Here is a 57671-nt window from a genome sequence, read left to right as displayed (position 1 = left end):
TTCACAAAAAGCAGCGCTTGAGGCTTGGGTACACGAATATCGCGGTGATTTGGGTATTGCGCTGACCGATGTCGTTGGCATGGATGCGTTCTTACGTGATTTTGATTTGTATTTTGCCAAGCTTTTTGATGGTCTGCGCCATGATAGTGGCGACCCGTATCTTTGGGGTGATAAGGCGATTGCCCATTATAAAAAGCTAAAAATAGACCCAAGAACTAAGGTGTTAACCTTTAGTGATGGCTTGGATCTGAATAAGGCGTGGGATTTACATCAATATTTTAAAGGTCAAATTAAAACCAGCTTTGGTATTGGCACCAATCTCACCAATGATATGGGCATCACACCGTTAAATATCGTTCTAAAATTGGTTGAATGTAATGGACAGCCAGTCGCTAAGCTGTCTGATAGCCCAGGCAAGACAATGATCAATAATGATACCTATCTTGCCTATCTGCGCCAAGTGTTTGACGTCGATGAGCCAGAATAGAAAAACAGCTTAGCTGTGAGTTTTTTCGGTTTTATCTTCTTCAGCAAAGGCGGCATCTAATGCTTGTTGTACTGCGTTGATACGAGTCTCGCAAATGCGATAAGCGGCAATAGACTCTTCAACGGTGGTCATTAGATTATCAATATCAGGTTCATCTTGTTGCTGCAATTCAGCCGCGTTATTTTTTAGAATGTCGTAAGCCGCCTTAAAGGTTTTTGGGGCGGCTTTTTTGCGTTTACGAGTAGGGGTGGTCATAAGGTTTCCTAATGTTCAAAGTAAAAGTAAGAAATAATCGCGAAGTATTATTATGGCGTTATAGTCGGTGAAAAGTAATATCGATACAACACGTACTACTGGTGCAAATTTTTCTTGCTTGCTGTGCCTACGCAGACAGAGGCTGCAAAAAATTTACACCAGTAGTACTGTAGTGACTTTAAAGTATTTCAACTATAGGTTGAAACTTCTGTGGATTCTGTGGGTTTTTTATTCATCTTAATGTCAATAATCTGCGCTTTTGCTTTACCGTCTTTTAAGGCGATATGAATGGTTTGCTCAGGGTAAAGCTGGTTGCTACTGGTCAGTATTCGTTTGTCTTTTTCATCAGTGAGTATGCTATAGCCTTGCTTCAGTACGCGAGACGGTCGATGTAAAAGTACGATATCACGCAGATGCTCACTATTTCGCTGTGCTTGTATTAGTTGCTGCTGAGCACTTTGCATCATGGTTTTCTGATGGCTTTTACTATAAGTAGAGGCGAGTGAAAGTTGTTGATATACAGAGGATTGAGTCTGTGTATGCAGCTCGCTTGCTTGTCTTGCTGCCTGCTTTACTTGGCGATTTGCACTTTGTTGAATGCTACGCCACGCATAAGCACTGTCTTTTTGTAGTGCTGTTAATTGACCAATCGTTTGTGATTGTATCTGGCTCAATTGCCTTGAGGTCTGCTGCATCGCTGTATTTAATTGACGCTGAGCCGCTTGTTTAATTTGCATTTGATATTGCAAAGTTTGAGCGACCAGCTGTGCTAAGTGAGCGCTGATAGCAGCAATAACTTTGGATGGTGTATCAAAGCTAGTATGTGCAACTTCATCTAAGATGACTTTGTCACGCTCATGACCAATCCCAACCCAAACAGGGATAGGCTGTTCAGCAACTAAAGCGGCAAGCTCATAATCGTTCAGATAGGCCAAGTCACCGACAGCGCCACCTCCTCGAATAATTACTAATAAGTCTGGTAGACGCTGATAGATATCTTGAAATTGCTGCTGGGCGCTGATGATTGCTTGGCGTATTTCCGCTGGGGCATGATTGCCTTGAAACGTGGCGTTATGATAATGAAAATGACAAGCGCCTGTACTAGCGAGTCTATTGGCGTCCGCTTGAAAATCGCCTAGCCCTGCTGCTTTTTCAGGAGCGATGACCAATACATGCTCGATATCAAACGGGGTGGGCAGCTGCTGATTAAGGTGTAATAGTCCTTCACCTGCCAAGCGGTCGACCATCTCAGCATATTGACGCGCCAAATCGCCTAACGTATAGCTGGGGTCAATATCTTCAATGGTGAGCGAAAAGCCATACTGCGCATGGAAGCCTGCCGATACTTTTAATAAAACCGTTAAATCGCGATCCAGTGGCATACCCGTTGCCCGCTCAAATTTGGCTAAGACACGCACGGCTTTAAAGCGCCACAGGTTACCACGGCAGCTGGCAATGACTTTGCCGTCGTCATCTTTTTCTGCTAATTCAAAGTAATAATGCCCACCTTTACTGGATAAATTTCGAATCTCAGCTTTGACCCAGACACGGTGATTAAAGGTCTGCTTGATCACCATGTCGACCGCTGACAAGTAATCACTAAGGCACAGGACGGTATCTTCTAAGTTACCTTCTAGACTGTTTTCTTTTTCTGCTAGTTCTGCCTCCAAGGTCGCTAAATCTTTGGCAGGCGCTAATACTTTAGTGTGCTTGGTACTTGAAAGATTGGGTTTGCGCATAATAATAGACCAAAGGTAATGAGGGCTTAGAGACCGGCTAGGCAAAGTAAAAGACGAGATAGGGTAGTTTAACCCAAAAGCTTCTGCACAAAAAGCAAAGCCAACAAGCAGCGATTGATATTATATCTTTATCGCAAGCTTATTGGCTCTAGATTGCCTTTAATATACTGCCTATCTATGCCTATGTATAATTGCAGCTTTACGACATGGCTTATTGACAGCGGAAACTGATCATATATTCATAGTCATCATCACGTGATAAATTTGGCGAACCCGTACCAAGGATGGTACCGAGAACGGCACTCGCTTGACCAATCATACGCCCTGTACTCTCATTTAAAATGCCATTATATTTCACCTGGTCCTCAACGATAATGACCTGTTTGCCTCGGCAAGTAGTATTAGCGCTATCCAGTGCGTTTTGCTGAGCCTTTATTTTGGTATTGGCGATACCGGTCGTCTCATAAAGAGAGTTGGCGCGTTGAATAACCGGAGATGATGGAGTGGTTTGACAGGCGCTCAAAGCGAGTGCAGCGACTAAAGTTGCCGCTAAAGTAGCCGTTTTATTAAAAGTCTTCATAAGTGATTCCTAATTTCAGTAAATTAAAAATAAAAGCGTAAACCTAAAAGTGACACATAAATACGTTAAAGCTTTTATCAAACAGTGAAGCAATGTGACAATGTGACAATGAATAATGAATAATGAATAAAGGCTTTAACAGACAGGATGAATTTACTCTATTCATGTATTGAGTGTCTAGGCGGTTATTGTGTTCGGTATTGCGCTTATATTGCCTACCGCAATAGACGGTCATAAAGATATGTTGAGTTTATCCAGAAGTCGCAAGCTATGCCTGTCTGCTATATTTTTTTGATAATATTTTATGATTAATAATAAAAAAGTTGATAGATAGTGGCAATACACAGCAAATCACTTGAAATATAAACCATATCTAGGATAATTGAGTTATTCATTCTTAATTAATAAGTACTATATGCAATTGATTCCCGCTCCTGCTGGCGTGTTAGAGGTTGACGCGCTATGGCAACAAAACAATCCTAATGACCCAAATACGGATACAGTGGCACTGCTTTGTCATCCCAATCCGTTGTTCGATGGTACGATGAACAATAAAGTGGTTACGACCATGTACCGCTTTGCTCGTGACAATGGTATGCACGTGGTACGTTTTAACTTTCGCGGTGTGGGGCAGTCGACAGGTGAGCATGATTATGCCGATGGGGAGGTAGTCGATGCAATGACCGTGCTACAATGGATTGCAGAGCAAACCTCTGCACGCAAATTGTGGCTTGGCGGCTTCTCCTTTGGTGGTTATGTGACGGCGCGAGTGGCTGAGCAAGTGCTGGTGTCGCCGCACATATGGGGGCTGGATGATTTTGAGATATCAAAGATTGCTCTGATTGCTCCATCAGTTGAAAAAAATGACAGCAGTGATATAGACTTGCCCGCTGATAGAACCTTTGAGATTTATGGTAATGCAGATGAAGTCATTGACCCAAGTAGCATGCAAGATTTTGCTGAGCGCTTGGGGATTGACGTCAGTATCGTCGATGGTGCTGGGCACTTTTTTCATGGGCGCCTGTCTGAGCTGAAAAAACTATTAGAGCAGCATACTGATAACGGCGATATATAGTATGGTCAGTAAAAAGTCATATCGATACATTATGTACTACTGGTATTAATTTTTCTTGCTTGCTGTGCCTACGCAGACAGAGGCTGCAAAAAATTTATACCAGCAGTACCGTGGCGTTTTTAGGGTATTTTGACTATATTAGCGAGAAAGTGTTTGATTAGCGCAAAACCACTTAAAATGGCTTTGCGTTAATCAGTATTCATCTATGTTGATAGATTTAACAGATTATTTGTACGACCTTAAGCTGTGTTAACCTAAAGAATGGTCGTGATAAGCCATTCTGATAGACCAGTTGTTACTATCTCAGTGTAAAAATCATAAGTTAGTAACGATTGTCGGTATCAACACTTTATTCTGATATTTATTTTGTTTAATGATGAGTCGTATTATGAGTTTATCTCCCTTACAGCGTTATGAGCAAGCCATCAGCACGGATGAGTTTACTCGAGATGAGCAGCAGTATTTGGCCATGAGTTACTTGGATGGTCTTTACCATCAGCTCAATGATAGCGCGGTACAAAAAAAAGGCTTTTTTAGTTTTTTAAAAGCAAAGCCTGTTGCACCCAAAGGTTTGTATATGTGGGGCGGGGTAGGACGTGGTAAAACATGGATGATGGACATGTTTTATGATTCATTGACCATTGAGCGCAAGATGCGTCAACATTTTCATCATTTTATGCAGCGGGTACATCAAGAGTTACATAAGCTGCAAGGTGAGAGCGATCCGTTAGAAAAAGTCGCTGATATCATTTATGCCGAAGCGGTGATTATCTGTTTTGATGAGTTTTTTGTCTCCAACGTCTCTGATGCCATGATTTTAGGTGATTTGTTCACTATGCTATTCAATCGTGGCATTACGTTGGTGGCGACGTCAAATATTGAGCCATCAGGACTCTATAAAGATGGCTTGCATCGTGATCGCTTTATGCCTGCTATTGCCGAAGTTGAGAATCATACCAGCGTTATGAATATTGACTCTGGTATTGATTATCGCTTGCGTGTATTGCAACAAGCAGAGCTATACGAGTCGCCCATGACCAAAGCCAATCATCACTGGCTCGCCAACCGTTTTGCCAGCTTGTCTAATAATCAAAAATTTAGCAATGAGCCTATTACTGTAAATGGTCGTGAAATCAGAATTAATGCGCGCACCGATGACATCTTATTCTGCGATTTCCGTCATTTATGTATGGAGCCGCGTTCGGCATCTGATTTTATCGAAATTGCCAAGCAGTTTAGCACCGTACTCATCAATGCAGTGCCAGCGCTAGATGATGATTTACGTGACCCAACACGACGCTTTATTTACTTGGTCGATGAGTTTTATGATCGCCGCGTCAAATTATTGGTGCGCGCGCAGCAGCCGATTCTTGAGCTATATCAAGGAGAGAAATTGGCGTTTGAGATAGAGCGTACACGTTCGCGCCTGCTTGAGATGCAGTCAGAAGATTATCTAAAAATGGCGCATCGTACAGAAAATTTGGATGCTGCATAGATTTTATCATAATGGGTAAATATGCTTAATAGCTACACACATATAATAATGAATAAGGATAAATCATGAGTATCTCTGAAGAGTATAGGGATAATAACAGTGATGAGCCAAACAATACCGAAAGCCCGATAGTAACCAACTCACAAGTGACCGATGAACAATTGATCAATTGGATTAAATCGAGACGCAGTATCGGTAATCTGAGTATCCCTGCGCCGACAGAAAGCCAGATAAAAGCCGCTATCGATTGCGCAGTGACCGCCCCAGATCATAAGAAACTACAACCGTGGCGCTTTATCGTCACACAAGGCAATGCGCGTCATGAATTGGGTCGTGCATTTTTGGCGGCAGCTGAAGCGCAAGCGGCTCAAACAGGCGAGACACTGTCTGAAAAATCACGGCAACAAACTTATAACATGCCATTACGTGCGCCCGTTATTATTACTGTCGTCACGCAGATGCAAGCGCATAAAAAAGTGCCGCCCTTTGAGCAGGTGCTCAGTGTGGGTGCGGCGGTTCAAAACCTTATTTTAGCGTTAAAAGCGCAGGGTTTTAGTACCGTTTGGCGTACTGGTTTACTCTGTAATGAGCCTGCTGTTAAAGCGTATTTTGATGTAGATGCGGATGATTATGTCACGGCTTTTGTTTATACCGGCAGCAGTCCTTGTGATATGCCAACGCGCAAGCCAATTGATATTGAACCACTGACACGCTTTGAGCAATAAATGTCTTTATTGCAGTAACATAGTGGGCAACCAAGAGCACAGCTATAGTCGGTGAAAAGTAATATCGATACAACACGTACTACTGGTGCAAATTTTTCTTGCTTGCTGTGTCTACGCAGACAGAGGCTGCAAAAAAATGACACCAGCAATACGGTAGCGACTTTAAAGTATTTCAACTATAAGTAATGACTTAACGAAAATGGCTGTTTGGCGGAGCTGGTAGCGTAAAGAATACTACTAGTTTGTACAAATAATTGTTCATAAATTTTGCTACTCTCACTGTATACTCAGCATAAATCAATTGATCACAAAGTCAGTTAACACGGATAAAACATATGACAAGCGCTAATGACAAAAGCACAGATACCAATGTAGACAGTACTCAAGCTGAGCAAAAAATGGCTGAAAAACAAAATAAATTGTTGTCTGGTATCATTGAGCGTGCCACCAAATCTGGCATTGGACGCAAAAAGTTAAATCCAAGTGCGGTAGAATCCGCAGTGGCAAAAAATATGGCAGAGATACATAATAATCCGACCAAGCTGCGTTTGGTGGTCTTAGGCGGTGGCAGCTTTGGCACAGCCATGGCAAACTTAGCGGCACGCAATGGCTGCGATACCACGCTTTGGGTACGTAATAAGCGTACCGTCAAAGCGATGGCAAAATCGCAAATGAATAAAAAATATTTGCCAGGCTATAAGCTTGATGATCGCCTAAAATATAGTCACGAGCTACAAGCCGCAGTCAAAGATACGGATATCATCTTCATTGCCGTACCGGGATTGGCATTTCGTGAAACGCTTAAAAGTATAGCCCCTTTTATTAGTGGGCAGTCTATTGTTTCTTTGACCAAAGGGATGGAGAAAGATACCTTTGCCCTGATGAGTGACATCATCAAAGAAGAGCTACCGGAAGTAAACTTTGGTGTGATGTCAGGTCCAAATCTTGCTATAGAAATTATGAAAAACATGCCATCTGCCACGGTAATCGCTAGTGAATCTGAACCATTACGTCATGCCGTACAAGCGGCATTACATAGTGCATTCTTTAGAGTGTTTGCTAGTGACGATATCCGCGGCGTTGAGCTTGGCGGCGCGCTAAAGAATATTTATGCCATTGCTATGGGTATGGCAGCCGCTTACGAGGTTGGTGAAAATACTAAAGCGATGATTTTGACTCGTGGCTTAGCAGAAATGAGTCGCTTTGGTGTACACGCCGGTGCCAATCCGCTGACCTTTTTAGGGCTATCAGGTGTCGGGGATTTATATGCCACTTGTAGCTCGGAGCTTAGTCGTAACTATCGTATTGGTAATATGCTTGGTCGCGGTATGACGATTGATGCTGCGGTCAAAAAACTGGGACAAACTGCTGAAGGCGTCAATACCATTCAGCAAGTACACGAAAAAGCCACCAAAGAAGGCATCTATATGCCTATTACTCATGCGCTGCATGCCGTCATTTATGAAGATAAAGCGGCGCTTGGTGTTGCTTTGCACTTAATGGAAGCAGGCTTTCGTAGTGATGTTGAGTTTGTCATGGAGCATGACCATAGCAATGCTTCGCTGACGGCACAAATGCAAACCGCAAACAATCAGGCAAAGAATGAAAAAACTAAGCCGGATAATAAATAGCCGGATAATAAATAGAAAGTACTGATATCACATAGTAGCGCTATAGCAGTAGCGTGTGAACAAAAGCGACTCTCCTTTATGTTGAATGACGCCAAATTAGAGTCATTCAACATAGCAACATAGCAACATAGCCACGTAGCTTGTACTTTAAACTGACAATATAAAAACAATAAATAAGGTTGATAAGTCATGAAAATTATATTGATTCGCCATGGTCAAGCAGAAGACGAGACGCGTCCGGATAGTGCCCGTCAGCTGACAGATTTTGGTCAGCAGCAAGCAAAGCAGACGGCAGAATATATCACTACGTACTATCAGCCGGATTATTTTTTGGTCAGTCCTTATGTGAGGGCGCAGCAGACACTGGCAGAACTACAAGCGCAATTGCCTGCTGTGCTATCGAGCATACAAGACAATCTCACGCCGTCTGACGATGCGCGTCAAGCGTTATCCGAGATTTCTGACATTGAAGGCGAGTGTCTGGTGGTGGTTTGTCATATGTCTATTATTGCTTATATTGCAGGGTTACTGACCAATGACTATCCTGAGTCTTTTTCTTTAGCAGAAGCACGCGTGTTTGAGATGGACTTTGTGATGGCAGGTATGGCACGCGAGATTGCCCGCTTTGTACCAGATCAGCCTTATTGATATAGCTAATCCACTTTTAAAAGGGTACAGAACTACTGGGGTTAATTATTCACAGCCTCTGTCTGCGTAGGCACAGCAAGCAAGAAAAATTTGCACCAGTAGTACGTGTTGTATCGATATTACTTTTACCGACTATATATGTTAATGTAAGAAATAAACAGTCGTATTATGTCTGCTAAGCCGTGATTTGTGTTTGTCTCTCGATATTCTCTATGCAAAATTGGCTGATGAAACTTTGGTCTTATTTCGACTAAGCTGATATAATCGCTGCGCTTGACCACATTGGTTTTTTTATTCATTTTCACTTTCAAGCAGGGTCTGTCATTACTATGTCTTATGCCTTACTTCGCCCTTTTTTGTTTAATATGGACCCTGAACACGCGCACGAAATGACCTTATCCTTATTGGATAAAGCTCATAAAGCGCGTGTTTTAGGTTTGGTCTATGGTCAATCTATGCAGCCAACAGATTGCATGGGCTTGCAGTTTTCTAACCCTGTTGGACTCGCTGCCGGACTGGATAAAAATGGCGATTATATTGATGCCTTGGCTGAGCTTGGTTTTGGCTTTATAGAAGTGGGTACGGTCACGCCAAAGCCGCAAGTCGGTAATGACAGACCACGCCTGTTTAGACTCAAGCAGGCAGACGCCATTATTAACCGTATGGGTTTTAATAATGAAGGGGTCGATTACCTGATTGAAAATGTGAAGCGCTGTAAGTATAAAGGCAATATCGGCATCAATATTGGTAAAAATGCCGCGACGCCAGTTGAGCAAGCGGCTGACGACTATGTGTATTGCTTAGAGCGTGTTTACCCGCATGCTTCTTATATCACTGTCAATATCTCCTCGCCAAATACCAAAAACTTACGTGACCTGCAAAGTGGGGAAGCGTTAACCCATCTATTAGATGCGATCAAAAACCGCCACAGTCAGTTGGCCACAGAATATGGTTTTTATGTGCCTTTAGTGCTGAAAGTGGCGCCTGATTTAGACCCGCTACAGGTTGATTATATCTCTCAGCAACTCCTAGATTTTGAGATTGATGGTTTGATTGCGACCAATACTACTTTAAGCCGAGTGGGTGTCGAAGACTTGCCGGATGGCGACCAAGCAGGTGGTCTATCAGGTCGTCCTGTTAGCCACATTAGCACTCAGATTTTACAACAATTCTCTGATCAGCTGGATGGTAAAGTGGCATTGATTGGTGTGGGCGGTATCGATAGCGGCGCTAAAGCGGTCAAGAAAATTGAAGCAGGCGCAGATATGGTTCAGCTCTATTCGGGTCTTATTTATAAAGGGCCTGGGCTTGTGCAGTCTTGCATACAATCTATCGGCGGTTATTACGACGCTATGGAAAATTAAGCGAAGCCATGTGGATTAAGTGAAGAGTGTGATGGCTTGTTATTTAATATTTAATCCAATTTTATACGACAGATATAAAGTAATGAGGCGGTAAACATGAGTGGTTTAGACATTGTGATTGCTGTTGTTGTTTTGATTGGCTTATGGCGTGGCTTTCAGGTCGGCTTGATTAAGACGGCAGTCGGTCTAGTTGGTTGGTTTATTGCGCTCATTGCAGCGAGCAAATTGGCAGCTTCAGTGGCACCGCAGTTATCGGGTATTGTGCAAAACCCTGTATTACAGATGGCAAGTGCTTTTTTATTGGTGGTGATTGCGATATTGGCTATCATGCATTTGGTAGCTTTTGTATTCTCAGGTGTGTTAAAAACCTTGCGTTTGGGTGTGCTTGATAAGATGGCAGGTGGAATATTAGGCGCTGCTAAAAATGTGCTGATGGTTTTGGTGATTCTTAGCATTAGTTCGCCATTATTGGTACAAATGCCGCAATGGCAGACATCCGTACTGGCACCTGAGCTGTTACCTTATGCTCCTGTCGGTAGAGCACTGGTCTCAGACATGTTTGGAATGGCTTGGGATCAAGTTAATCAATCGTAAGGGTTGAATAAAAGGCTATTCAACCGCATGTAATATTCGGAAAACAGCATTCATCAATTATTAATGCTCAATTATCAACCGTTTGTTTTATAGATAATTGTCTTCTCAATAAGATTTTAATCTTAGCAAACATCATCAGCTTGGCGGCATGTGACAGGTCATAAACTAAAACGATTCTGTCAGTCATGGTGCCGTTATTGTATTTTTAATGTGTGGTTCAAATTCAAAATAGGATACAACTATGTGTGGAGTCGTTGGGGTCGCAGCTCATGAGCCGGTCAACCAAATTTTGTATGATGCCTTAACCATGTTGCAGCACCGTGGGCAAGATGCGGCAGGTATTGTGACTTTACAGGATGGACGTTTATATTTACGTAAAGAAAACGGCATGGTACGTGACGTCTTTATGAGTCGCCATATGTTAAAGCTGGTCGGTAAATTTGGTATCGGACATGTGCGTTATCCAACTGCTGGAACGTCTAGCAGTGCTGAAGCACAGCCTTTTTATGTCAACTCGCCTTACGGTATTACCCTTGCACATAATGGTAATTTGACCAATGCTGAGAGCTTGGCAAAATCGCTTTATCAAGAAGATCGCCGCCATTTAAATACCGACTCAGATTCTGAGGTATTGCTCAATGTGCTTGCACATGAGATGCAAAATCTAGGAAAAACTCATCCAACGCCTACTGATATCTTTGAAGCAGTCACAGCGGTTTATAGTCGTGTTGAAGGCGCTTACGGTGTGGTCGCTCTGATTACCGGTCATGGTTTGCTAGCATTCCGTGATCCAAATGGTATTCGACCGCTTATCTTTGGTAAGCGCATGGCTGCTAATGGCGGCACAGAATACATGGTGGCATCAGAATCGGTTGCCTTAACAGGTTCAGGTTTTAGTATTGTGCGTGATGTTAAGCCTGGCGAAGCTATCTTTATTGATCTAGATCATAAACTGCATACGCATCAGTGCGTCGAGCAAAAAGAATATACGCCATGTATCTTTGAATACGTTTATTTTGCCCGTCCAGATTCAATTATGGATAATATTTCTGTCTACAAATCGCGCTTACGTATGGGCGAAAAACTGGCTGATAAAATCCTTGCTGAATGGGGTGAAGATCATGATATCGATGTCGTCATTCCTATTCCAGATACCTCGCGCACCTCAGCGATGGAGCTGGCGCTAAAGATGAATGTGAAGTATCGTGAAGGGTTTATGAAAAACCGCTATATCGGTCGTACCTTTATTATGCCAGGTCAGCAGCAACGCAAAAAGTCAGTACGTCAAAAGCTCAGTGCGGTACCATTAGAGTTTAAAGGTAAAAACGTACTCTTGGTTGATGATTCTATCGTTCGCGGTACCACTTGCCATGAGATTATCCAAATGGCACGCGATGCAGGCGCTCGTAAAGTATTCTTTGCCAGTGCATCGCCACCGGTTAAATATCCAAACGTCTATGGTATTGATATGCCAGTGCGTAGCGAGCTGATCGCATCAGGGCATAGCGTTGAAGAGGTACGAGAAATTATTGGCGCTGACCGTTTAATTTTCCAAGATTTGGATGATTTGATTGAGGCGGTAAAAGATACTAAGCATAGCAAAGTTGAAGGCTTTGATTGTGCGGTATTCAATGGCTGTTATATCACCGGTCAAATCAACGAAGCGTATCTTGAGCATCTGCAAGAGCAGCGTAACGACACTGCTAAAAAGGGTAAAGAAGGGGTACAAGTAGTGGCTGATACACCAGTAGATATGATGGGGGTAGAAGAGCTTTAGATTGCTTAATAAGTGATAACTAAATTGTTTTGAATATAGAAAAAGGCTGGATTCGTTGAGAATCCAGCCTTTTTTATTGTCGAAATATATAGTTTTAAGAGTGATTCTTTAAATTAAAAACGCATTAAAAAACCATAAAAAACCATTAATCGCAGCGATACCGACCACCATACTGACTAGTAATTGACGGCTAATGTGGTAAATAAACAATACCAAAAATAAAGCGCCAATTTGTGCCATTAATAAATGCAGCTCTGCACTGTTAATACTTGTGTTTTGTGATAAACCTTGATAAGACAAGCTGGTCAAAATCAGCAGTACCATAACAGATAGCGGTAAACTTTCATTTAATCGATGCAGCCACGGCGTATCAAGCAGTTTTTTGGGTATCAAAGCCGGTAGGGCACGCGTCACAAAGGTCACTGCTGCCATAGCAAAGGTTGCAATAATCAGATAGCTACTGATCATTATTGTCTCCTTTTACGCTATATGGTGTAAAAAACCCACGAGCCAAAATCATCATCATACAAATAGTAATTGCCACCAGTAGTAACCAATGACTGGTAAATAGTGAAGCGATAGCCAACGCAATGACAGCAATAACAATAGGGAAATAACGTTTGATGCTTTGAAATTGTTCATACGCCAAAATCGCGAATAAACATACCAAGGCAAAATCTAAATGTGGCACTAAGTCACTCAGGGCGCTGCCAATCAAAACGCCAATGGCACTCGCTAGCACCCACCAGCCTTGATTAAATATGCTGACCGGTAATATCAACGATTGCCGTGATTCGTTCGGTAAACTGGTCATCACCGAAAAAGTCTCATCGGTGAGGGCAAATAAACAATAGGTTTTGGCTATTTTGTTTTGTGGTAGATATTGTAATAACGGCATGCCATAAAAGACATGACGCAAATTAATCGCTGCAATGTTGGTAGCAATACTACCAATCGGTAATCCGGCACTCAGCATCGGTAGGCAGGCATATTGCGCCGCGCCTGCATATAACACCACGCTGAGCATAATCGTTGCCCATATTGGTATACCAGCAACTTGGGCAAGCACACCAAAGGCGATACCCGCTGGCAAATAACCCATGGCAACTGGTAAGCTTTTTTTAAAGCCTTCTGCCCAGTCATAGCCTTGTATTTGAGTTTGATTGATCTCATTTGATTGAGTGTTCACGTCACGTCCTAGTTTTTACTATTTTTGTTTATCATTAAACTTTAAAAGGGGCTTATAGTGTGATGCTGATCGGTCAATGGTCAATGGTCAATGGTCAATGGTCAAATTGGAGTTTTTCATAGCTGCCTGTTTGATGAGCACGGTATAAAAACCCAGCGAGTATCAGCATTCTTAGTAACAATAAGCACCATACGCTAAGCCAGATGCCAGTCATACCCCATTGTTGATAAAGCAACCAACTCAGTGGGAAAAAGATAGCTGCTAATATAAGGGCGGCATTTCGGATAATATTACCTGCTGTTAAACCAAAAAATATCCCATCTAGCCAATAAGCACCAACGCCAACAAGAGGTAGTAATACAGCATAAAGATGATAGTCGTAGGCAAGAGTAAAGACCGATTCGATATTGGTCATAAACTGTAAATATGTGGGCATTGCAAGCCACCATATCGCACTTAGCAAGATGGCAAGACCGTAGCTCACGATGCCGGTGCGTTTAACAATAATACGAAAGCGTGACCAATCGCGTCGACCTGCTGCTTGTCCGCTTAACGTCTCAGCAGAGACTGCCACCCCGTCCAGTGCAAAGGCTGAGATACTCAATACTTGTAATAAAATAGCATTGGCCGCCAATATAACATCACCGCTCTGGGCGGAGAGGCGAGTAATCCAAGCAAAGCTTAGCGTTAAGATAAGCGTACGGATAAAAATATCTTTATTTAATGAAAATAGCCTAAGCATCTTACTCTTGCTAAAATGCTGCGGGTCAGTGGTAAATAACGCCCACCAAGATATCTTTAGATGCTGACGACTAAGCCATAATGCTAATACCACACCTAACCAAAAAGCTATTGCCGTACCCAACGCAACACCGACCAAGCCCATATTCATTCCAAAGACAAAAAATAGAGTCAGAATGATATTAATTATGGCGATAAAACCTTGTTGATACAGCATATAACGGGTCTTGCCTTGACCTGCAAACCAGCCAATAAAAGCAAAGTTCATCAACTCAGCTATTACACCCCAAAAGCGCACATCTAAATAAGTCTTTGCTGCAATACCGCTATTAGGGTTGGCGGAGAGCGCTTGTAGACCCATATCAATGAGCCAAGGTTTTGCCAGTAGTAAAACCGTGCCAATAATAAATGCCAAAACCAAAGCGCGTTGCAAGATTAATAACAGCGGTGATTGCTGACTTTGATTATTTTTTAGGATGTCGCTATGAGCGGTGTTTTTATTAGCCTGCTGTCCTAATGCCTGCGCCGAAAGTCCAGATGAGGCATATTGCAAAAAGTTAAAACTGACGAGCAATAGTGATAGTAGTTGTACTGCAAGCCCGATACCAGCAAGTTTTGCCGTGTCATTCATATTGCCAATAATTGCCGTATCAATGATGCTTTGTAGTGGCATCGCAAGATTTGCCAGTAATACCGGCAATGCAATAGCGATAATACGCGCATAACGAGTATCAATGGGCGGCATCGCACTTGGCGGTAGGGTAGATGACATAATAAAATCGCTTAGATAGGCAGATTGAGAATGCTCATATATAGGTAGTGTTAAGGATAAAAATTTATAGCAGCGCTAAACTCTTTAGGTGTTGATTTGATTTTGACCATCATACATAAACAAAAGCACCTAGAGTCTAGGTGCCTTTGTCATGATAACGATTGTCTACTCACTCAGTAGATAATTTACTAAGTGAGCAGGGGTGCCATTATCAATCTTGTTCAAACATCTTTGGATCATTGAAAGTCACAATTTCTTCTTCAAACTCAGGTTTTACTTTAACGATAAAGTCATCACGTGACAGACCCATCGCTAGAGGAATCGAGCTTGCAATATAGGTAGATGAATAAGTACCAGCAAGCAAACCAATAAATAGCGCAGCTGAGAACCAGAATAAGCCATCACCGCCTAGGAACAGCATTGCTAATACCACTAATAGCACGGTTGAGATAGTCATAATCGTACGACGTAGTGTCTCTGTCAATGACAAATCAATCGTTTGACGCGGACTAATACCACGAACACGGCGGAAGTTCTCACGGATACGGTCATAAACGACGATAGTATCGTTCAATGAATAACCAATTAATGCCAAGATAGCTGCTAGTACCGTTAAGTCGAATGGGAAACCAAATAAAGCAAAGACACCGATGGTAACGATAGCATCATGGAACAAGGACAATACCGCGCCAAGCGCCAGTTTGAACTGGAAGCGCAGGGCGACATATCCAAGCATACATGCTAGTGCGAGCACAATCGACATGACTGAGCTTAAGTAAACCTCATTACCCACTTGACTACCGATAATATTAACATTGCTGATTTCAACATTGTTATTAGGTAGCGCTAAAGCTTCGCTCAGGCTGGTGTTAAGACCATCGATGTTATCAGATTGAGGTGGTAAGCGTATTAGCAGCTCTTGCGAGGTGCCTAGATATTGCACGACTGCATCATCAAAGCCATTATCTGCTAACGCATTGACCACATCACCCTGCTCGACAGATTGCTCATAGCGCACATCTGCTGACACGCCGCCGGTAAAATCGAGACCAAGGTTTAAGCCATTGACTGCAATCGCAATAATACTACCAATCACCAAAATGATTGATAAAATTCCCATTGGCTTTTCTATCTTCATAAAAGGGATAATACGCTGATCACCGACGGCTTTGATACCGCCTTCGGCATAGGCAGCTGCATCATCAGCGGCGTCACCTAGTGCCAAGTTGGGATCGATAGCAGTAGTCGCGAGTACTTGACTGCCTGTATCAGCGCCTTTGCCACTACGCTTAGTTTTACCAGCTGATTTCTTAGCAGTGGCGTTATTGGTTTGGGTATTACTACCTTTGCCATCACGACGCGGTTTTTTACGGCGACGCGTGCTTGCTTCACTATTTGAGCCGTTCGGTTCAGGATTGTTCTGTTGTTCTAGAGGGTTGTTATTATCGATTGCCATAGTTTTCTCCTAACCGATGCTCAGACGTTTGATAGATTTACGCTTACCATAAGCAATTTGTATCAGTGCACGGGTTACCAAAATTGCAGTAAACAGCGAGCTGACGATACCAATTGCTAAAGTAATCGCAAAGCCTTTAATCGGACCCGTACCAATCGAAAATAAGATAAAAGCGACGAGTAATGTTGTGATATTGGCATCGAAAATACTACTATAAGCACGATCAAAACCTGCTACGATAGCCGATTTCGGTCTCACTCCATTAGCCAGCTCTTCACGGATACGCTCAAAAATTAGGACGTTGGCATCGACCGCCATACCAATGGTTAATACAATACCAGCGATACCAGGTAGCGTCAGTGATGAGCCTAAGATGGACATAATAGAGATGATGATAATAACGTTCACTGCTAGAGCAATATTGGCAATCACACCAAACAGGCGATAGAAGATAATCATAAACGCAAAGACTAATAAATAACCTACCTGCGTAGAGAATAATCCTTTATCGATATTTTCCTGACCCAGTGATGGACCAATGGTGCGCTCTTCAACAAAATACATCGGTGCCGCTAATGCGCCTGAGCGTAGTAACAGCGCAAGCTCAGCAGCTTCAGCACTACTATCAAGACCGGTAATACGGAATGATGAGCCAAGGACTGCTTGGATATTGGCACGGTTAATGACTTTTGTTTCAGCATAAGGCGTCCGTACTTCGACGGTCTCGCCAGTGGCTGAGTCTTCTTTATAAGTGACTCTTTGCTTGTTTTCAATGAACACTACAGCCATTTGTTTGCCAACTGCGGTACGGGTAGCATTTTGCATCAGTTTGCCACCAGCGTTGTCTAAGGTGATACTAACCTCAGGTGAGCCACTTTCATCAATGCCTGTCTGAGCATTGGTGACTTTATCACCAGTGACGATCGCTTGACGCTCTAGCAATACGGGCGGACCATCAAGCGTTTCAAATGGGAAAGCTTCAGTGCCGGCAGGGGGTATACCGCCCGTATAATTTTCGGCACCTTCAGCGACCATACGGAACTCAAGGTTGGCTGTACGACCAAGGACACGTTTTGCCTCAGCCGTATCTTGTACACCTGGCAGCTCAACGACGATACGGCTAGCACCTTGTGATTGTACCAAGGCTTCTGTTACCCCAAGTTCAGCAATACGATTGCGTAGGGTATTCAGGTTCTGATTGACCGCATAGCTATTGATTTCATCTAAAGTGGCATCGTTATACGCCAAAATTAGCGCAGGACCTTGCTCATCGATAGAAGATTGCAGCGTAAAAGTATTACCTATTGAGCTTTGCAACACGTTTTGTGCACGGTTACGATTGTCTGTATCAGAAAAATGCAATACCACAGTGCGCTTGTCGTTTTTGATACCTTTAACAGCAATACGCTCAGCTCTTAGATCTCGTCGAATATCACGACTGGCACTGGTCAGACGTTGTTCGAGTGCCTTATCCATGTCAACTTCTAACACAAAACGGACACCACCACGCAAATCAAGACCAAGTTTCATGGGCTTTGCGCCGATATCACGCAACCATTGCGGCGTTGTCTGCGCTAAGTTCAGTGCGACCACATAGTTATCGCCCAAGTTCTTTCTCAATACTTCCTGAGCCTTGAGCTGATCGACTGGGTTATCAAGACGTACTAATGCACTGTTGCCTTTAAACGTACCATCATGGTAGTTCAAGCCAGCTTCTTTCAACAAATCTTGCGACTGAGTCAAGATGCCATCAGACAACTGTGTGCCTGCTGCGGCACTGGTAATCTGTACGGCAGGTTCGTCAGGATATAAGTTAGGAGCAGCGTATAGACCGGCAATGATTAGTACGACGGTGATGAGTAGGTATTTCCAAGCGGGATATTGCATAATCACTTCTTTAAGTTGATAAACTACTGGCGACGCAGGCCACAAGTTAGCAGATGGGAAGTTAGCGATAACAATGGTGAGGTACTTATTCAGCCGCTATAGCAGCCATGATAGTGCACCACTGTGATCATCCGCGATGATATAGTCAGTTCAGAATAAAAGAACTACAAATAGAGCTGCGTTTTGCTGGGATAAATTTTCTTCGCTTACTATGCACTCTAGCGGCATCGAAAAATTCATCGCAGCAGCACTGTATTCTTTTTTAAAATGTACGAACCATAGTAAAGCATCAAACGAAAAATGACCGTAAATAATGTACGGTCATTTTATAATCATTACAACTATTAATTGATACTGAAATAGTAATGGTAAGTCATTATCCGACAAGCCATTATTCCAGTGATCAATGGTCACAATTATGAGTAACGATTAAACGCTTTCGATAGTACCAGCCGGCAATACTGAAATAACAGAAGCACGTTGTACCTTGATATCTGTATTATTATTTAAGCTTACAACCGCATAATCGCCTTCCAAATGTTTGATACGACCCATCAAACCACCAGCAAATATGATTTCACTGCCGACTGTTAAAGCGCTTACCATAGCGCGATGCTCTTTAGTACGTTTTGATTGTGGACGAATGACCAAAAAGTAAAAAATAGCAAAAAAAGCAACTGGCAACAAGATTTGACCCAACAGTGATGTAGCTCCGGCAGTTTCAGCAGCATGAGCAGCTTGAATAAATAACAACATAGTTTCTCTCGACAAGTTATAGATAATAATTAATTTAGACGCATAGTAGCAAAAAATACCAGACTTGGTAACTGTTAATCATAAGCTGGGTATATTTTTCTTAACCCAAAGTCACGTTGATAGCACACTATTTTGCCTATCTTCCTTTTTAAACTGTCTATACTATATAGAATCTATTAACTTATAAAACAAGCCTAATATTAAATAGGTACTATGCTAGCAAGGAAAATCAAGATTTCTCCCATTCTCAAATGTATCGTGATTATTGAAATATATAGCGATTTATTGTGAAATAAGCGCATCAATGCTACTATTGAAAGCGAATAGTCATCAGTCTTTACAGTAAAATTTAATCAACTGTACTGAGCGATATGTGCTCATTTATATATCAAAAATCCAGACCATATCAGATAATATTTTCTATCTGCTTGCCTCTGCTCATGATATATTGTGACTTCTTTTTACTTCCTTTTTCTTCTTTATTTAGGTTACCTAACTTGTTCACCTCTTTTGTGTCTGTACCTCGTTTACATCGTTCGCGTGCTTGTCGTAAAGACGCCTCTGCCAAACCTCCCCCGACGATGCGTGGCGATACTCGCTTGAGTATCAAATCATTGTTGGCGTTATCTGTATGGATAACACTGCTGCTACCGCAAACGGTTTGGGCAGCTGAAGGAGTAGCGGACCCAAGTACAAGCAGCGTATTGCTGCTCATACTATATGTAGTAGTTGCCATTGGTATCTCATTTATCTGTTCACTGGCAGAGTCAGCACTCCTGACGATGACGCCGTCTTATATCGCTGATGTTCAAGAGCGCAATCCCAAAAAAGCCCATATGCTAAGACGCCTAAAGATTGATAATATCGATCAATCCTTGGCTGCTATTTTGACCCTGAATACAGTGGCACATACATTTGGCTCGATAGGCGCGGGTGCACAAGCAACGATTGTATTTGGTAGTGCTTGGTTTGGTCTGTTTTCTGCCATTATGACCCTTGCAATTTTATTCTTATCTGAAATTATTCCAAAAACCCTGGGTACGATGTACTGGCGTCAACTCAGCGGCATGGTTGCCTACTTTGTACGTGGTATTATTTTACTTCTATATCCCTTAATCTGGATTTCAGAAAAACTCACTAAGCTGCTAGTACGTGGCAAAGAACCACAAACCTTTAGTCGTCGTGAGTTTGCAGCGCTTGCCAGTATTGGTGAAGAAGCGGGACAAATCGACCCATTGGAATCGCGTATCATCCGCAACCTGCTGGCATTTGGTGCTATTAAAGTTGAAGATATTATGACGCCGCGCTCAGTGATGTTGGCTTTTGAAGAAAATAAAACCGTTGCAGAGTTACTGGTCGATCGACCAAAACTGACCTTCTCAAGATTACCGATTTATGATGGCGATTTGGATAATATTACAGGCTTTGTATTAAAAACAGACATGCTATTGGCAAAGGTTAATCATGCTGTCGATAGACCATTGACGCAGTTTAAACGTGACATCACCTTCGTATTTTCAAAGATGAAATTGTTTGATTTGCTCGAGCTAATGCTTAAAAATCGCATCCATATTGCCATTACAGTCGGTGAATACGGGGAAGTCAAAGGCTTAGTCACTCTAGAAGATGTGTTCGAAACACTCTTAGGTCTTGAAATTGTCGATGAGATAGACCGTGTTGAAGACATGCAGGCATTAGCACGGCAAATGATGGACAGACGTATCGAGCGTTTGGGTATGAAGCTGAGCGATGATGAGCATTATGAAGACTATACGGTAGATAATAAGCAGTAAAAACTTAATAAGTCATTGCTGCTTAAACTATTATATAAGTGTCATAAATTGTCTATATAAGTGTGATAAATTATCGTCTGCTTTTTATCAGATAACTTTTTTGTCTAAAAAGCCTGCCCTACTGAGATAGTCGCAATAATTACACAGGGTGTCACATGGCTGTGAGAATTAAGTGATAGGCTAAAAGCCTCCTAACAAGAGGCGGCTAGAAATCTAATATAAAAATACTTGTTAGAAATGCCTATCAATAGAAACACTGGTTGATTATTGCATTGATTAAAATTGCATTGATTAAATATACTAGGTCATCAGCAGTTAATGGTTCAGTAGGTATAAGATTTATTGGATATAAATAGCACTCTATAATTAAATCGTAGCTATGTCATTGTGGTTTAATAACAATGATTATAAAACCACCATTAAGGAATGTCATGAAACAACTATGGGGAAAAGAGCTGTTGGCTCTGTTGATGAAAAGTGCTAGCGTGATAGCAATTGCTGCTGCCGTCAGCACCATGACTGTCAGTGCGCAAGCGGCAACCATGACTGAAGCCTTGGTACAAAACTACGCGATTGCTATGAAAGCTGCGGCTAATAATCAAAATATTAATCAGGTCGCGCGTTTGGTTTCTGATGAAGCGTTGATTTCATTGTCAAGAAAAGGCAAGTCTACCAGTTTAGATAAAGAGGCTTATTTAAAGTTACTGCAAAATAGCTGGGGTAATACCTCAAACTATCGCTATGATATCAATGTCGATAATATTGTGATTTCAGGTGGGCAAGCAAAAGCCAATGTGACTACCTATGAAAGCTGGGTCAAAGATGGCCAAAAGGTCTCCTTTGTCACCACTTCAAGAGTGACACTGGCTTTGTCTACTGATGATGCAATACTTTTGCGTGCTGTATCCCAAGTCACGATTAATTAGTCTTCGTTCGATAATAAAGTCAGCTAATAAGCAAAACCTTTGGCCATCAATGATAGGGCACATTGAATTTTGTGCATTATCTTTTATATTGAGCTGGTCTTTGTTTGATATTGCGCACTATACTGTGCTGTCAATCAACTTTATTCCATCACTTCTTGTTGTTAGGAAACGTCCATTATCATGTCTACTGTGTCATCAAACTATCGCTCATTCATAGCTTTACCACTGACGCTTGCGGTGTCAACTCTCCTTATCAGTGCTTGTAGTAATACATCAGCGGTGAAAAAGACGGGTGCGACTGGTAGCACAGCTTTGGTTAATAAGCATCCGGCCACCCAAGTGCAGTCGGCGGGAAATGCAGACTATTCGACAGCATTTTTGGATGCTGAGAGCTTGGATGAGCTTGCTGACTTGTTAGAAGCCACCGACATGACCATGGTTGAGGGCAACAAACTTGCCATTCAACAATATGGTGACTTGTGGAATCGCCTGCGTGCTGGGTATCGCATGAACGGTGGACAGCCGGTTTATAATCAGCGTATTGAAGCACAAAAAGGCTGGTTTACCAGTAGACAAGACTATCTAAACCGCTTAACGGCGCGCGCCAGTCGCTATATTTACCACACAGTACGAGAAGCTGAGCGTCGTAATATCCCAACCGAGCTGGCTTTGCTCCCTGTGATTGAGAGCTCGTATGATCCAAGTGGTACCAGTAGTGCGGCAGCAGCAGGCTTATGGCAGTTTATCCCGAGTACGGGGCGTATTTATGGTCTAAATCAAAGCAGCACTTACGATGGTCGCCGTGATGTGATTGAATCAACGCGTGCCGCTTATGACTTTTTGACAGCATTGCATAATCAGTTCGGTAGTTGGGAGCTGGCATTAGCGGCTTATAACGCTGGTCCTGGGCGTGTGCAAAAAGCCATTGATGCCAATAGAGCTCAAGGCTTACCTACTGACTATTGGTCACTTAGATTACCGACTGAAACCATGAACTATGTACCACGCTTTTTAGCGGTTGCCGAAATCGTTGCTAAGCCTGAGAAATATGGCGTCTATTTACCGGCTATCGCTAACCGTCAGCATTTCCGTAGTGTGCCTGTCAACTATGGCGTAAGCTTAGCCGAAGTATCGCAAGTGACGGGTGTTAGCTACGATGAGTTAGAAAGATTAAATACGGCGTTAACCTCAGCGCGTATCGACTCATCAGGTCCGCAGCGTATTATCATTCCTAATGATGTCAGTCTGACCACTGATGTGAAGCTGAGCGCTTTGAGGGGTAATGGCAGTAGTAATATTCTTGCCTCTAGCAATGCTGTTACGACGACTACGCCAAGTTATTCTGGGTCAACAACGCCAAGCTATAACAATAAGCCATATACTACCAGCTCATCATTGCCGGGTACTGGCAAGGGTCTTGCTGATTATGCTGCCAGTGCCAGCGTCCCGCAGCAAACCACCAGCTATATCCCGCCATCGTCATCAATGACCAGCAGCTCAGTTTATAGCAGCAGTGCCTCAGTGCGCACTGAACCACTATTGACGTCGGCAGAAACCAAAAAAATCAACGCTGAGCTGAAAAGTAGCAATAGCTTACCGACCACATCAGCGCAAATTACTCAGAACAATACCATCATTCAAGAGCCGCCATTAAGCAAAGCTGAGCGTGATTTTATTGCCAATCAAATTCGTATTAATACGCCTGAAACCAATGTTATTAACGCAGATGGTAATATCAATCTATCTGCCGTCCAGACGCAGCAGTCTATTTTGGAAGCATCTGGTCAAGAAAAGAAACTGAGCTTTCCAAAAACCTCAGTCAGCAAGCCAACACCTCAAGGTGTAAGAAGCACCTATACGGTCAAACGTGGTGATACGCTATCCAATATCGCCAGTCGTGCGGGTGTAAGCTGGCGCGATATTACCGAATGGAATCAGATAGATGTTAGTGCCAATCTCCTCTCTGGTAGTACCTTATATTTATACAATGCCAAAACCATTGAGCCATTGAGTGCTACTAGCAGCACTGTCGCGAGCCAGCCTGAAAGCTATGTAGTACAAGGCGGCGACACGCTTATAGGTACTGCCAATCGTTTTGGTTTATCAGTGACGCAGTTGGCAAGTTATAATAATTTGAGCAGCCGTGCTGACCTGTTAAGAGGTCAGAAACTATGGCTTATCCCAGGCAAAGTAACAGCGCCAGTCAGCACTCCTGCCGCGCCATCTACTAAACCGAAGAAGTCATCGACTGCGACCAAAAACTATAAAGTCAAAGCGGGTGATGGCTTGATCGCGCTTGCACGCCAATTTAATATAACGACTGAGACATTAGCCAGCCTCAATAATATTGGCACGACAGATTCATTATATGTCGGTCAAACATTGAAAGTACCTGCCAGTGTAGACTTTACTTCTAGCAGTGCGCCTACTCATACACCGAGCGCCACTAGTAGCAATAACACCACAACTAAAGCCAGCAGCTCAAGCTCAGGACCGACGACCAATTACAAAGTCAAATCAGGGGATACCTTGATTGGCATTGCCAATAGTGTTGGGGTTAGCGCAGAAGATATTGCTGCCGTAAACAGTAATTTTGATGCTAAGGCGCGTTTGCAACGTGGACAAACCATTAAAGTACCCGTATCAAAAGAATTGGTTGATCGTCAGCTGAATGATGAAGCAGTCAGCTATAAGATAAAATCAGGCGATACTTTGACTGGTGTTGCTCAGCGTTACAATATTGGCTTGGGAGATTTGGCAGCAGCCAATAATCTCAAGACCAGTTCTAACTTGATATTGGGTCGCACGATTACTATTCCTGCTAAAGGTAGTGTCAATGCTTCTGATAGTGCACCAGCTACCAGTAATAGTGGCAAAAAGTTAGGTAATACAGAAAGCTACAAAGTTCAGTCTGGCGATGGACTCATTGCTTTAGCACGACGCTTTGATGTTTCAGTTGAAGACTTGGCTGCTACTAATGATATGACGACCAAAGCCCAGTTACAGCGTGGTCAAACCATCAAAGTACCGAAACTAACGGTCAGCTATACAGTTGGCTCAGGAGACAGCTTGATTGGGCTGGCACGTAAATACGATGTTTCAACCAAAGAGCTTGCGGATATGAATAACATTGCAGTGGATACGATGCTGCAACGCGGTCAACGCTTAACGGTGCCTAACCGCTAATCTGTATATATTTGAATAAATGCTATTAATAAAAAAGCTGCTCTTATTTGAACTGACCCCCATAAGTTGGACACAATTTATGGGGTATTTTTATTGGGATATAAATATGTATAGGGTGTTGATTAGACCGTCGCAGTCTTTATCGTTTCAAGATAGCTTCTGATATTGCTCACATAATGCATGGCTTGACCATAGCGGCTGTTTGACGCTTTATTATCAGACAGGTAGGCATATATATTTGCCCAGCTTTTGTCGTCGATACCTTTAGCACTCAATTTACGCTGAATACCTTTAACAGCATTTGGTCCCATATTATAAGCAGCAAGCGCAAACCAAATACGATCTGTTTTTGGAACATCGGCAAAATCAGTTTTCATCTGCTCCAAGTAACGAGCACCGCCGCCGATACTTTGGTAAGGGTCAACACGGTCTGAGACGCCCATTGCCTTTGCGGTATTGTTGGTCAGCATCATAATGCCGCGTACACCGGTCGGAGAGACCGCATTGGCATCCAAGTGCGACTCTTGATAGCCCATGGCAACCAAAAGCTCCCAGTCGTGATTGTAGTTACGTGCTTGTTCTTCAAAGGAAGAGCGATAATCTGGCAGTTTTTCTGTCAGCGTGGTTTTGAAATGGTCTTGACTATAAGCATCTTTTAATAGGTCTTGATTATAAAAAGCGGCTAACTTTTGAGTGTTGTCAAGCTTGATGCTATCACATAAAAAATAGCTGGCTTTTTGTGACAATGGATCATTGGCAGAGTTGAATGTCCAGCTTACTTTCGGATGTAAGCCATTTTTGGTCAAACTGGCATCATAACCACAGCTGACATTAATAGAAGACAGGTTAAGTTGGCTTTTTAATTGAGTGCTGGCAGTAGTCAATGCCATGTCCGCATCGCCTGATTGTAAAGCTCTTAGCGCAGTTTTCTCATCTGCATAAGCTTTAAGAGTGACTTTTACCCCAAGCTCATCGGCATAGCTACGCACTAAGTCGTAACCAAAGCCATGTTGGAAGCCATCTGTCGCAAAATAGGTGCTATCACCTGGAACAGCAGCGATGGTCAAGGTTTTCTCCAGCATAACATGATCATAAGCTGGTACTTGCGTATTCATGGTCATCAGACTCTCAGCAGGGAGTGAGAGTAGGGCAATGCTTGATATTTGCGCCAATTTCTTAGTTTTGGCGAAACGAGTAACTTTAATAGATACAACAGCTGGAACGATGTTACTTTCGGTGTTTAGCAAGCGTTTAGATGGACGCAATATATATGAGATACGGCGTTTAGCCCCTCGCGCAGTTGCTTTCGCACGATAAGTAATTCGCGGCATGGGTGTCTCCTAATTTTAGCCATCCTACTTACCGTAAAAACACGCGCTCATTTATGCCAATATCTGCAGCATAAATATTTGTGCATTTTAAATGCTATAAAATTTACATACTTATTAAGCGTATAAATCTCATTGCATCTCGTTTAAATATAGCCGTACAGTCTAAGCTGGCAACCTAGGAGCAAAGGGTTTAAGAGCATAAAAAATCACTCTAAGACCTGATTGCTAAAAAAAAGGATGCACAACACCGCGAAGGCGCTAAATCAGATGATTCCTTGATCAATGATAGGCTTGGCTGTTGATTAAAACTATTTAAACGACACTAGAAAACATCGGTAAGGTCATGAATAAATTATTGGAAAAACATGGCGTGAGCAGGATATGCTCAAAAATTGTTACGCTGGTATGGATAATTAAATACTCTGAATATGTTGAGAGTAAATGGTCACTCATACCGTTTATCCAGCAATAAGGATAAGCAAGTTAATCTGTCTGGTGGATAAGACTGATCAATAAAAGCCAATGGTTAAAAAACCATCAAGCAGTTTGCTGTACCGCTACTGCGACACTAAAATAGAATAGAAAATATCACGCTACTCAAAAATGTATAAGCAGAAGTAATATTGCATTGATTGCTGTCTACAGCCCTATTAAAAAAGTAAAAATAATAGGATTGTAGACAGTGATCATCATTTTAGTGCCATAACCGGAAGCTGTAATAATAGGGAGTCTCATGACAAGACATTCTTTCTACAGATAGTAATATGCAGATATTCATCTGATTATTCAAGTGTGGTTAAGAAAATTGTGATAAAAATTAACAATAGCACTATAGACGGTAATGATTTAGCCTGTTTTATGTAGTGTAATTTCGATTTAGTCAATATAAGTTTGTTCTATTAATGATAAAAATAACAAGAAATCTATTTTTTACTGCTTAAGCAGGATTATTAATATCGATAAAAGTTACTGGCAAGTCAAATTGCTGAGCAATAATTCTACCTAATGCTTCAATCCCACCACGTTCTGTCGCGTGATGTCCGCAAGCAAAATAGTCAATTCCAAGCTCACGCGCAATGTGCGTAGTACGCTCTGATATTTCACCAGAAATAAACGCATCGCAGTCCATCAATGCTGCTTGCTCTATCATATCTTGTGCGCCGCCAGTACAGATACCAATCCGTTCAATTAACCTATTATTGGTATTGGTATTGGTATTGGTATTGGTATCGACCTTATAATCAGTGGCAATATGTAATGGCACGCGCCCCAGTGCTTGGGTAATCCGAGCGATAAGACTTTGAGGGCTCTGCGGTGTACAAATAGCAATATTGCCAACAGGGTGCATCTCAGCAGGATAAAGTGCCTCGATGATAGTCATGTCTAACGCCGCCGCCAATGTGGCATTGTTACCAATAACAGGGTGGGCATCGAGAGGTAGGTGATAGCCAATCAAAGAGATGCCATGCTGCATAAGCTTACGAATACGCTGACCCTTCATACCAGTTAATGGCGCAGGTTCACCTTTCCAAAAATAGCCATGATGCACCATAATCGCATCAGCATTCTCTGCAATGGCGGCATCAATCAAGGCTTCACATGCAGTCACACCAGTGACAATACGCTGAATAGGTCGTCCACCATCTACTTGTAGGCCATTCGGTGCATAGTCTTTAAAGGCAACAGCTGATAAGTAATCGTCGCAAAATTTGCTTAAAGCTTGTGCGGTAATCGTTGTATTTGATGATGTGGTGAAGATATCGTGCGCGCTCATGGCATTCCCTTGTAACGGTTTCAGTTAATAGTTGCAGTCGCTCAAGTGTTTATATAGTCGATTCCAAATAAAGTAGATACATCATGTTTTGACACGGCACTGGTATAAATTTTTCTGGCGTGCTGTGCCTGCGCAGACAGAGGCTGCAAAAAATTCATTCCAGTCCCGCTGTGTCGTTTTTATACTGGGCTTACTATACAAAATGGATTATTTTTCATAATAGCCATTTTAACATGATGTGGCAAAAGAATAGACAAGCTCAATAACTGAAACGGTACACGATGCACTACCATTGTATTATGAGGACAGCTATAATTTACACATGTGAAAGTGCCTTATATCAAGGCGTGCGCCTGATATGGCTTAATACCGGTTGTCTATGTGAAATTATAGAGGTTTTTATATGTCGTCATCCCCGAATGCCAATAACAAGGCTGGTCTATTAAGATGGTTACCTTGGATTTTACTGTTGGTGGTTACTGCCGCCTTTATTTGGCTATTTGCGAGTATGAAGACAGCATCGGAGGCAAAATGGGAGCCGCCAAGGACCACGCCTGCTGAGCAGCAAGCCTCTGAACCGGTATCAGACGCGTCAACACCTATTGCTTCTTATCATAATGGTGTGGCTCGTGCCTCGCAATCAGTCGTCAATATTTATACTACGCAGACGATGGCAGAACACCCTTATATGAATGATCCAGTTTTGCGCCGGTTTTTTGAATACCATGGTGGGCCGTCAGAAGAGCAGGGCAATACGAATCTGGGGTCAGGCGTTATCGTCTCAGAAGATGGCTATATCGTGACCAATGCGCATGTCATCGAAAAAGCCGATGAGATTACCGTTGCTTTTAATGATGGTCGTAAAAGCCGTGCGAAATTAATTGGCACAGACCCAGACAGTGATTTGGCGGTGATTAAAGTCGATATGACTGGTTTGACCCCTTTGGGCTTTCGTGAAAAACCAACGCTTGTAGGCGATGTGGCACTAGCGATTGGTAATCCATTTGGCGTCGGTCAAACCATTACCCAAGGCATTATTTCAGCGACCGGACGTACAGGGCTTGGCGTCAATAAGTTTGAAGACTTTATCCAAACCGATGCAGCTATCAATCCGGGTAACTCGGGCGGTGCATTAGTCGATGCACGCGGTGAGCTGATTGGTATTAATACGGCTATTTACTCACGCTCTGGTGGCTCTATGGGTATTGGCTTTGCCATTCCTACCGCTATCGTCGAGCAAGTGATGAATGCTCTGATCAAAGATGGCAAGGTCAGTCGTGGTTGGCTGGGTATTGAGATACAGTCACAGCTGAGAGATCCGACCCAGCTTGAAACGTCTACAGGCGTAGAAGTGCTCGACGTGGTTCCTAAGAGTCCAGCTGCCAAGAGCGGTCTGAAAGTGGGTGATATTGTTTTGACCATTGATGGGGTGGAGATGACCGATGCCAACACCTTGATTCAGTATGTCGCGCGTAAAGCTCCCAATACCACGCTGCAGGCTCAAATCTTACGTCAAGGTAAAAACGCACAAGTGAAGATATTGCTAGAGGAGCGTCCGGTCGAAGAGCCTGTCACCGTGCCCGTTGTGATCCAAGATGAGATGCTTGGAGGTGCTCAGCCGCCAAGCCTACAAGCTCCAGAACAAGACACCCCTATGATGTCAGAGGCAGAGCGTGACCGTATGCGTGAAGAGCTTTTATTACTGTTCGAAAGAGATGGTGCACCTTTATAATTAAGGTATTTTGCTAACTATTTAATATTTAGGATCAACAACAAAAAGCACGCTATAGTTGAAGTACTTTAAAGTCGCTACCGTATTGCTGGTGTAAATTTTTTGCAGCCTCTGTCTGCGTAGGCACCGCAAGCAAGAAAAATTTGCACCAGCAGTACGTGTTGTATCGATATTACTTTTCACCGACTATAGCAACTCATGATTGACATAAATCACGCCTTGCACTCTACAGCAGCATGGCAGGATTTCATCTTCTTCAATCATAGCAAGCGGTTCAAACGGATAATCTATAACATGTGAGCTGGCGATACGCTTGATTCGGCAGCTGCCACAATAGCCTTCCTTACATTGATAATTGATATCATGTCCGGTGCGCAGTAGTCCATCAAGCAGACTTTCGTCATCATGCAAGTAAAATTGCTTCTTACTCGTCATTACCCAAGTCATAGTGTTATCCTATTTATTTCCCTATCATTTGGTACTATCTAAAGGATACTCTTGCAAAAACGATTTTTTAAATGAAAACACACGTTCTATATAGTTGAGATACTTTAAAGTCGCTACAGTATTGCTGGTGTAAATTTTTTGCAGCCTCTGTCTGCGTAGGCACAGCAAGCAAGAAAAATTTGCACCAGCAATACGTGTTGTATCGATATTACTTTTCACCGACTATAGCTCAAAATCATCAAAGTCGCTGTCTGATAAATCTGAATCAATCTGACCGACCAAGTACGAGCTGATTTCAGTTTCTTGTGGGGCAACTTGTACGTTATCAGACGACAACCAGGTATTAATCCAAGGGATAGGGTTTGATTTAGATTTCGGAAAAGCCACTGGCAAGCCAACCGCTTCCATACGTAAATTGGTGATGTATTCGATGTATTGACAAAGAATATCTTTATTTAGACCAATCATTGAGCCGTCTTTGAACAAATAGCCTGCCCATTCTTTTTCTTGTTCAGCCGCTTTACGGAATATCTCAATGCTTTCTTCATAGCACTCTTTGGCGATGTCAACCATCTCTGGATCATCACGTCCGATGCGCATGAGGTTAAGAATATGCTGCGTACCCGTTAAATGTAGCGCCTCATCACGAGCAATGAGCTTGATAATCTTGGCATTACCTTCCATCAGCTTGCGTTCAGCAAAGGCAAACGAGCAAGCAAATGATACATAGAAGCGAATGGCTTCTAAGACGTTGACTGCCATCAAGCACAAGTAAAGTTGCTTTTTCAGCGATTTTAAATCAACGGTAATTTGCTTACCATTGATCGTATGCGTGCCTGCACCGTATAGGTTGTACAGCGATGAGCTGTAATATAAATCATCATAATACTTGGCGATGTCCGCGGCACGCCCTAAGATATGCTCGTTCTGCATGATGTCATCAAAGACGATAGCAGGGTCATTGATAATATTACGAATGATATGGGTGTAGCTGCGCGAGTGAATGGTCTCAGAAAACGTCCACGTCTCAATCCACGTCTCAAGCTCAGGAATCGATACCAGTGGCAACAATACCACGTTTGGGCTACGACCTTGGATAGAGTCGAGTAGGGTCTGATATTTTAGGTTACTGATAAAGATATGCTGCTCATGTGAGGACAGATTGCCATAGTCCATACGGTCACGTGACACATCGACTTCTTCTGGACGCCAAAAGAACGACAACTGCTTTTCAATCAACTGCTCAAAGATAGGGTGCTTTTGTTGGTCATAGCGCGCCACGTTGACCGGATTACCAAAAAACATCGGCTCTGTTAGCGCATTGTTTGGCGTTTGGGAAAAAATCGAGTAAGTCATGGGACTGCCTTTATAATGAATACAGTTATTAATCTAAAGTTTGAACTGCTGTTTCTAAAAATGCGGCTCTAAACTATCAGCAAACGCAGGTTATAAGTTTTCTAGTGATATTTGTGTCGGTGAGTTTCCATCATTCATATAGGCTTTAAATATCTCGCTAAGCTCGACATCATCTAAGCCTTCTAGCTCGTCGACGGCACTCTTGCGCAGTGTTTCCAAATCAACACTTTCCGTTGCTTTTTTCAGCGGTCTTTTAACCGTCTTTTTTGCGACCGGCTTTATGGATTCTTTTTTTGCTGTGGCATGACCACTTAGCTGCTGGCGAGCGTCTTCGATATCAACGGTGACTTGGACGATGTAGGACTGACCATCGTTTAGGTCTGAAAATACGTTAGGGATAAACAAACCACCGTCTTTGATGATTGCGGTATATTGCACGTCTATGACCTCCGTCATTTTTATTCTGTCTATGTGTTTCGGTTATAGCGCTTGACGCCTCTTATAATGATTGTCTTAACTTTCATCATGGCTGGCGTGTCGCAAGACTGTCATACACTTTGTTATTTTCTCTTTTGCCTACTGCTAGCACGTATACAACGACGACATCATCTTTGACGGTATACACCAGACGATATCCTATCGTGCGCAATTTAATTTTATAAGTATCATTATGACCTGATAACTGTGAAGCAGGCACATGAGGGTTTGACAATCGCTGCTGTAATTTTTTCTTAAACTGCTGCTGAATACTTGGCGCTATCTTTTTCCACTCTTTTAATGCTAAAGGATGAAACTCAAGATTATAAGTCATCCAACGTTACCTTTATAGGTATCTGCCCATCATTCAACCGTGCGCTAACCGTTTGGCTTAAAGCCATATCATCCATCGCTTCCATCATGCGCTCGAAGACGTCTGTTGAGACTAAGTAAGCCACGGGTTTATTGTGGTTTAAAATAGCAATGGATTCACCATCTGACTGTTTAATCAGTGCCGAAGGGTTGTTTTTCAGCTCTGAGATACTCGCTGTTTGTGTTGCAAATATTGGTTGCATGATTCATTCTCCGCTAATATTATGCTCTAAATATAGAGACAATATTAGCACGAAAATTAGGTCTTATTTGTTAATCTATTTACTTTAAATACTTTGAGTAACTAATTCGGACTTCCGCTTGTAACTGCATCGCCATCGACGTCAGCAGGACACTGATAAGAAATGTGCGAAAATGCAAATTCCCTTGTGCTCGGACGAAGCAGTGCTTAGTTATTTCCTCGCTCAAGAGCTAAAAAAGCTTGTTTGGGCATCGCTGTTTTTTCTTATCTAATATTGGCGTAGGCTGTGGCTTTAGCCCAGCAGCAACTTTGCAAAATTACAATGCTGGGTTAACAACCCAGCCTACAACAACTAAAAAGCCTTGCTAGGGCGTGGCTTATCTTTCTTAGTAAAATTATTATTTAAGTTAGGGTGCATTTAATGCGCCTTGTAGACTCTTTAATAGCATTGGTGCGCTGGGCGCACCCTACGATTACTAGTCAATTATGAATTGTGATATAGCTATGATAGAAGCGGCCAGACCAATTAGAAAAACAATCCAATGTTCTTTTAAAATTAGAGTCAAAGATTTTGGACTAAGTCCATACCTTTCACACCACTTTGAGTTGTTTTTTAAACTACCATCAAGAGTTCTTCCCAAAACATTTGCTAAAACATCAGCTTTTCGAAGTGTAGATTGATGTAGTTTTATAAAATCATTTTGCTCAAAAGCTTCAGCTTCTTCTTTTCCAGATAAGAAATCTTTTTCTGTAATTTTGTTTTTCTTCATCAACTTTGGAAGCCTTGGATGTCCAATATAAGCATTTCCATATAGTGAAACTAAAGCTCTAGATAGATCGAACTTATAGTTATCATCTAGACTATAAGGCTTACCACCTAAAACCTTATATCTATGTTCAATAGCTTGAAATCCATAATTTATATCCCTCATATTCCAATGAACCCAAGTATGTTTATCATTTTTTTTCATAAAATCAAAAAATTCTTTTAACATGCTTTTTTCAAGACTGTCATACTGCTTGGGAATATCAGAGTTATTTACTTTTTTAATTTCAGCAGCTTTATGTATGGAAAAAGAATGGGTTTGACCTGTATCGAAGTTTCTAACACAAATTGAAGTGATCCTTGGAGTCTTACCATCCTTGATATCATAGAAACTTTCACAAGAGTAATGAATAACTAAGGAATTACTCTCGTTCTTTGATAAATTTTTTAATTTATCTCTAGTTTTTACATAACGCTCATATTTTTTTATTGAATTCATTTAGATGTATACACGTTGAAGGATTGAAAAAAGGCAAGCAGCGGACTTAACCTAAAAGCCAAACCCGCCATCCGTCTGGAATTCTATTTAAAGAATTTCTCCTGCAAACTTAAATCTTACATGCACCACCAGCACAATCATCTTCCATATCCGCTTGGGCATCGTTCGCACCATCACGAGTATTATGGTAGTACAAGGTCTTCACACCCATTTTATACGCGTTTAGTAAATCCTTAAGCAATATCTTCATCGGTACACGGCCCCCTTCATAACGAACCGGATCGTAGTTGGTATTGGCAGAGATACTTTGATCGACGAACTTCTGCATGACAGCGACCAGCTTTAGGTAACCGTCATTGTTCGGCATTTGCCATAGTAGCTCGTACTGATCTTTTAGCTTATCAATCTCAGGCACGACTTGCTTTAAGATGCCATCTTTTGATGCTTTGATAGACACCAAACCGCGTGGTGGCTCGATACCGTTGGTCGCGTTGGCGATCTGACTAGAGGTCTCAGACGGCATCAAGGCAGTTAGGGTAGAGTTGCGTAGACCGTGAGTGGTAATCTCCGTACGTAGCGTTTCCCAATCTAAATGTAGCGGCTCTTGGCAGATTTTATCCAAGTCTTTCTTATAAGTATCAATCGGCAAGATACCTTGCGAGTACGTTGTCTCATTAAAGGCAGGGCACGCGCCTTGCTCTTTTGCCAATTTATTTGAGGCTTTTAAGAGATAGAATTGCAATGCTTCAAAGGTTTGATGGGTCAGACCAAGCGCGCTGTCATCTGAATAGCGTACGCCATTTTTGGCTAAGTAATACGCATAGTTAATCACACCAACGCCTAGCGTACGGCGACGCATGCTGCCGTTTTGAGCGGCTTTTACCGGATAGTCTTGATAATCGAGTAGGGCATCAAGCGCACGGACGATGAGTTCCGCTGGCTCTTCAATATCGCTAACGTGCTCGACTTTACCTAAGTTCACCGCTGATAACGTACAAAGCGCGATTTCGCCTGCTTCGTCATTGATGTTATCAAGTGGCTTAGTCGGTAGAGCGATTTCCATACATAGATTTGACTGACGAATTGGCGCAACCGTTGGATCAAATGGGCTATGAGTGTTGCAATGGTCGACGTTTTGGATATAGATACGACCGGTGCTGGCACGCTCTTGCATCATTAGGCTAAACAAATCTGCCGCTGGGATTTGACGGCTACGAATAGTAGGGTCATTTTCGTACTTGGTGTATAGCTCTTCGAACTTGTCTTGATCTTCAAAGAACGCATCATACAAGCCAGGGGTGTCACCTGGTGAGAATAGCGAGATGTCTTGACCTTTAATCAAACGAGTATACATGGTCTTATTTAATTGTACGCCGTAATCCATATGACGGACACGGTTGTCTTCGACGCCACGGTTGTTTTTCAGTACCAATAACGACTCAACTTCTAAATGCCATAATGGGTAAAATAACGTCGCAGCACCGCCACGGACGCCGCCTTGTGAGCAGCATTTAACAGCTGTCTGGAACAATTTATAGAATGGAATACAGCCTGTATGCTGTGCTTCGCCGCCACGGATAGGGCTACCAAGGGCGCGGATACGACCGGCATTGATGCCGATACCGGCACGCTGTGACACATAGCGTACAATGGCGCTGGTGGTGGCGTTGATTGAATCTAGGCTATCGCCACATTCAATCAATACGCACGAGCTGAACTGACGTGATGGCGTACGCACACCTGACATGATTGGCGTCGGTAGCGAGATTTTAAACTCTGAAGTCGCATCATAGAAGCGCTTCACATAGTCAAGACGCTCGGCTTTGTCATAGCTGGCAAACAGACACATACCAACCAGCATATATAAGAACTGCGGGCTCTCAAAGACAGTCTTAGAGACGCGGTCTTGTACGAGGTATTTACCTGCCATTTGCTCAACTGCCGCATAAGCAAGATTCATATCGCGCCAGTGATCGAGATACTCTTCTAACTCATCAAATTCAGCACGGCTATAATCAGCTAAGATATGTGCGTCATATTTACCTGCATCGGTGAGCTTTTTGACGTGATCATATAGGTGCGGCGGCGTGAATCTATTGTAGGCAATCTTACGCAAATGGAAGATCGCCAAACGTGCAGCCAAGTACTGATAATCAGGGGTCGTCTCAGAGATAAGGTCAGCAGCAGACTTGATGATGGTCTCATGAATATCACGAGTTTTGATACCTTCATAAAACTGAATGTGCGATTTTAGCTCAACTTGTGACACCGACACATTCTCTAAATTGTGAGCTGCCCACTCAATAACCTTGTGAATTTTATCTAAATCAATTGGCTCTAAACGTCCATCACGTTTGGTTACTTGGATTTTATCGATATGTGTCATGCTGACCTCGTAAGTTGATTGCTTGGTAATTATTTACTTAATGACTTATATTTACTTAATGACTTATTAGTGATGCTGCGCGGTATAGCATCGGCAGGCATGCTTTATAACGCTATATATCGTTGAAATACTTTAAAGTCGCTACCGTATTGCTGGTGTAAATTTTTTGCAGCCTCTGTCTGCGTAGGCACAGCAAGCAAGAAAAATTTGCACCAGCAGTACATGTTGTATCGATATTACTTTTCACCGACTATATATGCTCATGATAGCGTGTTTTTTTGAGGCAAAAGCTAGCCACGGCTCATGGTGATGGTTAAAGTCACTGAGCACTACATATAGCGTGTTTGTTAATAGGTGGACACAATATAGCGGGAAAATTTTGAAAATGCTATATTGATTTTAGAGTGAAACTATGTTGCTGAGGGCTTATGAGTTGTCCGAATTTTGGCAAAGGACGATGGCATAAGGGTTAGACGCAAATGAGCTTAATAATAAATTTTTTGTAAAAGTCTAATCACTCTTTGCTTTTTATTTTCTCGTAAATTATTGACTAATAAAATGGGTCATGACAATAAAAATGCGGGCGCAGATTGTACATCAAACCACAAAAAATCGCCACCCATATGAGTGACGATTGTCATTATCTTATATGAATTTGTGCTCATGACAGTAGGGTTCGATAGACGGAATTGAGATATCGCCAATCCAATCATAATTTACATCACAATGCGTACTGTCTCAGCCGCATCAAGTGACGCATACAGGGTATTTACTTGCTCAGCAGTCGTTAAGTATAAGTTCACTCGTATAGAATGAAAGCGTCCCGTTTTTGAGGGTTTAACTTGCATAGATGCTAAGTCAAAATCAGGAAACTGGCTGCCTAAAATGAGTTTGACTTCGTTCAATAGAGTCTCATGCTCACCTTCATTACCAATGATGCTCATCGGATAATTCATCGGAAAATCCCACAATTCGGGATTTTGAATGTCGGTCTTTTTGCCTTTTAATGCGCTTTTATTGGTTGACAGTTCAGTCACGTTGACCGATCTTTTATTCGCTGGTGCTTGGTTAGTGTCTTGATTGGTGCTGTCTTTTGGATCATCACTCATGATGTGAGCCTCACTTTTATAGGTAATTATTTGGTATGAAAAATTCTCTGGTATGTTATAAATTCAATTGGTAAAACACGGCATTAACAACCCCCCCCCCTCCCAAAAAATCTGAGACAGGCTCAGTGTTTTTATAAATGGTATTTTTGGATGGGTCAATCTATTAAAGCAGTGTCTTTATTCACTGTTTATAGTGGCATACGGGCGATTATTCAAGTTAAGTTTGAATTTAAGCAGTGGTGTATCTCTTAGTGATAAGCCAAACGATTACTGTAAGTAGCCATTTATAGGAGTGATATCAGGTGGGATATCTGTGTCTCCCAGTGCTTCTCGCAGGTTGATTTCGATAGTGCGTGATAATGCGGTAAGGGGTAGCTGGTTGGCCGCCAAGCCAAAAGGCTCTTCTAGCTCTTCACTAAGGGCATCCAGACCAAAAAAGGTATAAGCGATCACAGCGCAAATCAAAGGAGTCGCCCAGCCTAGTGTAGCTACCAAGCCAAAAGGTAGCATAAAGCAGTATAAATAGGTCGTGCGATGTACCAGTAGCATATAAGCAAACGGCAGCGGCGTATTATGAATGCGCTCGCAGGCCGCCAAGACAATCGTCATAGACGTCAGGCGTTCGTCCATATTTTGTACTATCTGCTCCGACACTAGCTGCTGACGCCGAATGTCACCAAGCTGCTTACCCATTAAGCGCATCAGATAATCGGGTACATTTTTCGCTTGGCGCATACTGTCATGATGCGTCGATTCCACAAAAGGCTCGATATCTTGCCAAGGTGAGGTACCACGCAGTCGATGGCGCACAGCGTGCGTAAAAGCAATAGTCAGGTAAATCATAGATCGCTGGGTATCATGCCCAGTCTCGGTGTCGTTGTCTATAAAAGAAAGCACTTGGCGGGTTAGGCTGCGAGAATCATATACCAGCTGACCCCATAGTCCCCGAGCTTCCCACCAACGTTGATAGCTCGCATTGTTCCGAAATCCGAGAAACAACGATAAAGCGATCCCTAGCAAGGTGAAAGTTGCCATACCATAATAGGGAAAAGAGTCGGGAAGCCAGTGCTGAATAATCGTTATAAAAGTGCTGAGAAAAGTGATAAGCAAAATTTGTGGATAGATTTTCGGAATGATGGAGCCACGAAGGGTAAAAAATATTTTGAGAGCGTTTGGTGTTTGCCGGACAATCATATTAGCTTCCTAGCGATGGGGTATATGAACGCACTATGAAATGTACCATGTGATTCTAATATAGAATCGAGATCTGTAAAGCCTAAAAAGTTATAAATTTATCGAGACCTATAGTCAGTGAAAAGTAATATCGATACAACACGTACTACTGGTGCAAATTTTTCTTGCTTGCTGTGCCTACGCAGACAGAGGCTGCAAAAAATTTACACCAGCAATACTGTAGCGACTTTAAAGTATTTCAACTATAGGACAGTTCACATTTTTACATTACAGACACAAAAAAGCTGAGACATGCTCAGCTTTTTTTATCTCTTCTTGACGGGTATTTGAGGCCTATTATCTAGGCTCAGTTTATCTAGGCTCAGTATTTCCTTGAGAAGTTAGTCATTTTCAAGGAAAGAGCGCAGATGCTCAGAGCGTGACGGATGACGTAGCTTACGCAAGGCTTTTGCTTCAATCTGACGGATACGCTCACGCGTTACATCAAACTGCTTACCGACTTCTTCCAAGGTATGATCGGTTGGCATATCGATACCAAAACGCATTTTGAGGACGCGAGCTTCACGTTCCGTTAGGTTGCCAAGCACATCACGCGTTGCTTCACGTAGACCGGCAGCCGTCGCATCGTCAACAGGACTTGAGATTGTCCCATCTTCGATGAAGTCACCTAGGTGCGAGTCTTCATCATCACCGATTGGCGTTTCCATAGAGATAGGCTCTTTGGCAATTTTTAGCACTTTGCGGACTTTGACTTCGTCCATCTCTAGACGTTCGCCTAATTCTTCAGGCGTTGGCTCGCGTCCCATTTCTTGCAATAACTGACGAGACACACGGTTGATTTTGTTGATGGTCTCAATCATATGCACAGGGATACGGATGGTACGTGCTTGGTCAGCGATAGAGCGGGTGATTGCCTGACGAATCCACCAAGTGGCATAGGTTGAGAATTTATAACCACGGCGATATTCAAATTTATCTACTGCTTTCATCAAGCCGATGTTGCCTTCTTGAATCAAGTCCAAGAACTGTAGACCACGGTTGGTGTATTTTTTGGCGATTGAGATAACGAGACGTAAGTTGGCTTCAACCATCTCTTTTTTGGCACGGCGGGCTTTGGCTTCACCAATAGCCATACGGCGTGCCACATCTTTCATGTCGTGGATTTCCATCTCGAGCTTATGCTCATAATCACGGATAGCACGTTGTAACAAGATAACATCGTCGGTAACTTTCTCGAGCGTGGCAGCAAACGCCGGCTTACCTTTAATACGCTCAATCAACCAATCAACGTTGGTTTCATTACTTGGGAAAGTCTTACGGAACTCTTCGCGCGGCATACGACCACGGCGAATCACCAAACGCATGATTTGACGCTCATGTTTACGCACGTCATCATAGACATCATGCATGATGGCCATGACTTGATCAGATAGGCGATTGTTAAGCTTTAGCATCATAAAGCGGCTAGCCAGTTGCTCATAAGCTTCATTGGCTTGAGCACTACCACGACCATAATCAAGCAATGCTTGCTTGGCTTTAATAAATAAATGCTCAATCTCTTCTAGGCGCAAGCGCACTTCTTCTGGATCGATACCGCTGGTTTCTTCTTCAGCGTCCTCTTCAACGTCGTCCTCGTCCTCGTCATCATCAAGCCCAGATTTTGCTTTGGCTTTTTCTTTGATAATAGGAGGGTTTTCTTTTTCTTCTTTGATGCGCTCGCGCTCTTCTTTCGCCGCTTCTTTGGCTTCTTGAGCGGCGATTTTGTCTTCTTCGGTTTCAGGATCTAAGAAACCAGTGATGACGTCAGAAAGTTTTTTCTCGCCATCTTGAACTTTTTGATATTCATCAAGGACGAACTGTACCGTGCCCGGCCAGTAAGACATGGCATGCTGTACGTCACGAATACCTTCTTCGATACGCTTGGCAATGGCAATTTCGCCTTCACGGGTTAATAGATCAACCGTACCCATCTCACGCATATACATACGCACAGGGTCAGTGGTGCGACCAGGTTCGGTCTCAACAGAAGCCAATACCGCTGCTGCCTCATCCGCTGCCATGTCATCATCACTTGAATCGTCGTTCATCAAGATGTCATCGGCGTCGGGCGCAGATTCAAAGATTTTGATGCCAACGTCGGTTAGCATTTGTATAATATCTTCGATCTGATCGCTTTCGGTAATAGAGTCGGGCAGTTGGTCATTCACCTCAGCATAGGTTAAATACCCTTGCTCTTTACCCATTTGGATTAAGGTGGCCAGTTGAGATGTGGACTTAGAAACTGACTTATCGTTCATAAATACTCGCTTACTTGCATCGGACATTTTTATATTGTGACTGGCTATCGCTCGCTGGGTGCGTTGATCTTATCAATCGATTGATCAAAATATGGCGTAAAGGTAGTCAATAATATCAAAAATGAGTGGATATGAATAAAGGCTCAAAATACTACAACTACAATGCTACAAAACCGCTAATGCTCAAAAGACTTCAAAATAGTAATACCTGAAAACAGATGTTTTAAAATGCGATTTAATAATAATATTTAAAAATCTATACCTAAAAATGTGCTCAATCGTACGGGCATATCGTCATTTTGTCGTTATTCATTAAGCCATGCTATAAATATATAGCGACATAGTTTAACACAGACCAGTGTAATCAAGCACGAGGTAGTGATATCTACCGACTGTTTTTTACTGATTATTTGCTAGCTATTCCATGTTAAACACGGTTTTGATAACAGGCTATTTTAGTGAGCTAATATAACAGTGCATAATCATTAATAGTGGGGACAATGTCGACCCTTTTAAAGGGCAGCTGTTTTATAAATAAAATCAACTGACAATATTAAGATTTAACCGTCGCCATCTGGGCAGATTGCTCTGCTTGCTGCGCGCGTAGCCAGTCATTTAATAACTGTGATTGTTTACGGACAATCGCCAGTTTTATGTTGTCAGGATTCTTAATCAAATCTTGTGTTTTCTTCTTCATATGACGTTCGATCAGTTGGCTGACCAACTCTTCGACCAAACCATCAAGGCTCAAGATATTACGGCTGGTCAAGGCTTTATAAAAGCTGCCCCAGTCGCGGCTAAGCGTCTCTTGGGTCAAGGGTTTGACGTTAGAGAGAATAAAGTGCGCCGCCGCATTGGCATCTTTTGGCAAATAATTCAGGCAGCGCTTAATAGTGCTGACGACATCAAGTAGTGCCGCGTCCTGCATATCTTCCCAAGCCAGCGGGCGTAAAACATCAGCCGAGGCTTTTTGCTGAAGATGAGCGGGCAGGTGTAAGTCATTAATACCGGCTTGTTGCCAAATGGCTTCGATAGGATCATCAATCAAGATACGCGGCTGGAATACAAAGCACAGTTGCAGCTGCTGACTGATGGTCATTTCACCATCAAAATCTAGCAGGGCATCTTTGGCTTCGATGTTTTGGCTACGTTTGCCACCAAGCTTTTGATAAATGTCATTATTGAGCAGGTAGCGGAAGCTACTACCTTTTGGTAAGGCAGTAGTCAAAGCGCGCACTTGTGACATGAGCTTGGCTTTACCTTCAACCAAGGTCAAATCATGACGCTCACTTAGATAGGCAAAGATATACTGTGATAACGGCATGGCGTTTACGATTTGCTCACGCATGGCATCCGCGCCCTGACTTTTTATAAAGGTATCAGGGTCATGATTGTTGGGTAGCGTTAAAAAGCGCAGCTCTTTTTCGTCACTGAGCACAGGTAGTGCCACTTCAAGCGTGCGCCAAGCGGCTTTTTGTCCAGCGCTATCACCATCAAAACTTAAGGTTAGGGTGGGATTTAGCGTTAATAGACGTGAGATTTGGCTCTCATTAATTGCTGTGCCCATCGACGCAATGGCACCATAAATACCGACTTGATACAGGGCAATCACATCCATATAGCCTTCGACCACCAGCCAGTCATTTGAGCGTTTTTGGCGTGATTCGTAATAGCCATACAGCACGTGCTGCTTATGAAAGACGGGCGAGTCAGAGGAGTTGATATATTTGGGCTTTACCTCATCATCAAGCGCGCGACCACCAAAACCAATGGTACGCCCTTGATTGTCTCGAATCGGGAAAATAACCCGATCACGAAGCAGGTCATAATCGCGTCCGGACTCTGAGCGCCGCACTAAGCCAAGCGCCTTTAAGCCTTCAATATCTTGCGGAAACTGATGTTCAAGATGCTGCCAACCAAAAGGCGCGTAGCCCAAGCCAAAAGTTTCAAAGATTTCATCGCTAATACCGCGCGATAAAAAATAATGCTTGGCATGAGGGTGGATGCTGAGATTGTGCTGATAAAATTGCTGTATTTTTTCTAACAGATCGTATAGGTTGCCGTCTTCATTGCTGTCATTGTTATTATCAAAACTATGATTTATATCACTGCCATGCAAGCCTGCCATATCACCACCTGCCAACCACGCAGGCGGGTAATTATCATCATCTTGATAGTGAGCATCATAGCCATCCATTGCATAAGGGACGGCATCGTAAGCATCTAACGGTGGATAATTGTCATAACTATGGTGGTCATCATAAGTTGGCGGCTGCGTATCATCAGCTGGCATGCTCATGGATGACTTATTATTGGTTACTGGCTGACTATCATTTTTTTGCAGATGCGTTGCTGATGTTGCTGGCTTAATAGCAGATTTTGGCTTGGGTTTGGCACGCTGATAGCTGACGTTTTGTTGCTCTTCTTTTGGGACTTCAATGCCCGTCTGTTTGGACAGCTCATTGACCGCTTCGATAAAGGTCAAGTTTTCATAATCACGTAAAAAGCTGATGGCATTGCCACCGACACTACAGCCAAAGCAGTGATAGATATTTTTTTGTGGATTGACATAAAAAGACGGCGACTTTTCGCCATGAAAAGGGCAGCAGCCTTTAAACTCACCGCCAGCACGTTTAAGCGTAGTATGACGCCCAATGATACTGACTAAGTCAGCTTGGCTATTTAATTGCTCAAGAATGTGATTTGGGATACTCATGCGAAAAACAGTTTACCATAGGTGTGCGTTATTTTAATGCAGAACCAATATTGCATGCAGGCAATATAAAATACAAACAATAATGCAAAAACCAAAACAGAAAAAATAAGGCCAACCGTATCGTTGACCTTATTTGTAGTGACGTCTGACGCCATGACAGCGCTATTGATTAAAAGCGCATAAACGCGCTTAATTTATTATGCCAAAATACGATTAATTACCATCGGTCATATCGATGCTATCCGTTTCAACCGCACCTAAGCGCACACGGCTATTGTCATTCGTCAGACGCAACGGAGAAGTACTGCTTGGGGCTGCTGTATTTGCAGCATTGTCGCTCGGCAATCTCAATTGAGTGGCATTGCGAATGACTTGAGTTTTAGTCGCACCGCTATAATTGCCAGTCGAAACTGTGGTGTCTTTATTAAAACGACTCAGCTGTCCAAAAGTCAATTTATTGACCAAAGAACGCTCACGTTTGGTATTGAGCTTCACGCGTCCATCAGCGCTTAGCATGTTTGGATAATTAATTTGCAATAGGGTTTTGTACTCTTTTGCTAAATCAGTTAGACCCAGTTTTTCATGGCTATAAGCAAGGACAGTAATCGCATCTGGCACAGATTCGCTGAGTGGATAATATTGAAAGACCCATTTAGCACGATTAACCGCAGCCACATAAGCTTCACGCTCAATATACCAATTGGCAGCGCTCATCTCACTTTCGGCAAACTGATTGTAAATAAAGGTCATGCGCTGAGCTGCATCAGAGGCATAGGGGCTGTTTGGGTATTTGTTCAGCAGCTCTTGGAAATTGGCAAAGGCAATACGGTAGTAAGCAGTATCGCGCTCCGCTTGATTGAGCTTAAACAGTTTTAGACCTTCAGATGAGCCTTGCATATTGGCGACGCCGCGCACATAGTAAGCGTAGCTCACTTGCGGGTTTGATGGGTACAGACGAATGAACTGCTCAGCACTGGCAGCAGCGGTTTCGTATTTACCGCTCTCATACTGTGCATACATCATATCAAGCAAGGCTTGTTCTGCGTATTGTCCAGTCGGGTAAAAAGTACGCAAGTTGGTCAAATCTTCGACCGCTTGGGTGTAGCGACCTTTATCAATCTGAGCAATAGCGTCATTATAATATGCTTGCTCTGACTTCTCAGCAGTGACCACTGCATCCACGTCTTTACCGCCAGTGAGGTTTTTAAAGGTTTGACAACCCACTAAGTTGACACTTAGGGCAAGTAAAGTGATTGAGGACAGTTTGATAAACGTATTGCCAACAGCTTGCATACTTCTTCTCCGACACAAGACGTACAATAGCAGCGACGCTATCATACTATTTAGTAGATTGATGATAAAAAACGATGCTTAGTGCATCAATAATGGTCTATCATTTTACATGCCAATCACTGAGCATGCGTGTTATCGTGATAAAAAGGTGGTTATTAAAAAACATTGTTATTAAAAAGCATTGTTATTAAGTTTAAAAAAATTACTCTGTAAAAATATCATGCGATAGGGCGTGCATCAAATGTGAAGCTTTTATAAAATAGCTGCAATGAATGCATTCTCATCACAAGCCTGCTTATACTAGCTATGTTAATTAACAAGCATGCCAATATCGATACAGTGCCATAGCATACAGCAAAACATGGCTTACTTTATAGAATAACATTTGCTGCGTCTATTTTTTCGTTAGCTATTTTGTAGTTAGACACATCGCTTGCTTATTCTATAATGCATTTTTATTCTGTGGCACCTTAAATCTAGCACAAAGTTGACTCGTTATATCTATTATCCTGTACGCTCACTAGTTTAGCATGAGCGGCTGCAGCGAGCGATATTCAATAGTGCTGACAGTGATAAATATACAGTAAATTACAGCCATGTTATATTTTAGAGAGCTAATGAGGTTATAAATTGCCAGATAACACGCAGCTTCTATAGGGCTTAAACGCTCAGCATGTTACACTAGAGCGATATCATTGCCATTTTTTGACCACGATTATTTTTTATGGTCTACAAGTGTCAATCTGTTTTCTTATGAAGTCATCTGACAAAACCTCGTCAGAGTCTTTACCATATATAAATCTGCTATGAATACATGATGCTATGACTATCAATTTACCTGCGAATCAATCCACTCAAGATTCATCACTTAAAGACTTATTAACGCAAGGTTCACCTGTGCAAGAATCAACGATACCCAATGAATTATTAACCACTAATGAGCTACTTGATGAGCATATGGACGATGATAATGTGTCCGATGATTTGCCAGATGATGAGCTACTTGATGATGAAGACGAGCACAGCGATGATAAAAGCTCAGTAGCGGGGCAAGCAGTGCCTGTTCTTATCGATGTAACGCATACGGTCACAGAAGAAGAGGCCGGTTTGCGTATTGATAAGCTGGCATCAAAAATATTTATCGATTTTTCACGTGTCCAGTTACAAGGCTGGGTAAGTGATGGTAGCTTGCTTTATAACGGTAGCGTACAAAAACCGAAGATTCGTGTCAAAGCCGGTGATGTCTTGCATTTATCGACGATTTTAGAGCAGCATAGTGCAGATCAACCAGAAGATATCGCTATCGACGTGGTTTATGAAGACGATGAAGTATTGGTCATCAATAAACCTGTCGGTATGGTGGTACATCCAGGTGCGGGCAATCAAGCAGGTACTTTGGTCAATGCGCTCCTATATCACTATCCACAGCACCATCATTTGCCGCGTGCAGGCTTAGTACACCGTATTGATAAAGATACCTCAGGGCTATTGCTGATTGGTAAAACCAAGCCAGCACAGCTTGCACTGATGGAGCAGCTAAAAGACAAGTCAGTCTATCGTCATTATCAATGTGTGGTAGCGGGGGATGCAGCAAGTCTATTGCGCCATCGCCGTATTGACGCGCCAATCGGACGCCATCGTAATCAGCGTACCAAAATGACAGTGATGACGGCAGGACGTGAAGCCGTGACTCACTTATTGAATGTGACCGCCCTTAATGGCAACTATTGTCTACTAGATGTAGGGCTTGAGACAGGCCGTACGCATCAGATTCGCGTGCATTTGAGTCATATTACCTATCCTATCGTTGGTGATAGAGTCTATGGCGGTCGTCGTCAGCTGCGTGCAGGTCTAACGGAGGCTCAGCGTCAAGCGATTAATAACTTCCCGCGTCAAGCATTGCATGCTTATATCTTGGGTTTTGTTCATCCAACGACTGGTGAAGATATTGAAGTAACCACGCCAATGCCTGAAGATATGCAGCAACTAATGGCGGTATTAAGTGACGGCTATGATGCTGAGTAAAGATGACCTATTAAAACGGTAAATCCGCCATGATAAAGACGCTTCCTATCACATTGTTGGCTCAGCTTGATGGAGTAGCTGTGTTTCAAACGGCTGCTTTTTCTGATATGGACTGTTCAAGCATTGATATAGCTGGGTCTAAGATAAATCAGCATATGTATCAGCAGTCACATCAACAACAGCAAGCAAGTTATGGCGAGCTGAACTTGGGGCTGCATGTCAATGACGATGCAAGCGTAGTATTAGACAATCGCATGCGTGTGCTTGCTGCAATTAATGAGCAGTTGATAGCGCAGCAAAACCTACCTGTTCATAGCGTGCCTGTCAAAGCGCTACATTGGGTTAATCAAGTCCATGGTAAGCATATCCATGATACCGATGCTACGGTACTGAGTATGGCGCCCATGGCAGCTGATGCTATGGTTAGCAAGAAAGATGGTACTGGGCTTGCCATAATGACTGCTGATTGTGTACCGATCGTTCTTTATCAGCCAGCAACTGGGCAGATAGCGGCGATTCACGCTGGCTGGCAAGGGCTGGCATGTGGTGTCATCAAGACGACAGTGAGTAGGTTTGATAACACGATGCCGATCAAGGCTTGGATAGGCGTTTGTATTAGTCAGGCGAATTATGAGGTGAATACAGACGTCCGCGACAAGCTATTAGCAGGGTGCAAAGAGAACCAAGCATTGTCAGAGAAACAACTTGATGATTTTGTGGCGCTATTTTCTATACCGTCTCACGATGACAAAATTAAGTTGGATCTGCCAAAACTAGCCGCCATACAGTTAGAGGCTGCTGGTGTGACAGTCATTAATGACTTACCTGTTGACTGTAGTTATGCGGACAGTCGTTATTACTCGTATCGCCGCCAGACACATTTGCAGCAGCCAGCCACGGGGCGTATGGCATTAGTGATTGCTCGTAGTACACAGAGCAGTGATAGAGAGATAAGTGCTATCTGACCAATAAAATATTCTCTATGTAACAAAAAACAGCAGGTTAATTTTAACCTGCTGTTTTTTTATTTGAGTGTAGGGCGTGCCATCATTTAGATTGTACGGTTTAAAATGAGAAAATTGCAGCCAAACAAACAAGGAAGGAATTGCCGTAAATATAAACATATTAACCATATTTCTGACGATATTTGGCAAAATTTAGCCATTTTAAGACTACTATAGTCGGTGAAAAGTAATATCAGTCGGTGAAAAGTAATATCGATACAACACCTACTACTGGTGCAAATTTTTCTTGCTTGCTGTGCCTACGCAGACAGAGGCTGCAAAAAATTTACACCAGCAATACGGTAGCGACTTTAAAGTATTTCAACGATAGATGTATCAATGTGCTAATTGATGACATGCCCTTATATCTTAATTAACAAACCGAGTCACTAGATTTTGGCACTGACAATCCAAATAAAGGACGTAAATACAGCGCCAAGAACGTGCCTGCCATGGCGAGTATGCCCCAGATATAGCCGTGCAAACTAAAAGAGGCTATACCACCAAAATAAGCACCGATATTACAGCCAAATGCTAGACGTGCGCCATAGCCCATCATCAAACCACCAATCACTGAAGCCGCAAAATTGCCCTTAGTAATGGTCGTAAATTTGAATAAGCCACCAGCCGCTGATGCGATAAAAGCGCCAATGATGATACCGATGTTTAGTACCGTCGTTGAATCAGCAAATATAGACGCATTTAGCGCTGCTGCGTTTGCGCCTTGCCAATAGCCCCAACTCGCGACATCAACCCCAAAAGCGTTCGCAATTTTAGATCCCCATAATGAAAATGCAGATGTGATACCCCAAGGCTGACCACGTGTCACTAACGTTAGCGCATTCAGTACACCAAGTACAATCGCTGCTGCAAAGAGTGGCCAAGAACCACGGAAAATACGTTTCCAGCCTTTTTCAGAAGAAACAGGTGCCATTTTAGGGGCTTTGGTTCTTTTTTCAACGACCAAGGTTATCCATGCGATTAAACCAAAAAGCGCCAAAGATACCATCCAAGCACCGCTGTAACCAAGACCTGTAGAGGTGGCCAAAGAGAATGGCTCAAAGCTTGGCAGCTCTTCTGTCCAAAATGGCAGATGGTAAGCGCCAATAGTGGCACCAACGATAAAAAAGATAAACGTGATGAACATCACCGAGCGGCCACCGCCGACTGCGTAAAGAGTACCAGAGGCACAGCCGCCACCAAGCTGCATACCAATACCGAAGACGAATGCGCCAACGAACAGGCTGACACCGACTGGTGCGACATAACCTGCCACTGGTCCACCAAAAATAGTCGTGCCAAAGGCTAGAATAGGGGCAAACAGCGTCACGGCAATGGCTAACATCAACATGTGTGAGCGCATCGCTTGGCCATTACCGACTGACATTAACCGTCTGAATGCAGAGGTAAAGCCGAAGCGGGCATGAAAGAGGGTATAGCCCAATAGCAAGCCAATGCCAAGCAGTAGTGACTGAGAAATATGTTGCGTATCTAATAAATAGACCAGCATGAGAAAGCTCACAATGGCGCCGCCTGCTACCAGAATTTTTTGTGGATCATTCAAGCGAAGACTGTCTCTTACGATTGGATCTCGCGCCTCGTTTACGAGTTGAACTCTTAACGTTGTCACAGTGGTAGTCTCCTCTGCTTATAGGTTTGATTGGGATTTTCTTGAATCGTTAATTGTATTTGTGTGTAACTTAGGAATAAGCACCACATCATAATCCTATTACGTCAAAAATAAAAACAAGCCTGAAAGAAAATCTGGAATTAACATATGCATATATAGAATAAACAAAATGTAATCGTTAACGGCCACTGTGTATGACCCAATAAAGACAAGACGTGTTACACAATATTCGACAAAGTTGCGATTTACATAAGTGAGTTGATAATTCGCTAAATATTGCTACTCTATGACAGTCTGTTAATAGGTGGTGCGATTATTTTCACACCTGATGATAGCGTCATTAATAATAGCTATCCGGTACTAACCGTATGATTACAGGCTATAATGGCTGTAATTACTCAGAAAATTCTAAACGTTACTATTACTCAGCAATTCATTATTCATCAATTTATTCATTACTAGAGCCCGTATGACTACATCTATATCGTCTGCTTCAACTGTCACTAACCAAGCCAATAATCTATCTATAGCGGTTATTTATCATAGTAATTATGGCCATACTAAGCGTGTTGCTGAGGCCATAGTGACAGGTGCCCGTCAGCAGTTGCCAAAATCGCAAGCCAAGGCGGTAGATGTCCATGAAGTGGATTGGGAGTTTTTAGATCAAGCAGATCTACTGGTATTTGGTAGTGCCGTATATATGGGTAGCGTCACTGCTGAATTTAAGACTTTTATGGATGAAACCTCAAAGCGTTGGTATCACCGTAAATGGGAAGGGAAGTGGGCAGCAGCTTTTGCCAACTCTGGTGGATTAAGTGGTGATAAACTTGCCGTACTGCAACAGATTTGTCTTTATAGCATGCAGCATGGTATGAACTGGATTGGACTGCCACTGATGCCGACAGGTCACGAAGCTCATGACCTAAATCGTCTGTCTAGCTTTTTAGGTTTGATGACGCAGTCGCTCGATGGTCCACCCGAAGAAACACCAGGCGTGGGCGATATAGATACAGCGATTTGGTTTGGTGATCATCTGGCAAAAACGATCATCAAACATCAGCCTGCCTTATAAAAATCCAAAAGCTATTTATCAAGTATTAAATATTAAAAAGCAGACATCAAACCGATATTTACTTTTTTTATTGTGAGCTTTTTATATCGTTCTTATCGCTCATTATTTTCAACAGTAATATCCGTAGCTGGAACAGTTTTGACCAATAAATTTTTGCTAGGGGCGTTTTTGACAGGAATCGGACTTTCGACAAATTGAAACGACTGACAACCTGTCATAAATAAAGCAAATGTAAATAAATAGGTTAATGACTTCATGGTGATATCTCAAAAAGCAATCGGCGACGGTAAAATAGCGCTCATCATAACCAATGCACAGGATTGTGCAAGATATTCTCGCATGATAAATGGAAGTAATACGCTCTATGAGAAGCGTTTGGGATTGGCCTTATGTATCCATTATGTACAGTCAAAATAAAATACAATGAGCAATTAACCTCATTATTTAGCCATAATTCACTATAGTCAATCCAATATAAAAGAAATGCAGCCCATATCATAAAACAGTTTATCTAAGTTATTTTCCATCCAGCCTTGGCGTAGAAACTTAGCTTGCGCCCACTTCTGTTCGATAGGGTTTAGGTCGGGACTGTAAGGTGGTAAAAATAAAAGGCGATGACCATCTCTATTCAGTAGTCTTAGAATAAGAGATTATCGATTTACTCTCATATAAAAAAGCGCCCAATCATATGCTTGGGCGCTTTTTTGCGGTTAAGACGTTATAAATTTCTAGCTTTATCTGGGACTGGCTGACCAGACAGGTGAACGGATAACGCCTTGCCCAGATTTACCAAAGGCTTCGCCACCATTTAGGGATTTGATAGTTAGTACGCCTTTACCACCTTGCTTTGAGGCATAAACGACGCGCTTACCATTAGGCGAAAAGCTCGGTGCTTCATCAATGCCGGTATTACCTAAATTGGCAGTGACCGCGCCGCCGCTATTCATGATGGCAGCTGAGCGACCATTTAAAAAGGCAATCTGTGAGCCATCGCTACTGAATTGAGGGCTGGTCGCATAACCACTATTGGACACCTTGGTTGTACGTCCCGAACCAAACTCATAACGATAAATCTGTGGTTTATTAAATCCAGCTTTATCAGACACAAAGACAAAAGATCTGCCATCAGGAGCGTAGCTTGGCTGTACTTCACTGCTTGGCCAGTTGGTGAGTCTTCTTGGTTGACCGCCGCTGGCACTCATCTCATAAATATCAGCGCTGCCCTCAAAGCTACTAGAGAACAGTATTTTGCTGCCATCTGGTGAGAATGAAGGACTTAAGTTACTACCAGGGAAAGGGGTCAATGGCGTTGCGCCGCCGCCGCTCACGCTTTGTACATAAATGACAGGATATGATTTATCGCGTTGTACCGCATAGGCAATACGGTTGCCATCAGGCGACCATGCTGGGGAGAAGATAGAGCCTGAAACTTCGGTAATGGTTTTGGCGTTTTCACCATCGGCATCCATGATTTTTAAGCGTGAGACTTTTGCTTTTCCTGCACCAATTTCTTCAATATAAGCAATACGCCCTGAGAAGTCACCTGGAATGCCGGTAATGAGCTCATAAACTTTATCTGCGATGACGTGACCGGCATAGCGCATGCTATCTTTGTTGTTATCAGTGGTTAAAGTTTGCTTGCCTTCGATAACGCGTCCTGTTTTAACCTCAATCACTTCATAATCGGTCACCACTTTACCGCGGCTACTGCGGGTGCTACCCACGACAAGATAGGGAATACCCATACTTTGCCATACAGGTAATGTTCCTGACAGCTCGCTGCTACTGCGCGGCTGCTGCGGTAGATTCTGACTGGTAATTTTGAGCTCAGTTTTGCTTAAGTCGTTTACAATAATAGGTGATAACACACTATCACCAGCAAAAGGCACAAAAGCCACTTGGTTTTGTTGAACAGGAATCTCGTAATCCAACTCTAAAATGACAGGCGCTGCCAATACACTTGGCGCGATAAGCAAGCTTGAGGCGCTAGCAAGTAACGAGGTGAGTAGTTTTTTATGAGTGCGCATGAGTAAGTTGAGCTCCTAAAACAGTATGATGGTCATTTTTATAGGTCATTAGTCCGCCATAAAGATAAGGCAGTACCTTCTACAGTACAAGCTATTTAAGGTAACGTTATCAATAATATAAGGCATGAGCAACTGATTAATTAATACCTTTAAACTGTAGAGTAAAGGTCGGGTATTTTGGGTCGTCAGCATCGATTGGTAAGCTGCCTGTGTTCAATACAGCTTGTTTTGCGGCTTCATTGACAGCTTCATCAGGTCCTGAAGCGGTAACATTGGTGATATTGCCGCTGGCATTGACTGTAATCGTGAGCGTAGCACGCTGAGTTGAGCCCTTTGCTGCAGTCGGTGGATTGTAGTTGCGTCTGATAAGATTAATGATTTCACTATTACTAGCGCCGCGACTACCACCTGATGCTGAGCGGCTGCTGCCTTTTGAAGGACTTGAGGTTGTGCTATCACCAGATAAATTCGATTGCCCATCGTTTGATGGGCTAAGGGTTTGACCTGAGCTACTAGAGCCACCCGTATTTATTTCTATATTTCGGTCGGTGGCAGTTGGGCGCTTAATCTTAGGAGGATTGTTTTGCTTATTGCGAAAATCGCTAAGCGTTTTTTGCTCTTCAATGAGTTGCTGTCTTCTTTCTTTTTCAATTTGGTCATGCTCTTCTAACACGGATTCGTCTAACCGTGCTGCCCACTCAGCCATACTGCGCTCATACTCTTGGTTTTGCTCAAGAAGGCGTTGATGCTGCTCTTCACTCATCAGCATCGGGCTAGTAGCAGACTCCTTAGAGCGTGTAAAGACTGGTACTTGCTGAGAGTTTGGTTGAGCAGGATTTGAAGTGCTGACGCTACCATCAAAGGCTTCTGTTGGCGTAGCTGTGCTACTTGCACCGCTGTCAGCTTGCATGGTACTTACTGCTGCGGCACGATTGGCAAGGATTTGTCCTTGCATCTCTGCCAGCTGTTCAGGAGATACCATGGTCGTTTCAATGCTGCCGGCGGTCTCAACGTCCATATTTTGATAGGTATAGATAAGTATGCCAATGACAAGACCATGTGCCAGCAAACTGAGCAGCGTGGGTAAGGTTAGCCCATTGCCTTCGGGTTCAGTTGGTACATAAACGGTTGGAGCCTTATGCATGGTAGTAATACTCAAAAACGTGATACTAAAAGACAAGTGTTATCAGCTTATCTGCTTTATTCGCTTACCTGCTTCGTTCTAGCCCAATGTACCAAACAGGCAGCTTTTAACATTACGACAACGACTATAGCGTCGGTGTAGGTAGGGGCGCGCCGGTTAATAGTCCAACCTTTTGGATGCCAGCTTGTTGCAAGGTTGCCATTAAGGTCATGATAGCGCCATATTGATTGTTTTGGTCGGCGTTAATCATCACTTGTACCGGCTGAGCACCCGCATCACCGCTTTGGCTTTGCAAAGTCGATAGGGTATCAATGAGCTCAGGCTCACTAATATGCAAATCGATATTACTCTCATAACTGATAAAAATCTCGCCGCTACCAGTTAGAGACACAATGACTGGTAGCTGGCTTTGACTCATAGTATTGGTTTGCTCTTTTGGCAAATCAACATCGACGCCAGTAATCAGCATTGGCGCGGTCACCATAAATATCACCAGCAGCACCAACATCACGTCGATATAAGGAACTACGTTCATCTCCGCATTCAGTGCTTTTTTTTCACGGCGATAGGGACTTTGTTTCATAGACCTGCCACCTGAGTGTTTTGATTAGCTTGGCTCACTTGATTGCTAGGTTGTGGACTCTCATTACTGGTTTCGCGCTGGAGCATACCAGTCATCTCATCACAGAATAAAGCACGTGAGTCATATAAGCGACTAGATTTGGCAGTAAAATGGTTATAAGCCAATACTGCAGGGATAGCGGCAAATAAACCCATAGCAGTAGCAATCAATGCTTCTGCAATACCCGGTGCCACAGCGGCTAGGGTTGCTTGCTCATTTTGTGACAAGCCCAAAAAGGCATTCATGATACCCCATACCGTACCGAACAGACCGACGTAAGGTGCAACGGAGCCAATGCTGGCAAGCGTCGTGAGTCCAGATTCTAACAGCAGCTGCTGACGACCAAGACCAACCCTTAACTTACGCTCAACCCCATCGATGATGTCATCCTTTGGTTGGCGTTTTTTATGCATTCTTAAATATTCAGAGAAACCAACATAAAAAATCTGCTCAAGTCCTTGGCGCTCAGGTGAGCCCTGAATACCTTGGTACAATTTTGCCAAATCTTCACCCGACCAAAACCACGTTTCAAACTGTTGGTCAAAGTTTCTGGCAGTGCCAAGACGCGCACTCATGCGAAAAATAATCACCCAACTGAGTAACGATGCTAATAATAATAGAGCCATCACGATCTGAACCAGCAGGCTCGCTTGAGTAATAAGGTCGATAATATTTAAGGATTCAGGCATGTAAAGGACTCATGGATAATTAATAATAGTCATTATAAGTGGTGCGTTCATATCAACCCCAAGTGTACTGCTAATCTTGGTAAATATCATTAATAATGTGTTAATTACATATTGATTCCTAAAACAATAAACAATAAATCATAATCAAAGCGTCACGTTTATGAATGCGTTAATAACTTTTTGTTTTTTAACGCTATTATGATGGGTTAAAATGCGTAATATTGTTAGTTTGAATATTTATTTCATGTTAATATGCGGATATTAAGCGCATCACCTCAATCAACGCCGTAGAGGTTTTTCTTATCAGTGAATCAGCATTGCATATTGCCACTTTATATTGCAAACACTCTCCTTTCACTACTAACAAGAAGAAGGCACTAATGCCGCTTAGCTTTATGTTATTGCCTTTATATTGTTGACGTAGTCCGTTTCACATTCAAACGATCTACTTGTCCTCTTCCAGCTTATGCTGGATTTTCTCGTTTTTTAATATTGTCGTTTGCTCTGTTGATTATTATGAATACTATCGATGTTTAATAGCTAGTTAGGCTTAATAATTAACTATGATTGATTGCCAGTGATGTTTTATTGGCAATCTAAAGATAGTGGTGATTAACACTGATGGCAATTAATGATAGTGGCCATGAATAGTAATAACAGGCAATAAGACGTCGCAACGCATCACTCATGATAGATTTTAAACGATAGTTATGGAGTTGTTATGAACCCAGTAGAGCAATTTACCCCGCAAGAGCCGATTTTATTTAATCCTATCGACTTGTTGTCACCAGAATATATTGCTCAGTCATCAACAGAGCTGCATACGCGTATATCGCCTTTGTATAGCGTGGATGAAGAGCGCTGGTTGACGCAATTGTTGCCACTTGCCAAACCGACAGATGCCGAGCGTGACAGTGCAGCTACGCAGACGCGTCAGCTGGTTGAGCATGTGCGTAATGATGGTAAAGCGGTAAAAATGGTCGACTCATTATTGCTTGAGTACAGCTTGGATACCCAAGAAGGTGTTTTGCTCATGAGCTTGGCAGAAGCCTTGATTCGTGTGCCAGACAATTATACGGCTGATGCGCTGATTCATGACAAGATGAGCGTCGCTGACTGGAAAAAACATTTAAAAAATGACAATGGTTTTATGGTCAATGCCTCAACGTGGGGCATGATGATGACAGGTCGCGTGGTCAGTATCGATAGTGATACCACGGCATCTGGCTTTTTGGATCGTATGACCAAAAAGATGGGCGAGCCTGTTATTCGAAGTGCCATGCAAAAAGCCATGCGTATCATGGGGCATCAGTTTGTACTCGGCGAAACCATCGAAGGCGCCAATAAAAACAGCCAACCATATCGCAATAAGGGCTATACCTACTCATTTGATATGCTGGGTGAAGCGGCAATTACCCATAAAGATGCTGAAAAATACTTTAACGATTATCTGCACGCGATCAAAGCCACGGCAAGTGTGAAAGTTAAAGAGGGCATGCCGAAGCCGTCAGTCTCTATCAAGCTGTCTGCCTTGCATTCGCGTTATGAAGCAACCCAAGAAGCACAAGTCATGGGACTGTTGCGTCAACGCTGCTTACTATTGATTGAAGCCGCTCGTGAGGTCAATGTCGACATCAGTATCGATGCCGAAGAAGCTGATCGTCTTGAGATATCTCTAAAATTATTTGAGTCTTTGTACCGTGATAATCTGACAGCAGATTGGGATGGTCTTGGCTTAGTCGTGCAAGGTTACTCTAAACGCGCGATCGCTATTTTGGCTTGGCTGGCGCGCTTGGCAATTGAGGTTGGCGACCGTATTCCTGTACGTCTAGTAAAAGGCGCCTATTGGGACACAGAAATTAAATTGGCTCAGCAAAAAGGTCTATCAGGCTATGCGGTCTGGACGCGTAAAGAAGGCACGGATACCGCTTATCTTGCCTGCGCGCGTTTCTTGTTGTCAGAGCATTTGCGCGGTCTGATTTGGCCACAGTTTGCCACTCACAATGCGCATACGCTTGCTTCAATCATGACCATGAGCTCGCATAGAGACTTTGAGTTCCAGCGTCTGCATGGTATGGGAGATGCGCTTTATGATCATATTTTGCAAGCCTATCAAATCCCTGTACGTATCTATGCACCGGTTGGCGCTCATAAAGATCTACTACCGTATTTGGTACGTCGTCTGCTTGAAAACGGTGCCAATAGCTCGTTTGTGCACCAGTTATTAGACAAGTCTTATCCAATTGACAAGCTAACTGTACATCCATATGACAAGCTATTAACCAATGCTACGCTACACAATCCAGATATTCCATTGCCATTAGCTATTTATGGCGCGCGCCGTGCCAGCTTTGGTCCCAATATCTTTATAGGGTCGCAGTGGATACCGTTTAAAGCGGCTATCGACACGCATATACACAAAACATGGTCA

Annotated in this window: 47 protein-coding genes (2 of these 47 running past the window's edge); 17 read left to right on the top strand and 30 right to left on the bottom strand. The window is 42.8% G+C overall.

Annotation, left to right across the window (positions count from 1 at the left end; genetic code table 11):
• On the top strand, nt 1-487 hold the 3' portion of the coding sequence (pncB, locus tag PSYC_RS06705; RefSeq protein WP_011280565.1) for a nicotinate phosphoribosyltransferase. 755 nt of this gene lie to the left of the window's left edge; the window shows 487 of its 1242 coding nt (coding positions 756-1242); its start codon lies off the left edge, out of view; its stop codon occupies nt 485-487.
• A gap of 9 nt (nt 488-496) precedes the next feature.
• Here the strand turns inward: pncB and xseB are convergent, their stop codons facing one another.
• The 3 genes from xseB to PSYC_RS06690 form a co-directional block, all read right to left on the bottom strand.
• On the bottom strand, nt 497-742 hold the full coding sequence (gene xseB / locus PSYC_RS06700) for an exodeoxyribonuclease VII small subunit (RefSeq protein ID WP_011280564.1): 246 nt from the start codon (nt 740-742) through the stop codon (nt 497-499).
• A gap of 188 nt (nt 743-930) precedes the next feature.
• A complete protein-coding gene (gene xseA, locus PSYC_RS06695) occupies nt 931-2481 on the bottom strand; it encodes an exodeoxyribonuclease VII large subunit (RefSeq protein WP_011280563.1) in 1551 nt (516 codons plus the stop codon).
• Nucleotides 2482-2692: 211 nt separating this feature from the next.
• Nucleotides 2693-3061: a hypothetical protein gene (locus PSYC_RS06690; protein ID WP_011280562.1), complete on the bottom strand. Its 369-nt coding sequence runs from the start codon at nt 3059-3061 to the stop codon at nt 2693-2695.
• A gap of 415 nt (nt 3062-3476) precedes the next feature.
• Here PSYC_RS06690 and PSYC_RS06685 point away from each other — a divergent pair, with 415 nt between their 5' ends.
• The 8 genes from PSYC_RS06685 to purF all read left to right on the top strand — a co-directional run bounded on the left by PSYC_RS06685 (nt 3477) and on the right by purF (nt 12370).
• On the top strand, nt 3477-4136 hold the full coding sequence (locus tag PSYC_RS06685) for an alpha/beta hydrolase (RefSeq protein WP_011280561.1): 660 nt from the start codon (nt 3477-3479) through the stop codon (nt 4134-4136).
• 388 nt (nt 4137-4524) lie between these two features.
• Nucleotides 4525-5631, top strand: a complete 1107-nt coding sequence (gene zapE, locus PSYC_RS06680; protein ID WP_041757691.1) for a cell division protein ZapE — start codon at nt 4525-4527, stop codon at nt 5629-5631.
• A 65-nt stretch (nt 5632-5696) separates the two neighbouring features.
• Nucleotides 5697-6356 (top strand): nitroreductase family protein, encoded by a 660-nt coding sequence (locus PSYC_RS06675; RefSeq protein WP_011280559.1) that lies wholly within the window; start codon nt 5697-5699, stop codon nt 6354-6356.
• 335 nt (nt 6357-6691) lie between these two features.
• On the top strand, nt 6692-7987 hold the full coding sequence (locus PSYC_RS06670; RefSeq protein ID WP_041757689.1) for an NAD(P)H-dependent glycerol-3-phosphate dehydrogenase: 1296 nt from the start codon (nt 6692-6694) through the stop codon (nt 7985-7987).
• 189 nt (nt 7988-8176) lie between these two features.
• The gene (sixA, locus tag PSYC_RS06665) at nt 8177-8635 is read left to right on the top strand and encodes a phosphohistidine phosphatase SixA (protein WP_011280557.1); all 459 of its coding nucleotides are present in this window, start codon (nt 8177-8179) and stop codon (nt 8633-8635) included.
• Between the two features lie 329 nt (nt 8636-8964).
• A complete protein-coding gene (locus tag PSYC_RS06660) occupies nt 8965-9999 on the top strand; it encodes a quinone-dependent dihydroorotate dehydrogenase (protein ID WP_011280556.1) in 1035 nt (344 codons plus the stop codon).
• A gap of 96 nt (nt 10000-10095) precedes the next feature.
• Entirely contained in the window at nt 10096-10593 is a 498-nt protein-coding gene (locus PSYC_RS06655) for a CvpA family protein (protein ID WP_011280555.1), read from the top strand.
• 241 nt (nt 10594-10834) lie between these two features.
• On the top strand, nt 10835-12370 hold the full coding sequence (gene purF / locus PSYC_RS06650; RefSeq protein ID WP_011280554.1) for an amidophosphoribosyltransferase: 1536 nt from the start codon (nt 10835-10837) through the stop codon (nt 12368-12370).
• Between the two features lie 108 nt (nt 12371-12478).
• Here the strand turns inward: purF and PSYC_RS06645 are convergent, their stop codons facing one another.
• The 6 genes from PSYC_RS06645 to yajC all read right to left on the bottom strand — a co-directional run bounded on the left by PSYC_RS06645 (nt 12479) and on the right by yajC (nt 19171).
• On the bottom strand, nt 12479-12838 hold the full coding sequence (locus PSYC_RS06645; RefSeq protein ID WP_011280553.1) for an AzlD domain-containing protein: 360 nt from the start codon (nt 12836-12838) through the stop codon (nt 12479-12481).
• The gene (locus PSYC_RS06640; RefSeq protein WP_011280552.1) at nt 12828-13559 is read right to left on the bottom strand and encodes an AzlC family ABC transporter permease; all 732 of its coding nucleotides are present in this window, start codon (nt 13557-13559) and stop codon (nt 12828-12830) included. The genes PSYC_RS06645 and PSYC_RS06640 overlap by 11 nt, the downstream gene beginning before the upstream one ends.
• Before the next feature lie 94 nt (nt 13560-13653).
• Nucleotides 13654-15072, bottom strand: a complete 1419-nt coding sequence (locus tag PSYC_RS06635; RefSeq protein WP_011280551.1) for an MATE family efflux transporter — start codon at nt 15070-15072, stop codon at nt 13654-13656.
• A 211-nt stretch (nt 15073-15283) separates the two neighbouring features.
• Nucleotides 15284-16528, bottom strand: coding sequence for a protein translocase subunit SecF (gene secF, locus PSYC_RS06630; RefSeq protein ID WP_011280550.1), 1245 nt, complete (start codon nt 16526-16528; stop codon nt 15284-15286).
• Nucleotides 16529-16537: 9 nt separating this feature from the next.
• A complete protein-coding gene (gene secD / locus PSYC_RS06625; protein ID WP_011280549.1) occupies nt 16538-18415 on the bottom strand; it encodes a protein translocase subunit SecD in 1878 nt (625 codons plus the stop codon).
• A gap of 429 nt (nt 18416-18844) precedes the next feature.
• Entirely contained in the window at nt 18845-19171 is a 327-nt protein-coding gene (yajC, locus tag PSYC_RS06620) for a preprotein translocase subunit YajC (protein ID WP_011280548.1), read from the bottom strand.
• Nucleotides 19172-19683: 512 nt separating this feature from the next.
• Between yajC and PSYC_RS06615 the strand changes: the two genes are divergently transcribed.
• The 3 genes from PSYC_RS06615 (at nt 19684) to PSYC_RS06605 (ending at nt 25076) form a co-directional block, all read left to right on the top strand.
• Nucleotides 19684-20964 carry a CNNM domain-containing protein gene (locus PSYC_RS06615; protein WP_083756051.1) on the top strand — a complete coding sequence of 427 codons (1281 nt, stop codon included), beginning with the start codon at nt 19684-19686 and terminating at the stop codon, nt 20962-20964.
• 431 nt (nt 20965-21395) lie between these two features.
• Entirely contained in the window at nt 21396-21890 is a 495-nt protein-coding gene (locus tag PSYC_RS06610; RefSeq protein ID WP_011280546.1) for a hypothetical protein, read from the top strand.
• A 180-nt stretch (nt 21891-22070) separates the two neighbouring features.
• Nucleotides 22071-25076: a LysM peptidoglycan-binding domain-containing protein gene (locus PSYC_RS06605; RefSeq protein ID WP_011280545.1), complete on the top strand. Its 3006-nt coding sequence runs from the start codon at nt 22071-22073 to the stop codon at nt 25074-25076.
• 122 nt (nt 25077-25198) lie between these two features.
• Here PSYC_RS06605 and PSYC_RS06600 read toward each other — a convergent pair whose 3' ends face one another.
• On the bottom strand, nt 25199-26407 hold the full coding sequence (locus PSYC_RS06600) for a transglycosylase SLT domain-containing protein (RefSeq protein ID WP_011280544.1): 1209 nt from the start codon (nt 26405-26407) through the stop codon (nt 25199-25201).
• Between the two features lie 937 nt (nt 26408-27344).
• Nucleotides 27345-28181 carry a Nif3-like dinuclear metal center hexameric protein gene (locus PSYC_RS06595; protein ID WP_011280543.1) on the bottom strand — a complete coding sequence of 279 codons (837 nt, stop codon included), beginning with the start codon at nt 28179-28181 and terminating at the stop codon, nt 27345-27347.
• Nucleotides 28182-28584: 403 nt separating this feature from the next.
• On the opposite strand from PSYC_RS06595, the gene PSYC_RS06590 reads away from it, so the two are divergent.
• A complete protein-coding gene (locus tag PSYC_RS06590; protein WP_011280542.1) occupies nt 28585-29913 on the top strand; it encodes a S1C family serine protease in 1329 nt (442 codons plus the stop codon).
• A gap of 186 nt (nt 29914-30099) precedes the next feature.
• Here PSYC_RS06590 and yfaE read toward each other — a convergent pair whose 3' ends face one another.
• From yfaE to PSYC_RS06530, 12 genes are all read right to left on the bottom strand, one after another.
• Nucleotides 30100-30360 carry a class I ribonucleotide reductase maintenance protein YfaE gene (gene yfaE, locus PSYC_RS06585; protein ID WP_011280541.1) on the bottom strand — a complete coding sequence of 87 codons (261 nt, stop codon included), beginning with the start codon at nt 30358-30360 and terminating at the stop codon, nt 30100-30102.
• A 222-nt stretch (nt 30361-30582) separates the two neighbouring features.
• Nucleotides 30583-31716 carry a class Ia ribonucleoside-diphosphate reductase subunit beta gene (nrdB, locus tag PSYC_RS06580; protein ID WP_011280540.1) on the bottom strand — a complete coding sequence of 378 codons (1134 nt, stop codon included), beginning with the start codon at nt 31714-31716 and terminating at the stop codon, nt 30583-30585.
• Between the two features lie 90 nt (nt 31717-31806).
• A complete protein-coding gene (locus tag PSYC_RS06575; protein WP_041758023.1) occupies nt 31807-32154 on the bottom strand; it encodes a hypothetical protein in 348 nt (115 codons plus the stop codon).
• Nucleotides 32155-32239: 85 nt separating this feature from the next.
• Nucleotides 32240-32527, bottom strand: coding sequence for a type II toxin-antitoxin system RelE family toxin (locus PSYC_RS06570; protein ID WP_011280538.1), 288 nt, complete (start codon nt 32525-32527; stop codon nt 32240-32242).
• Nucleotides 32517-32768 carry a type II toxin-antitoxin system Phd/YefM family antitoxin gene (locus PSYC_RS06565; protein ID WP_011280537.1) on the bottom strand — a complete coding sequence of 84 codons (252 nt, stop codon included), beginning with the start codon at nt 32766-32768 and terminating at the stop codon, nt 32517-32519. Before PSYC_RS06565 ends, PSYC_RS06570 begins: the two co-directional genes overlap by 11 nt.
• A gap of 475 nt (nt 32769-33243) precedes the next feature.
• Nucleotides 33244-34032 (bottom strand): 3'-5' exonuclease, encoded by a 789-nt coding sequence (locus PSYC_RS06560; protein WP_011280536.1) that lies wholly within the window; start codon nt 34030-34032, stop codon nt 33244-33246.
• Between the two features lie 109 nt (nt 34033-34141).
• Nucleotides 34142-36418, bottom strand: a complete 2277-nt coding sequence (gene nrdA / locus PSYC_RS06555; protein ID WP_011280535.1) for a class 1a ribonucleoside-diphosphate reductase subunit alpha — start codon at nt 36416-36418, stop codon at nt 34142-34144.
• 716 nt (nt 36419-37134) lie between these two features.
• Entirely contained in the window at nt 37135-37527 is a 393-nt protein-coding gene (locus PSYC_RS06550; RefSeq protein ID WP_011280534.1) for a YbeD family protein, read from the bottom strand.
• Nucleotides 37528-37794: 267 nt separating this feature from the next.
• Nucleotides 37795-38721: a bestrophin family protein gene (locus PSYC_RS06545; protein WP_011280533.1), complete on the bottom strand. Its 927-nt coding sequence runs from the start codon at nt 38719-38721 to the stop codon at nt 37795-37797.
• Nucleotides 38722-39101: 380 nt separating this feature from the next.
• Nucleotides 39102-41018, bottom strand: a complete 1917-nt coding sequence (gene rpoD, locus PSYC_RS06540) for an RNA polymerase sigma factor RpoD (RefSeq protein WP_041757684.1) — start codon at nt 41016-41018, stop codon at nt 39102-39104.
• A 553-nt stretch (nt 41019-41571) separates the two neighbouring features.
• Nucleotides 41572-43734 (bottom strand): DNA primase, encoded by a 2163-nt coding sequence (locus tag PSYC_RS06535; RefSeq protein ID WP_011280531.1) that lies wholly within the window; start codon nt 43732-43734, stop codon nt 41572-41574.
• Between the two features lie 213 nt (nt 43735-43947).
• Entirely contained in the window at nt 43948-45027 is a 1080-nt protein-coding gene (locus PSYC_RS06530; protein ID WP_011280530.1) for an outer membrane protein assembly factor BamD, read from the bottom strand.
• A gap of 822 nt (nt 45028-45849) precedes the next feature.
• On the opposite strand from PSYC_RS06530, the gene PSYC_RS06525 reads away from it, so the two are divergent.
• Together PSYC_RS06525 and PSYC_RS06520 are read left to right on the top strand one after the other, a co-directional pair.
• Nucleotides 45850-47052 (top strand): RluA family pseudouridine synthase, encoded by a 1203-nt coding sequence (locus PSYC_RS06525; protein ID WP_011280529.1) that lies wholly within the window; start codon nt 45850-45852, stop codon nt 47050-47052.
• A gap of 29 nt (nt 47053-47081) precedes the next feature.
• Nucleotides 47082-48017: a polyphenol oxidase family protein gene (locus PSYC_RS06520; RefSeq protein ID WP_011280528.1), complete on the top strand. Its 936-nt coding sequence runs from the start codon at nt 47082-47084 to the stop codon at nt 48015-48017.
• A 412-nt stretch (nt 48018-48429) separates the two neighbouring features.
• Here PSYC_RS06520 and PSYC_RS06515 read toward each other — a convergent pair whose 3' ends face one another.
• A complete protein-coding gene (locus PSYC_RS06515) occupies nt 48430-49686 on the bottom strand; it encodes a YeeE/YedE family protein (RefSeq protein ID WP_011280527.1) in 1257 nt (418 codons plus the stop codon).
• A gap of 469 nt (nt 49687-50155) precedes the next feature.
• On the opposite strand from PSYC_RS06515, the gene PSYC_RS06510 reads away from it, so the two are divergent.
• Entirely contained in the window at nt 50156-50758 is a 603-nt protein-coding gene (locus PSYC_RS06510) for a flavodoxin family protein (RefSeq protein ID WP_011280526.1), read from the top strand.
• A gap of 92 nt (nt 50759-50850) precedes the next feature.
• On the opposite strand, the gene PSYC_RS11670 is transcribed toward PSYC_RS06510, so the two are convergent.
• From PSYC_RS11670 to tolQ, 6 genes are all read right to left on the bottom strand, one after another.
• Nucleotides 50851-51015 (bottom strand): hypothetical protein, encoded by a 165-nt coding sequence (locus PSYC_RS11670; protein ID WP_187147089.1) that lies wholly within the window; start codon nt 51013-51015, stop codon nt 50851-50853.
• A 207-nt stretch (nt 51016-51222) separates the two neighbouring features.
• Nucleotides 51223-51390 carry a transposase gene (locus tag PSYC_RS11415; RefSeq protein WP_406621538.1) on the bottom strand — a complete coding sequence of 56 codons (168 nt, stop codon included), beginning with the start codon at nt 51388-51390 and terminating at the stop codon, nt 51223-51225.
• A 102-nt stretch (nt 51391-51492) separates the two neighbouring features.
• Entirely contained in the window at nt 51493-52785 is a 1293-nt protein-coding gene (locus tag PSYC_RS06505) for a PD40 domain-containing protein (protein WP_011280525.1), read from the bottom strand.
• A 136-nt stretch (nt 52786-52921) separates the two neighbouring features.
• Nucleotides 52922-53929 carry a cell envelope integrity protein TolA gene (locus tag PSYC_RS06500; RefSeq protein ID WP_011280524.1) on the bottom strand — a complete coding sequence of 336 codons (1008 nt, stop codon included), beginning with the start codon at nt 53927-53929 and terminating at the stop codon, nt 52922-52924.
• 124 nt (nt 53930-54053) lie between these two features.
• The gene (gene tolR / locus PSYC_RS06495) at nt 54054-54512 is read right to left on the bottom strand and encodes a protein TolR (protein WP_011280523.1); all 459 of its coding nucleotides are present in this window, start codon (nt 54510-54512) and stop codon (nt 54054-54056) included.
• Nucleotides 54509-55240, bottom strand: a complete 732-nt coding sequence (gene tolQ / locus PSYC_RS06490) for a protein TolQ (RefSeq protein ID WP_011280522.1) — start codon at nt 55238-55240, stop codon at nt 54509-54511. Before tolQ ends, tolR begins: the two co-directional genes overlap by 4 nt.
• 721 nt (nt 55241-55961) lie before the next feature.
• Between tolQ and putA the strand changes: the two genes are divergently transcribed.
• Nucleotides 55962-57671: the 5' portion of a bifunctional proline dehydrogenase/L-glutamate gamma-semialdehyde dehydrogenase PutA gene (gene putA, locus PSYC_RS06485; protein WP_011280521.1), read on the top strand. The gene runs 1533 nt beyond the window's last position; the window shows 1710 of its 3243 coding nt (coding positions 1-1710); the start codon lies at nt 55962-55964; its stop codon lies beyond the right edge, outside the window.

This window comes from Psychrobacter arcticus 273-4 (assembly GCF_000012305.1).
In the GTDB taxonomy this organism is placed as follows: Bacteria; Pseudomonadota; Gammaproteobacteria; order Pseudomonadales; family Moraxellaceae; genus Psychrobacter; species Psychrobacter arcticus.
The sequence above is the reverse complement of the archived record's forward strand: the minus strand, read 5'-3'. Positions and strand labels throughout refer to the sequence as shown.

Coding starts and splice junctions, on each gene's coding strand:
- xseB (WP_011280564.1), bottom strand. CDS start 742: ATGACCACCCCTACTCGTAAACGCAAAAAAGCCGCCCCAAAAACCTTT.
- xseA (WP_011280563.1), bottom strand. CDS start 2,481: ATGCGCAAACCCAATCTTTCAAGTACCAAGCACACTAAAGTATTAGCG.
- PSYC_RS06690 (WP_011280562.1), bottom strand. CDS start 3,061: ATGAAGACTTTTAATAAAACGGCTACTTTAGCGGCAACTTTAGTCGCT.
- PSYC_RS06685 (WP_011280561.1), top strand. CDS start 3,477: ATGCAATTGATTCCCGCTCCTGCTGGCGTGTTAGAGGTTGACGCGCTA.
- zapE (WP_041757691.1), top strand. CDS start 4,525: ATGAGTTTATCTCCCTTACAGCGTTATGAGCAAGCCATCAGCACGGAT.
- PSYC_RS06675 (WP_011280559.1), top strand. CDS start 5,697: ATGAGTATCTCTGAAGAGTATAGGGATAATAACAGTGATGAGCCAAAC.
- PSYC_RS06670 (WP_041757689.1), top strand. CDS start 6,692: ATGACAAGCGCTAATGACAAAAGCACAGATACCAATGTAGACAGTACT.
- sixA (WP_011280557.1), top strand. CDS start 8,177: ATGAAAATTATATTGATTCGCCATGGTCAAGCAGAAGACGAGACGCGT.
- PSYC_RS06660 (WP_011280556.1), top strand. CDS start 8,965: ATGTCTTATGCCTTACTTCGCCCTTTTTTGTTTAATATGGACCCTGAA.
- PSYC_RS06655 (WP_011280555.1), top strand. CDS start 10,096: ATGAGTGGTTTAGACATTGTGATTGCTGTTGTTGTTTTGATTGGCTTA.
- purF (WP_011280554.1), top strand. CDS start 10,835: ATGTGTGGAGTCGTTGGGGTCGCAGCTCATGAGCCGGTCAACCAAATT.
- PSYC_RS06645 (WP_011280553.1), bottom strand. CDS start 12,838: ATGATCAGTAGCTATCTGATTATTGCAACCTTTGCTATGGCAGCAGTG.
- PSYC_RS06635 (WP_011280551.1), bottom strand. CDS start 15,072: ATGTCATCTACCCTACCGCCAAGTGCGATGCCGCCCATTGATACTCGT.
- secF (WP_011280550.1), bottom strand. CDS start 16,528: ATGGCAATCGATAATAACAACCCTCTAGAACAACAGAACAATCCTGAA.
- secD (WP_011280549.1), bottom strand. CDS start 18,415: ATGCAATATCCCGCTTGGAAATACCTACTCATCACCGTCGTACTAATC.
- yajC (WP_011280548.1), bottom strand. CDS start 19,171: ATGTTGTTATTTATTCAAGCTGCTCATGCTGCTGAAACTGCCGGAGCT.
- PSYC_RS06610 (WP_011280546.1), top strand. CDS start 21,396: ATGAAACAACTATGGGGAAAAGAGCTGTTGGCTCTGTTGATGAAAAGT.
- PSYC_RS06605 (WP_011280545.1), top strand. CDS start 22,071: ATGTCTACTGTGTCATCAAACTATCGCTCATTCATAGCTTTACCACTG.
- PSYC_RS06600 (WP_011280544.1), bottom strand. CDS start 26,407: ATGCCGCGAATTACTTATCGTGCGAAAGCAACTGCGCGAGGGGCTAAA.
- PSYC_RS06595 (WP_011280543.1), bottom strand. CDS start 28,181: ATGAGCGCGCACGATATCTTCACCACATCATCAAATACAACGATTACC.
- PSYC_RS06590 (WP_011280542.1), top strand. CDS start 28,585: ATGTCGTCATCCCCGAATGCCAATAACAAGGCTGGTCTATTAAGATGG.
- yfaE (WP_011280541.1), bottom strand. CDS start 30,360: ATGACTTGGGTAATGACGAGTAAGAAGCAATTTTACTTGCATGATGAC.
- nrdB (WP_011280540.1), bottom strand. CDS start 31,716: ATGACTTACTCGATTTTTTCCCAAACGCCAAACAATGCGCTAACAGAG.
- PSYC_RS06570 (WP_011280538.1), bottom strand. CDS start 32,527: ATGACTTATAATCTTGAGTTTCATCCTTTAGCATTAAAAGAGTGGAAA.
- PSYC_RS06565 (WP_011280537.1), bottom strand. CDS start 32,768: ATGCAACCAATATTTGCAACACAAACAGCGAGTATCTCAGAGCTGAAA.
- PSYC_RS06560 (WP_011280536.1), bottom strand. CDS start 34,032: ATGAATTCAATAAAAAAATATGAGCGTTATGTAAAAACTAGAGATAAA.
- nrdA (WP_011280535.1), bottom strand. CDS start 36,418: ATGACACATATCGATAAAATCCAAGTAACCAAACGTGATGGACGTTTA.
- PSYC_RS06550 (WP_011280534.1), bottom strand. CDS start 37,527: ATGAGTGATGATCCAAAAGACAGCACCAATCAAGACACTAACCAAGCA.
- PSYC_RS06545 (WP_011280533.1), bottom strand. CDS start 38,721: ATGATTGTCCGGCAAACACCAAACGCTCTCAAAATATTTTTTACCCTT.
- rpoD (WP_041757684.1), bottom strand. CDS start 41,018: ATGAACGATAAGTCAGTTTCTAAGTCCACATCTCAACTGGCCACCTTA.
- PSYC_RS06535 (WP_011280531.1), bottom strand. CDS start 43,734: ATGAGTATCCCAAATCACATTCTTGAGCAATTAAATAGCCAAGCTGAC.
- PSYC_RS06530 (WP_011280530.1), bottom strand. CDS start 45,027: ATGCAAGCTGTTGGCAATACGTTTATCAAACTGTCCTCAATCACTTTA.
- PSYC_RS06525 (WP_011280529.1), top strand. CDS start 45,850: ATGACTATCAATTTACCTGCGAATCAATCCACTCAAGATTCATCACTT.
- PSYC_RS06520 (WP_011280528.1), top strand. CDS start 47,082: ATGATAAAGACGCTTCCTATCACATTGTTGGCTCAGCTTGATGGAGTA.
- PSYC_RS06510 (WP_011280526.1), top strand. CDS start 50,156: ATGACTACATCTATATCGTCTGCTTCAACTGTCACTAACCAAGCCAAT.
- PSYC_RS11670 (WP_187147089.1), bottom strand. CDS start 51,015: ATGAAGTCATTAACCTATTTATTTACATTTGCTTTATTTATGACAGGT.
- PSYC_RS06505 (WP_011280525.1), bottom strand. CDS start 52,785: ATGCGCACTCATAAAAAACTACTCACCTCGTTACTTGCTAGCGCCTCA.
- PSYC_RS06500 (WP_011280524.1), bottom strand. CDS start 53,929: ATGCATAAGGCTCCAACCGTTTATGTACCAACTGAACCCGAAGGCAAT.
- tolR (WP_011280523.1), bottom strand. CDS start 54,512: ATGAAACAAAGTCCCTATCGCCGTGAAAAAAAAGCACTGAATGCGGAG.
- tolQ (WP_011280522.1), bottom strand. CDS start 55,240: ATGCCTGAATCCTTAAATATTATCGACCTTATTACTCAAGCGAGCCTG.